General features: G+C 64.3%; 48 protein-coding genes. 26 read left to right on the plus strand and 22 right to left on the minus strand.

Annotation, left to right across the window (positions count from 1 at the left end; all coding sequences use genetic code 11):
* The 3 genes from AC2FNJ_RS14450 to AC2FNJ_RS14460 form a co-directional block, all read right to left on the minus strand.
* Positions 1 to 1504 (minus strand): M3 family oligoendopeptidase (locus AC2FNJ_RS14450; protein ID WP_496765179.1); only part of this gene is annotated, 1504 nt, incomplete at its 3' end.
* 89 nt (positions 1505 to 1593) lie between these two features.
* Entirely contained in the window at positions 1594 to 2562 is a 969-nt protein-coding gene (locus AC2FNJ_RS14455) for an alpha/beta hydrolase (RefSeq protein WP_496765181.1), read from the minus strand.
* Complete coding sequence (locus tag AC2FNJ_RS14460; RefSeq protein WP_496765183.1) at positions 2562 to 2852, minus strand: SCP2 sterol-binding domain-containing protein; 291 nt, start codon at positions 2850 to 2852, stop codon at positions 2562 to 2564. Before AC2FNJ_RS14460 ends, AC2FNJ_RS14455 begins: the two co-directional genes overlap by 1 nt.
* Positions 2853 to 2920: 68 nt before the next feature.
* Here AC2FNJ_RS14460 and AC2FNJ_RS14465 point away from each other — a divergent pair, with 68 nt between their 5' ends.
* The 5 genes from AC2FNJ_RS14465 to AC2FNJ_RS14485 all read left to right on the plus strand — a co-directional run bounded on the left by AC2FNJ_RS14465 (position 2921) and on the right by AC2FNJ_RS14485 (position 7951).
* Positions 2921 to 3490: a tetratricopeptide repeat protein gene (locus tag AC2FNJ_RS14465; protein WP_496765185.1), complete on the plus strand. Its 570-nt coding sequence runs from the start codon at positions 2921 to 2923 to the stop codon at positions 3488 to 3490.
* 30 nt (positions 3491 to 3520) lie between these two features.
* Positions 3521 to 6385 (plus strand): helicase-related protein, encoded by a 2865-nt coding sequence (locus AC2FNJ_RS14470; protein WP_496765186.1) that lies wholly within the window; start codon positions 3521 to 3523, stop codon positions 6383 to 6385.
* Between the two features lie 6 nt (positions 6386 to 6391).
* The gene (locus AC2FNJ_RS14475; RefSeq protein WP_496765188.1) at positions 6392 to 6763 is read left to right on the plus strand and encodes an RNA-binding S4 domain-containing protein; all 372 of its coding nucleotides are present in this window, start codon (positions 6392 to 6394) and stop codon (positions 6761 to 6763) included.
* A 66-nt stretch (positions 6764 to 6829) separates the two neighbouring features.
* The gene (gene fdxA / locus AC2FNJ_RS14480) at positions 6830 to 7168 is read left to right on the plus strand and encodes a ferredoxin FdxA (protein ID WP_496765190.1); all 339 of its coding nucleotides are present in this window, start codon (positions 6830 to 6832) and stop codon (positions 7166 to 7168) included.
* 273 nt (positions 7169 to 7441) lie between these two features.
* Positions 7442 to 7951 carry a CarD family transcriptional regulator gene (locus tag AC2FNJ_RS14485; protein ID WP_496765192.1) on the plus strand — a complete coding sequence of 170 codons (510 nt, stop codon included), beginning with the start codon at positions 7442 to 7444 and terminating at the stop codon, positions 7949 to 7951.
* Between the two features lie 117 nt (positions 7952 to 8068).
* Here the strand turns inward: AC2FNJ_RS14485 and cobS are convergent, their stop codons facing one another.
* On the minus strand, positions 8069 to 8833 hold the full coding sequence (gene cobS, locus AC2FNJ_RS14490; protein ID WP_496765194.1) for an adenosylcobinamide-GDP ribazoletransferase: 765 nt from the start codon (positions 8831 to 8833) through the stop codon (positions 8069 to 8071).
* A gap of 79 nt (positions 8834 to 8912) precedes the next feature.
* On the opposite strand from cobS, the gene cobT reads away from it, so the two are divergent.
* Complete coding sequence (cobT, locus tag AC2FNJ_RS14495) at positions 8913 to 9926, plus strand: nicotinate-nucleotide--dimethylbenzimidazole phosphoribosyltransferase (RefSeq protein WP_496765196.1); 1014 nt, start codon at positions 8913 to 8915, stop codon at positions 9924 to 9926.
* A 29-nt stretch (positions 9927 to 9955) separates the two neighbouring features.
* Here cobT and AC2FNJ_RS14500 read toward each other — a convergent pair whose 3' ends face one another.
* On the minus strand, positions 9956 to 11830 hold the full coding sequence (locus AC2FNJ_RS14500) for a monovalent cation:proton antiporter-2 (CPA2) family protein (RefSeq protein ID WP_496765198.1): 1875 nt from the start codon (positions 11828 to 11830) through the stop codon (positions 9956 to 9958).
* An 18-nt stretch (positions 11831 to 11848) separates the two neighbouring features.
* A complete protein-coding gene (locus AC2FNJ_RS14505) occupies positions 11849 to 12304 on the minus strand; it encodes an Lrp/AsnC family transcriptional regulator (RefSeq protein WP_496765199.1) in 456 nt (151 codons plus the stop codon).
* Positions 12305 to 12453: 149 nt separating this feature from the next.
* Between AC2FNJ_RS14505 and hppD the strand changes: the two genes are divergently transcribed.
* A complete protein-coding gene (hppD, locus tag AC2FNJ_RS14510; protein WP_496765201.1) occupies positions 12454 to 13554 on the plus strand; it encodes a 4-hydroxyphenylpyruvate dioxygenase in 1101 nt (366 codons plus the stop codon).
* Between the two features lie 99 nt (positions 13555 to 13653).
* On the opposite strand, the gene AC2FNJ_RS14515 is transcribed toward hppD, so the two are convergent.
* Complete coding sequence (locus AC2FNJ_RS14515; protein WP_496765203.1) at positions 13654 to 16110, minus strand: hypothetical protein; 2457 nt, start codon at positions 16108 to 16110, stop codon at positions 13654 to 13656.
* A gap of 165 nt (positions 16111 to 16275) precedes the next feature.
* Between AC2FNJ_RS14515 and AC2FNJ_RS14520 the strand changes: the two genes are divergently transcribed.
* On the plus strand, positions 16276 to 16971 hold the full coding sequence (locus AC2FNJ_RS14520; protein ID WP_496765205.1) for an SIMPL domain-containing protein: 696 nt from the start codon (positions 16276 to 16278) through the stop codon (positions 16969 to 16971).
* Positions 16972 to 16974: 3 nt separating this feature from the next.
* On the opposite strand, the gene AC2FNJ_RS14525 is transcribed toward AC2FNJ_RS14520, so the two are convergent.
* The 3 genes from AC2FNJ_RS14525 to AC2FNJ_RS14535 form a co-directional block, all read right to left on the minus strand.
* Positions 16975 to 17685, minus strand: coding sequence for a GNAT family N-acetyltransferase (locus AC2FNJ_RS14525; protein ID WP_496765206.1), 711 nt, complete (start codon positions 17683 to 17685; stop codon positions 16975 to 16977).
* A gap of 19 nt (positions 17686 to 17704) precedes the next feature.
* A complete protein-coding gene (locus tag AC2FNJ_RS14530; RefSeq protein WP_496765208.1) occupies positions 17705 to 18997 on the minus strand; it encodes an O-acetylhomoserine aminocarboxypropyltransferase/cysteine synthase family protein in 1293 nt (430 codons plus the stop codon).
* 117 nt (positions 18998 to 19114) lie between these two features.
* Positions 19115 to 20113, minus strand: coding sequence for a GT-B fold glycosyltransferase domain-containing protein (locus tag AC2FNJ_RS14535; RefSeq protein WP_496765209.1), 999 nt, complete (start codon positions 20111 to 20113; stop codon positions 19115 to 19117).
* Positions 20114 to 20298: 185 nt separating this feature from the next.
* Between AC2FNJ_RS14535 and AC2FNJ_RS14540 the strand changes: the two genes are divergently transcribed.
* The 5 genes from AC2FNJ_RS14540 to AC2FNJ_RS14560 all read left to right on the plus strand — a co-directional run bounded on the left by AC2FNJ_RS14540 (position 20299) and on the right by AC2FNJ_RS14560 (position 25982).
* On the plus strand, positions 20299 to 20931 hold the full coding sequence (locus AC2FNJ_RS14540; protein WP_496765210.1) for a cupin domain-containing protein: 633 nt from the start codon (positions 20299 to 20301) through the stop codon (positions 20929 to 20931).
* A 159-nt stretch (positions 20932 to 21090) separates the two neighbouring features.
* Entirely contained in the window at positions 21091 to 22425 is a 1335-nt protein-coding gene (locus tag AC2FNJ_RS14545; RefSeq protein WP_496765212.1) for an NAD(P)-dependent oxidoreductase, read from the plus strand.
* Between the two features lie 42 nt (positions 22426 to 22467).
* Complete coding sequence (locus tag AC2FNJ_RS14550; protein WP_496765213.1) at positions 22468 to 23304, plus strand: methyltransferase domain-containing protein; 837 nt, start codon at positions 22468 to 22470, stop codon at positions 23302 to 23304.
* 17 nt (positions 23305 to 23321) lie between these two features.
* Positions 23322 to 24626, plus strand: a complete 1305-nt coding sequence (preA, locus tag AC2FNJ_RS14555; protein ID WP_496765214.1) for an NAD-dependent dihydropyrimidine dehydrogenase subunit PreA — start codon at positions 23322 to 23324, stop codon at positions 24624 to 24626.
* 96 nt (positions 24627 to 24722) lie between these two features.
* Positions 24723 to 25982, plus strand: a complete 1260-nt coding sequence (locus AC2FNJ_RS14560; protein WP_496765215.1) for an MFS transporter — start codon at positions 24723 to 24725, stop codon at positions 25980 to 25982.
* On the opposite strand, the gene AC2FNJ_RS14565 is transcribed toward AC2FNJ_RS14560, so the two are convergent.
* Positions 25983 to 26597 carry a TetR family transcriptional regulator C-terminal domain-containing protein gene (locus tag AC2FNJ_RS14565; RefSeq protein WP_496765217.1) on the minus strand — a complete coding sequence of 205 codons (615 nt, stop codon included), beginning with the start codon at positions 26595 to 26597 and terminating at the stop codon, positions 25983 to 25985.
* A 171-nt stretch (positions 26598 to 26768) separates the two neighbouring features.
* On the opposite strand from AC2FNJ_RS14565, the gene AC2FNJ_RS14570 reads away from it, so the two are divergent.
* The 9 genes from AC2FNJ_RS14570 (at position 26769) to AC2FNJ_RS14610 (ending at position 35760) form a co-directional block, all read left to right on the plus strand.
* Complete coding sequence (locus AC2FNJ_RS14570) at positions 26769 to 28019, plus strand: Zn-dependent hydrolase (protein WP_496765218.1); 1251 nt, start codon at positions 26769 to 26771, stop codon at positions 28017 to 28019.
* A gap of 82 nt (positions 28020 to 28101) precedes the next feature.
* Positions 28102 to 29556: a dihydropyrimidinase gene (gene hydA / locus AC2FNJ_RS14575; protein WP_496765220.1), complete on the plus strand. Its 1455-nt coding sequence runs from the start codon at positions 28102 to 28104 to the stop codon at positions 29554 to 29556.
* A 59-nt stretch (positions 29557 to 29615) separates the two neighbouring features.
* Positions 29616 to 30410, plus strand: a complete 795-nt coding sequence (locus tag AC2FNJ_RS14580; RefSeq protein ID WP_496765221.1) for an ABC transporter ATP-binding protein — start codon at positions 29616 to 29618, stop codon at positions 30408 to 30410.
* A gap of 27 nt (positions 30411 to 30437) precedes the next feature.
* The gene (locus tag AC2FNJ_RS14585; protein WP_496765223.1) at positions 30438 to 31355 is read left to right on the plus strand and encodes an ABC transporter permease; all 918 of its coding nucleotides are present in this window, start codon (positions 30438 to 30440) and stop codon (positions 31353 to 31355) included.
* A gap of 55 nt (positions 31356 to 31410) precedes the next feature.
* Positions 31411 to 32256: an ABC transporter permease gene (locus AC2FNJ_RS14590; RefSeq protein ID WP_496765224.1), complete on the plus strand. Its 846-nt coding sequence runs from the start codon at positions 31411 to 31413 to the stop codon at positions 32254 to 32256.
* A gap of 61 nt (positions 32257 to 32317) precedes the next feature.
* The gene (locus AC2FNJ_RS14595; protein WP_496765226.1) at positions 32318 to 33307 is read left to right on the plus strand and encodes an ABC transporter substrate-binding protein; all 990 of its coding nucleotides are present in this window, start codon (positions 32318 to 32320) and stop codon (positions 33305 to 33307) included.
* A gap of 172 nt (positions 33308 to 33479) precedes the next feature.
* A complete protein-coding gene (locus AC2FNJ_RS14600; protein WP_496765227.1) occupies positions 33480 to 34193 on the plus strand; it encodes an ABC transporter permease in 714 nt (237 codons plus the stop codon).
* Positions 34186 to 34920, plus strand: coding sequence for an ATP-binding cassette domain-containing protein (locus AC2FNJ_RS14605; RefSeq protein WP_496765228.1), 735 nt, complete (start codon positions 34186 to 34188; stop codon positions 34918 to 34920). Before AC2FNJ_RS14600 ends, AC2FNJ_RS14605 begins: the two co-directional genes overlap by 8 nt.
* A gap of 51 nt (positions 34921 to 34971) precedes the next feature.
* Positions 34972 to 35760 (plus strand): ABC transporter substrate-binding protein, encoded by a 789-nt coding sequence (locus AC2FNJ_RS14610; RefSeq protein ID WP_496765253.1) that lies wholly within the window; start codon positions 34972 to 34974, stop codon positions 35758 to 35760.
* A 41-nt stretch (positions 35761 to 35801) separates the two neighbouring features.
* Here AC2FNJ_RS14610 and AC2FNJ_RS14615 read toward each other — a convergent pair whose 3' ends face one another.
* The 10 genes from AC2FNJ_RS14615 to AC2FNJ_RS14660 form a co-directional block, all read right to left on the minus strand.
* Positions 35802 to 36674, minus strand: coding sequence for a substrate-binding domain-containing protein (locus AC2FNJ_RS14615; protein WP_496765229.1), 873 nt, complete (start codon positions 36672 to 36674; stop codon positions 35802 to 35804).
* Positions 36675 to 36800: a hypothetical protein gene (locus AC2FNJ_RS14620; protein WP_496765231.1), complete on the minus strand. Its 126-nt coding sequence runs from the start codon at positions 36798 to 36800 to the stop codon at positions 36675 to 36677.
* On the minus strand, positions 36797 to 38065 hold the full coding sequence (locus AC2FNJ_RS14625) for a c-type cytochrome (protein ID WP_496765233.1): 1269 nt from the start codon (positions 38063 to 38065) through the stop codon (positions 36797 to 36799). Before AC2FNJ_RS14625 ends, AC2FNJ_RS14620 begins: the two co-directional genes overlap by 4 nt.
* On the minus strand, positions 38066 to 39262 hold the full coding sequence (locus AC2FNJ_RS14630) for a formate dehydrogenase subunit gamma (RefSeq protein ID WP_496765234.1): 1197 nt from the start codon (positions 39260 to 39262) through the stop codon (positions 38066 to 38068).
* 79 nt (positions 39263 to 39341) lie between these two features.
* On the minus strand, positions 39342 to 39935 hold the full coding sequence (gene fdh3B, locus AC2FNJ_RS14635) for a formate dehydrogenase FDH3 subunit beta (RefSeq protein ID WP_496765235.1): 594 nt from the start codon (positions 39933 to 39935) through the stop codon (positions 39342 to 39344).
* 12 nt (positions 39936 to 39947) lie between these two features.
* Entirely contained in the window at positions 39948 to 42842 is a 2895-nt protein-coding gene (locus tag AC2FNJ_RS14640; RefSeq protein ID WP_496765237.1) for a formate dehydrogenase subunit alpha, read from the minus strand.
* Between the two features lie 104 nt (positions 42843 to 42946).
* Positions 42947 to 43135: a twin-arginine translocation signal domain-containing protein gene (locus AC2FNJ_RS14645; protein WP_496765239.1), complete on the minus strand. Its 189-nt coding sequence runs from the start codon at positions 43133 to 43135 to the stop codon at positions 42947 to 42949.
* Positions 43136 to 43193: 58 nt separating this feature from the next.
* Entirely contained in the window at positions 43194 to 43805 is a 612-nt protein-coding gene (locus tag AC2FNJ_RS14650; RefSeq protein WP_496765240.1) for a TorD/DmsD family molecular chaperone, read from the minus strand.
* A 4-nt stretch (positions 43806 to 43809) separates the two neighbouring features.
* Entirely contained in the window at positions 43810 to 44412 is a 603-nt protein-coding gene (locus AC2FNJ_RS14655; RefSeq protein ID WP_496765242.1) for a DUF3306 domain-containing protein, read from the minus strand.
* Entirely contained in the window at positions 44409 to 44963 is a 555-nt protein-coding gene (locus AC2FNJ_RS14660; RefSeq protein WP_496765243.1) for a DUF3305 domain-containing protein, read from the minus strand. Before AC2FNJ_RS14660 ends, AC2FNJ_RS14655 begins: the two co-directional genes overlap by 4 nt.
* 277 nt (positions 44964 to 45240) lie before the next feature.
* Between AC2FNJ_RS14660 and AC2FNJ_RS14665 the strand changes: the two genes are divergently transcribed.
* Positions 45241 to 47196, plus strand: coding sequence for a 4Fe-4S binding protein (locus AC2FNJ_RS14665; RefSeq protein ID WP_496765245.1), 1956 nt, complete (start codon positions 45241 to 45243; stop codon positions 47194 to 47196).
* Here AC2FNJ_RS14665 and AC2FNJ_RS14670 read toward each other — a convergent pair.
* Complete coding sequence (locus AC2FNJ_RS14670) at positions 47190 to 47918, minus strand: c-type cytochrome (protein WP_496765246.1); 729 nt, start codon at positions 47916 to 47918, stop codon at positions 47190 to 47192. The genes AC2FNJ_RS14665 and AC2FNJ_RS14670 overlap by 7 nt on opposite strands.
* 64 nt (positions 47919 to 47982) lie before the next feature.
* Here AC2FNJ_RS14670 and AC2FNJ_RS14675 point away from each other — a divergent pair, with 64 nt between their 5' ends.
* The 3 genes from AC2FNJ_RS14675 to AC2FNJ_RS14685 form a co-directional block, all read left to right on the plus strand.
* On the plus strand, positions 47983 to 48180 hold the full coding sequence (locus AC2FNJ_RS14675; protein WP_496765247.1) for a DUF6494 family protein: 198 nt from the start codon (positions 47983 to 47985) through the stop codon (positions 48178 to 48180).
* Entirely contained in the window at positions 48177 to 49238 is a 1062-nt protein-coding gene (locus tag AC2FNJ_RS14680; RefSeq protein ID WP_496765249.1) for an Mrp/NBP35 family ATP-binding protein, read from the plus strand. The genes AC2FNJ_RS14675 and AC2FNJ_RS14680 overlap by 4 nt, the downstream gene beginning before the upstream one ends.
* On the plus strand, positions 49235 to 49459 hold a 225-nt coding region (locus AC2FNJ_RS14685), incomplete at its 3' end, for a biotin/lipoate--protein ligase family protein (RefSeq protein WP_496765251.1). The genes AC2FNJ_RS14680 and AC2FNJ_RS14685, both read left to right, overlap by 4 nt.

The raw sequence follows: 49459 nt of genomic DNA on the forward strand, positions 1-49459 counted from the left end.
TTTCGGCCTGAACGCTCATCCACAGCGCATTGATGTCGTCGGGCGTCAGCTCGCCGTTGCGGCGCGCGGCGTGCAGCTTGCACTCGAAGTCATAAAACGCGATCTGGCGCACCACCGTGTTGATCATGTCCTCGACCTTGCCAGCCAGAAGCACCTTGCGCTGATCCGCGGTTTCGGCCTGCTCCAGCATCTTGCGGAAGGTCAGCATCTCGCCGAAGACCGAGGCCGTTTCGGCCAGCGTCAGCGGCGTCGAAGACAGCATTTCGCCCTGATCCGCGGCCAGCACCTGATGCACGCCGTGACCCAGTTCATGTGCCAGGGTCATCACGTCGCGCGGTTTGCCCAGGTAGTTGAGCATCACGTAGGGATGCACTTCGGTCACGGTCGGATGCGCGAAGGCACCCGGTGCCTTGCCCGGCTTCACGGCGGCGTCGATCCAACCCTTGGAAAAGAACGGCGCGGCGATCTCGCCCATGCGCGGATCGAAGGCATTGTACGCCTCCATCACGGTCCGTTCGGCCTCGGCCCAGTTGACGATGCGGGTATCCTCCATCGGCAGCGGCGCATTGCGGTCCCAGACCTGCATCTTGTCGAGGCCCAGCCACTTGCGTTTCAGCTCGTAGTAGCGGTGGCTTAGTTTTGGATAGGCGGCGACCACCGCCTCGCGCAGGGCTTCGACCACCTCCGGCTCCACGTCGTTGGACAGGTGGCGGGCGGTCTGGGCGGTGGGCATCTTGCGCCAGCGGTCGATGATTTCCTTTTCCTTGGCCTGGGTGTTGTGGACGCGGGCAAAGGTCTTGACATTGGCCTGAAACACGCGCGCCAGTTCGCGGGCGGCGGCCTCGCGCTTGGCACGGTCCTGTTCGGTCAGCAGATTCAGGGTGCCCTCGATATTCAGTTCCTCACCATCGACGGTGAAGGTCAGACCGGCGATGGTCTCGTCGAACAGGCGCTCCCACGCATCCCCGACGACACCCAGATCGTGCAGGAATTTTTCAAGTTCGTCCGACAGTTGATAGGGCTTCATCGCGCGGATGCGGCGGAAGACCGGTTCATAGCGCGCCAGCTCGGCGTTTTCGGCGAGCCGCGCCGCCAGCGCGCCATCCTCGATCCGGTTCAGTTCGAGCGTGAAGAACACCAGCGGCGTCGTGAAGTTGGTGACCTTTTCCTGGCAGTCCGAGAGAAACTTGGCCCGCCCGGCGTCCGTGGTCAGCTGATAGTAGCGCAGGCCGGCAAAGGACATGATCCGGCCCGCAACCGTGCTGATCCGTTCGTTGCGCTGGACGCAGCGCAAGAGCGCGTCGGCATCCAGCCCGGCCAGCTTGCCCTCGTAGTCGGCGGCGAAATCGGCGCATTCGCGCTCCAACCACTCCAGATCGCGGGTCAATTCCGGCGCGTCTTCCGAGGAATAGAGGTCGCTCAGATCCCATTCCGGAAGGTTGCCGAGATCCTTGGCGCCGCCGGTCGCATTGGCATCGCGGACGGGAAACGGAAGATGGAGCATCGATCACCTCATGAAGCTGCTTCGGCCCACATCTAAGCGTGGCGCTGGCGGATCACAAGCGGGCGCCTGACCCGCAGGTTGCGGACAGCTCAGGCGACTTTCGCGTTGCCGGCCGGCGCGCCGTTGCGGAACAGTTCGGCCATCTTTTCGTAGACCGGGCCGCGCACGTCGGGCGCTTCCATCAGCACTTCGTGCTCGCCATCGGGGATCTCGACCAGGGTTCCCTTGGGCCAATTGGCCATGCGGGCGCGGATCGCCTTGCGGTCCACGATCTGCTCGTGGCTGCCGAGAAACGTCAGGGCGGGCAGGTCCGGCGCCGGCTGCGCCATCAGATAGGCGCATTCGTCCAGTGCCTCGCGCAGCCACAAGGTCGAAGGCGCCCCGAGCGCCAGTTCCGGATGCGCGGCCAGTTGATCCTTCATCATCTGGAACATCGCCGGGTCGCGGGTGAGGACGTTGCCCTCGAAGGGTTGCGAGGCGACATAGCTTTCCAGCGAGGTGGTCGGCGGCGTCTTGCGACCCAGCCCGAACCGTGGCCCCCAATAGGCCGTGACCCAGCTGAGCGGTTTCATGACCGGCGAAAAGTAGATGCCCCACATCGGCCCGGTGAAGGCGCAGGCCTTGAACGCATCCCCTTCGAGAACCGCCCGCAGCCCGATCGCGCCGCCCATGGAATGCCCGACCACGAACCAGGGCTTGGGCAGCTCCAGCTCCTGCGCCAGATCCAGGACCGCCGCCACGTCCTGCTGATAGTCGGTGAATTTCTCGACATGCCCGACGCGCGGGTCCGGCAGCAGCCTCTGGGCCAGGCCCTGACCGCGCCAGTCCACCGCCAGACAGGCAAAGCCGCGCCCGACGAATTCGCGGGCGGCGTCGGCGTATTTCTCGATGTATTCCGTGCGTCCCGGAAACAGCATCACGGTGCCGTGCGGTGCCTTTTCGGGCCGCCAATGGCCGACGCGAATCCGGAGTCCGTCCGCGGTCTGGACCCAATGCGCCTGTCCGCCGGTGGGTTCGCCGGCCACGTCCGAAAAGAAAGGGGCCGGCGACAAGGTCATCAGGCCAGCACCGATGCAAGCTTCATGGCAATGCCCATGTCGCCGTCCACGGTCAGCTTGCCGGACATGAATGCGCCGGTCGGGTTCAGGTCTCCGCTCAAAATCTGCTCGAAGGTCTCGGCATCTGCGCTCAGGGTCACTTCGGCGTCGTCATCGCTGACGCGCGCGCCGTCGGCATCCAGAACGATCGAGCCCAGATCGGTGATCGAGAACTTGGCGGAGGAGTCGAATCCGCCGCCCGCCAGCTTTTCGTTCAGTGCGGCCGCGGCCTGTTCAAGAGTGTCGCTCATGTTATCCTCATGTTGATACGGCGCCGTGATTGGACATAGCATGGCGCCACGCTACAGTGACCCTTGTTATGAGCATTGCATACCTCAATCTCAAACCTATCGTCGCGGCAATCGCGTTGATAGTCATGTTTTCCGGAACGGCCACCGCGCAAAACGCGGATTCCGACGACGAGTCGGCCTTGCTGGAGCAATTGCTGCTGGCCGATCCGGCCCAGGCCATTCATATCGACAGGCAATTGCAGGCGATCTGGACGAAATCGGGATCGGCCTCGGCGGATCTGCTGCTGGAGCGTGGCAAGGAGGCCATGGAGCAGGGCGATATCCAGACCGCGATCGAGCATCTGACGGCGCTCACCGACCATGCGCCCGGCTTTGCCGAAGGCTGGCACGCGCGCGCGTCGGCCTTTTTCGGGCTCGAAAGATACGGGCTGGCGCTGGCCGATCTTGAAATCGCCCTGGCCTTGAACCCGAACCACTATGACGCGATTTTCGGGCTTGGCCTGATCTTCGAAGCCATGAACCAGCCGGCGCAGGCGTACCAGGCCTATTCCCGGGCGCTGGCTATACATCCGCACCACGAGGAAGTAACCAAAGCCGTGAATCGGCTGAAGCCCCGGATCGAGGGCAAGGCACTCTGAACGCCCTGAACCGCAGGGCAGGGGGCGAAGGTGAACGGGTCATCCCGAATCGTGGCTGTTCTCGGCCCGACGAACACAGGCAAGACGCATTATGCCGTCGAACGGATGCTGGGGCACCGGACCGGGGTGATCGGCCTGCCGCTGCGCCTTCTGGCTCGCGAGATCTATGACAGGATCGTTGCGATACGCGGCCCGTCGGTCGTGGCGCTGGTCACCGGTGAAGAGCGAATCGTGCCGCCGCGCACCCAGTATTGGGTCTGCACGGTCGAAGCGATGCCCGAGGGCATGGGCGCCGATTTCGTCGCCGTGGACGAGATCCAGCTTTGCGCCGATCCGGAACGCGGCCATGTTTTCACCGACCGCCTCCTGCGCGCGCGGGGCACGCACGAGACGGTGTTTCTGGGTGCCGACACGATGCGCGGCCCCATCGCGGCCCTGGTGCCCGAGGCGCAGTTCGTCCGGCGCGAGCGGATGTCTCAACTGGTCTATTCCGGCTCCAGAAAGATCAGCCGGATGCCGCCACGCAGCGCCATCGTGGGGTTTTCTGTCGAAAACGTCTATGCGATCGCCGAGCTGATCCGGCGGCAGAAGGGCGGCGCGGCCGTGGTGATGGGCGCGCTGTCTCCGCGCACCCGTAACGCGCAGGTTGCGCTCTATCAGAACGGCGAGGTCGATTACCTGGTCGCCACCGATGCCATCGGCATGGGGCTGAACCTGGATGTGAACCATGTGGCGTTCTCCGCGCTCAGCAAGTTCGACGGACGCAGGATGCGGCCGCTGGCGCCGAACGAGTTGGCGCAGATCGCCGGGCGGGCCGGGCGCGGGATGTCGGATGGCACGTTCGGGGTGACCGGCGAAGCTCCGCCGCTGGACGAAGGCGTGGCGCAGGCGATCATGGACAGCCGCTTCAGCCCGCTCAAGAAACTCAACTGGCGCAACGCGGCGTTGCGGTTCGGGTCGATCCACGCGCTGATCGACTCGCTTGAGATCGGACCCGACGATGAATTCCTTACCAAAGCGCGGCCGGCGGACGACCTTAACGCATTGAAATCCTTGGCACAGGTGGCCGGCGTTGCGGCCCGCGCTAGCGACGGCGACTCGGTGCGGCTGCTCTGGGACGTGTGCCGCATCCCCGATTTCCGCGGGATCAGCCACGCCGAACACGCGGCGCTGCTCGAGGTGATCTATGAACACCTGCACGAGCGGGGCGCGATCCCAGAAGAGTTCATGGCGCGGCAAATCCGCCGAATCGACCGGGTCGATGGGGATATAGATACACTTTCCAAGCGGTTGGCCTATATTCGCACCTGGACATATGTCGCGCAGCGCAGGGGCTGGGTTCACGACGAATCCCATTGGCGCGCCGAAACGCGCGCGGTAGAAGACAGGGTGTCGGACGCGCTTCATGACCGTCTGACGCAAAGATTTGTGGACCGGCGCACCAGTGTTCTGCTGCGCCGGCTCAAGCAGAAGGAGGCCCTCTTGGCCGAAGTGAACGACAAGGGTGAAGTGACCGTCGAAGGCGAATTCGTCGGGCGTCTGGAAGGGTTCCGGTTCATCCCGGACAAGAGCGCGCAAGGGGCCGAGGCGAAGGCGCTGAAATCGGCCTCTGTGCAGGCGCTGGCTCCGCAATTCCATCTGCGCGCAGACCGGTTCTACAACGCGCCGGATACCGAGATCGACTTCACCGACCAGGGCGGGCTGATGTGGGGCGAATACGCCGTGGGCAAGCTGGTCGCCGGCGCGGAACCGCTCAAGCCGGTGGTAGAGGTGTTTGTGGACGATGCGGCCGGTCCGGATGTGGAGCAAAAGGTTCAGCGCCGGCTACAGCATTTCATCGATCGCAAGATTGCGGCGCTGTTCGAGCCTCTGCTGACCTTGCAGCGCGACGAGGAGTTGAGCGGGCTTGCCCGCGGGTTCGCCTTCCGCATGGTCGAGGCGATGGGCATCCTGCCGCGGTCGCAAGTGGCGCAGGAGGTCAAGGAACTGGACCAGGAGGCGCGCGGCGCCCTGCGCAAGCACGGCATCCGGTTCGGACAGTTCACCATCTTCATGCCGCTCCTGCTGAAACCCGCGCCCACACGTCTGCGACTGGTGCTCTGGGCGCTGGCCGGTGGGTTGCAGGATTTTCCCGAAGCGCCGCCGCCGGGTCTGGTCACGGTTCCGACCGTGGCGGATGCACCCAAGGGCTATGACACGATGTGTGGCTATCGCGCCGCCGGCACGCGGTCCATTCGGATCGACATGCTGGAACGGCTTGCCGACATGCTGCGTGCCGAGGACAGCCGCGGCGGGTTCGAGGCCAAACCCGACATGCTGTCGATCACGGGGATGACGCTGGAACAGTTCGCGGACCTGATGCAGGGGCTGGGATACAACGCCGAACGCGGTGAGCGGGTCAAGGTGCGGGCCGCGCCGGACACGTCCGCATCGCAGGAACGCGGCACCGACACGTCCGAGGCGGGGGATAAAGAGCCGTCCGCGGAGCAACCCACCGACGCTGCCGATGCCGCTGGCGGCATCGAAACGTCTGCGGCGGATTCTGAAGCCGAAGCCGCGGCCGGCCAGCCTGACGGCGAGGAACAAACCCTGGCCGACACCGATGCCGCCGAACCGGCCGGTGAACAGGTGGAAACGCCGGAATCGGATGAGCCCGAGATGGAAGTCTTCTACACCTTCACCTGGGGCCGCCAACGCCAGCCCAATCGCGGCCCGCGCCGCGAAAGGAGCCAGGGGCAGGGCAAGGGCAAACCGCGCGGCAAGCCGCAGGGCAAGAAGGGCGGCAAGCCTCAGCAGGGCACCAAGACCTTTACCGCGCGGCCGCCGAAAAAGGAAAAGCCCATCGATCCCGACAATCCCTTTGCCGCGCTGATGGCGTTGAAGGAAGGCGACTGACCCCGGATGAGCGATGCGCAGGCCAGGCTGAGGATCGACAAGTGGCTCTGGCACGCGCGCTTCTTCAAGACCCGCAGTCTGGCCGCCAAACAGGTGAGCGGCGGCCATGTGCGCGTGAATGGCAACAGAACGCTCAAACCTGCGCATTCGGTCGGACCCGGCGACGTTTTGACGTTTTCCCAGGGGCGCAGGATACGGGTGGTCCGCATCCGGGCGCTGGGCGAGCGGCGCGGACCCGCAGCCGAGGCGCAGACGCTCTATGCAGATCTTTCGGAACCCGAGGACGCTGGCCCTGGAAACCCGAAATTCGAGGGAAAAGGTCGCCCGTCCAAGAAGGATCGGCGGGCACTTGATCTTTCTCGACCGGGCAGGGGGTGATCCTCCCTTGAAGCCCGGCCAAGTCTGAATTAGCTAAACGCCCAAAGCGAACACGGGAATCCGACCATGACCTACGTTGTCACCGAGAACTGCATCGCCTGCAAATACACCGACTGTGTCGAGGTTTGCCCGGTGGACTGTTTCTACGAGGGCGAAAACGCGCTGGTCATCCATCCCGACGAGTGCATCGACTGCGGCGTGTGCGAACCGGAATGCCCGGCCGACGCGATCCGCCCGGACACCGAACCGGGGATGGAACAATGGGTCGAGTTCAACCGCAAATATGCTGAACAGTGGCCGGTGATCGTGACCAAGAAAGATCCTTTGCCGGGGGCCGAAGACCGTGACGGCGAAGAAGGCAAGATGGAGAAATACTTCTCCGAAGCGCCCGGCGAGGGCGGCTAGGCGATTCGGGGCGGCCGAATGCCGTCCGCAATCCCCGGTGCCTTGGAAAACAGTCTGTTGCAAACCGCTTACGCCGCGTCAGCTTCCGGTCGCCGTTTTTTTATGGTATACTTGCTGACCATATGAAGACAGAGACCGGGATGTGCTCCTTAAGTATGCTTGCTTTGGAGTTTTGAACCAGTGACATCGACGCCACCTGCCGGGGCCGACTCCAGTCCCGACACGTGGCTTTTTGTCGCCCGCAGACCAGTCAGCAGGTAAGGAAAGACGTGAATGACCAAATCGAAAAAGCTCGAATTCCGCCCCAACGACTATGTGGTTTACCCGGCGCATGGCGTCGGCCAGATCATCTCGATCGAAGAGCAGGAAGTTGCCGGGTTCACGCTCGAGCTGTTCGTGATTTCCTTTGAAAAGGACAAGATGACGCTGCGTGTGCCGACCAACAAGGCCACCGAATCCGGCCTGCGTTCGCTCAGTTCGCCCGACGTGATCAATCAGGCGATGAAGACGCTCAAGGGCAAGGCCAAGGTCAAGCGCGCCATGTGGTCGCGCCGGGCGCAGGAATACGAGCAAAAGATAAACTCCGGTGATCTGATCTCGATCGCCGAGGTGGTTCGCGACCTGCACCGCACCGACGATCAGCGCGAGCAGAGCTACTCCGAACGGCAGCTGTACGAAGCCGCGTTGGAGCGGCTGACCCGCGAAGTGGCCGCGGTTTCCGGCGGTGACGAGATCTCGGCCGCCAAGCAGGTGGATGAGGTTCTGACCTCACGCGCGGCTTGATACGCCGCTGAATCCGAGCATGGCCGCTCCGCTTTGGGGCGGCCATTCCCATGATTACCGCCTGGTTGTGCAGACCCGACCGCGCTTTTTGCCGGGAGGCGCGGTGCGCGGAGACTGTCAAAGCCAGGCCAGAAGCGTCACCAGAAACGCGATCTCGCCCAGCGACTGGGTCGCGCCCAGTACGTCCCCCGTCTGGCCGCCGATCTTGACCTTTGCGGTCCATCCCAGACCCAGCGCCACCAGGCTTGAAGCAAGCGCCGCAGGGATCATCGCAGGTCCGGCAATCAGAACCCCGAGCCCCAGCGCCAGCGCCAGTCCCATCAGAACCGCCGTCGCCGGGGGGCGTCCGACGCGATGACTCAACCCTTCGACCCGCGCATTCGGGAGCGCGGCCATCGTCACGGGCATCAGCGCGCGCGACCAGATCGCCGCTGCGAGGACCGACCACAGGGCGCCCCCCGCGGCGAGGGCCGCGATTGCGGCGATCCGGAGAACCTGGGACAGGATCAGCGCCAGAACGCCATAGGTGCCGATGTGGCTGTCCTTCATGATGTCCAGGCGGTGCTGCGGCGTGAAGCCGCCCCACAACCCGTCAGCCGTGTCGGCCAGCCCGTCTTCGTGCATGGCGCCGGTTCCGACGATCAGGACGGTGACGATCACGGCGGCTCCGATCCAGGGCGGCAGGCCGGTGGCCAGGACGACCATGCCCAGCGCACAGGCCAGCGCACCCAGCACAAGCCCGGCCAGCGGAAACGCCCAGACCGCCTGCGCCTGGCGGGCGAACACCCGTTCCGGCAAACGGGGCAGAGGCAGGCGCGTCAGCAGCATCAGCGCCAGGGCGACATCCCATGGCGAAATGGGGCGTGTGTCGTTTTTGTGCACTCGCAAGCCTTTCCGGGTCTTGTGGCGTGGACCGCATTGGTTAAACACGCAGGACCACTCCGATGCAACGAGGCTTTTCATGCTGCCCGACCTGACCGACCTGACCACGTTCCGCGCCTTGCTTGCCGATGCGCCGGCCCCCGATGCCGAGGCCATTCAAGCCGCGCAGGACCGGAACGGGCAGCTGACCAAGCCGCCGGGGGCGCTGGGCCGGCTGGAGGATCTGGCGATCTGGTACGCGGGCTGGCGTGGCCAAACCCGGCCGTCGGTCGCGGCGCCGCAAGTCATCGTGTTTGCAGGCAATCATGGGGTAGCGGCGCAGGGGGTATCGGCCTTTCCGCCGGATGTGACCGCGCAGATGGTGTTGAACTTCCAGCATGGGGGCGCGGCGATCAACCAGTTGGCGAAAGCCGCCGGCGCGAAGATGGACGTGCACGCGCTGGAACTGGAGCGGCCGACGGGGGATTTCACCAAAGGCCCGGCCATGGATGAGCAGGAGTTCTTTGCCGCCTTGCGCACCGGCTGGCAGGCGGTCGATGCGGGGGCCGATCTTCTGGTGGTCGGGGAAATGGGGATCGGAAACACCACCCCGGCCGCGGCGATCGCCTGCGCGCTGTTCGGCGGCGAGGCCGCCGATTGGACCGGGCGCGGAACCGGGGTCGATGATGCCGGTCTGGCCAACAAGACGCGGGTGGTTGCCGAGGGCGTTGCGCTACATGGCGACGCGAGCGATGGGCTGGAACTTCTGCGCTGCTTCGGTGGGCGCGAGATTGCCGCCATGGCGGGCGCCATCGCCGCGGCGCGGATGCTGCGCATACCGGTATTGCTCGACGGATTCATCTGTTCGGCTGCGGCGGCCTGTCTGGAACGGGCCGTCCCGGGAACGCTCGATCACTGCATCGCCGGACATCAGAGCGCCGAGGCCGCCCATGGGGCGATACTTGAGCGGCTGAACAAGGTGCCGCTGCTGGCGCTGGGCCTGCGCCTGGGCGAAGGTTCGGGCGCTGCCCTGGCGATCAACGTCCTTAAAGGCGCGCTCGCCTGCCATTCCGGCATGGCGACCTTTGCCGAGGCGGGCGTTTCGGACGGATAGGTGCGAAATCCGCCGTTCCTGCGGGCGGGTCAGGCCGATTTCTTGGCGTGTTCCTCGGCCAGTTCCAGAAGCGCGGTTTCCAGATCCTTCTCCAGCATCTGGGCGCGTTCGATGTATTTCTTGTTCTCCGCCGTCGGCATTCCGGGCACCCAGAGTTCGGCCAGGTCGCGGATCGTCTTGCGGTCGTGGTGATAGAACGTCTTTTCCGCCTGTGACGCTTCGTATTCGCTCAGCCCCACATTTTCGAGCACGTAGCGGCCCGCGCGCAGGGCGCCATCGAACATTTCCCGCACGATGTCGTCCGCGCCTGCCTGGTAGAGTTCATATACGTGGTTGCGGTCATGCGCCCGCGCGATGATGTGCAGGTCGGGACGCTGGCGCCGGGCATATGTGACCAGCCGTGTCACCATCTTTGGATCGTCCATCGCCGCGACGAGAACCTGCGCCTTGCCGAGACCCGCCGCCCGCAGCAACTCCGGCCTTGTCGGATCGCCGAGAAAGCCCTTTACGCCAAAGCGGCGCATGAGCTGGACCGTTTCGATATTGTGGTCCAGCACGATCGTCTTGAAACCGCTGGCGCGCACCAGCCGGTTGACGATCTGCCCGAACCGGCCGATCCCGGCGATGATCACCGGGCCGGCTTCGTCGATCTTGTCGGGCTCGGGCGCCGGACCCTTGTCGCCCATGTTGCGGGACAGGATGTCGTACACGATGAACAGCAACGGCGTGATCAGCATGGTCAGCGCGATGATCATCAGCAGTTTCTGGGACAGTTCAGGCGGTATGACGTTCTGTTTGGTGGAAAACGCCAGCAGCACGAAGCCGAATTCGCCGGCCTGGGCCAGCCCGAGCGTGAACAACCATTGGTCGCGCCCGACCAGCTTGAACGCGCGACCCACGACATAGAGGATGATACCCTTGGCCAGGATCAGCAGCAGGGCCAGGCCGATCAGGTCCAGCGGGTCGCGGAAGAAATAGTTTACGTCGATACCAGCCCCAACGGTGATGAAGAAAAGCCCCAGCAATAGGCCCTTGAAGGGTTCAAGGTCGCTTTCCATTTCGTGCCGGAACTCGGAGTTGGCCAGAACCACGCCGGCAAGGAAGGCGCCCAGCGCCGGCGAAAGGCCCACTAGCATCATCAGGAACGAGATTCCCACCACGATCATCAAGGCCAGCGCGGTATACATCTCGCGCAGGCGCGTGGTGTGGATGAAGCGGAACAGCGGCCGGGTCAGATAGATCCCGGCCAGAACCACGAAGGCAACCGCGCCGATGGTGACGAGGGTCACGGCCCACCCGGGCAGACCATCCACGAGGGACAGGGCCTCGTGATGCCCGGAGTCCACACCGCCGCGCGAGATCGACCCGTCCTCCTGAATTCGGGCCACCGGACTCAGGGCAAGCAACGGGAGCAGGGCGAGAATGGGAATCACCGCGATGTCCTGCGTCAGCAGAACGGAAAAGGTCGCGCGCCCGCCATTGGTCTGCATCAATCCCTTTTCCGAGAGCGTTTGCAGCACGATCGCCGTCGAGGAAAGCGCCAGCGTGAGCCCGACCGCCAGCGCAACCGTCCAGGCTTGCCCGGTGATCATTGCGACGACGGCGATGGCCAGTGTCGAAACGCCGATCTGCAAACCGCCCAACCCCAGCAGCTTGTCGCGCATGTTCCACAGCGCGCGGGGATCGAGCTCCAGCCCGATCAGGAACAGCATCATCACCACGCCGAACTCGGCGACATGCTGCAGGCTCTCGGTTTCCGCGCCGACGAGACCCAGAACCGGACCGATCGCAATGCCCGCGGCCAGATACCCAAGGACCGAACCCAGACCCAGCCGCGCCGACAGGGGAACCGCGATCACGGCGGCCGCCAGATAGATCGTGGCCTGGTAGAGGAAGTTTTCCATTCTCGTCCTTTCAGGAGGTCAGGTCGGCAAGGGGGCGTCGCGTTTGAGCTGGTCCATCACGATCTGGCTTTGCACGCGCGCCACCGCAGGATGCGGCAGGATCACCTCGTGAAGCAAGCGGTTGAGCGCGGGTAGATCGTCGCAATAGACGTGTAGGAGATAATCCGCCTCTCCGGTCATCGTCCACGCGCTGGTGATCTCGGGCCGGGCATTGACCATGCGCGCGAAACTTGCCGATTGTTCGGGTCCATGCGTGCCCAGATGCACCTGGATGAAGCCCTGCACGTGCAAGCCCAGCTTGAGCGGATCGAGCCGCGCCGCATAGCCGGTGATGTATCCATCGGCCTCCAGCCGCTGCCGCCGTCGTCCGGCCTGGCTGGGCGACAGGTGCAGCATTTCCCCCAGCTGATGCGATGTCAGATGCGCGTCCTTTTGAAGCGCGGCGAGAAGCTTGGTGTCCGTGGCGTCCAGCATGTGCGGCTAATTCCCGTTTTCATCGATTCTAGTGCGGAAAACGCGCGTGTAAATGGCGCCAACAGCAAAACAACGCGCAAAATCAGCATGAGATAAGGCGTATTCTCGACTCAGGAAATCCTTCAACCCCCAATTCAAGGAGACGCGCCATGGGTCCGTTCCCCCACAACGCCCCGAAATCCGTGATCAGCGACGAGAACCCCGCCGGCACCGACGGGTTCGAATTTGTCGAATTCGCCCATCCCGAGCCGCAGGAACTGCGCGACATTTTCGCCAAGATGGGTTTCGAAATGGTTGCCCGGCACAAGCAGAAGCCGGCGGTCGAGCTGTGGCAGCAGGGCGACATCACCTACATCCTGAACGCCGATCCCGACAGCTTTGCCGCGAAATTCGTGGAAGAACACGGCCCCTGCGCCCCGTCGATGGGCTGGCGCGTGGTCGATGCGCAAAAAGCCTATGAGCACACCGTGTCGAAAGGGGCCCAGCCCTATGACGCCGCCGACAAGACCATGGACGTGCCGGCGATCAAGGGCATCGGCGGATCGCTGATCTATTTCATCGACCAGTACTATGACACCTCGCCCTACAACGAGGAGTTCGAGTGGCTGAAACAGTCCAAGCCGCGCGGTGTCGGTTTCTATTACCTCGATCACCTGACCCACAACGTCTACAAGGGCAACATGGACAAGTGGTTCAAGTTCTACGAAGATCTGTTTAACTTCCGCGAAATCCGCTTCTTCGACATCCAGGGCAAATATACCGGCCTCTTCAGCCGGGCGCTGACCTCGCCCTGCGGCCGCATCCGCATCCCGATCAACGAGGACCGGGGCGAGACCGGCCAGATCGTGTCCTACCTCAAGAAGTACAACGGAGAAGGCATCCAGCATATCGCGGTCGGGACCGAGGACATCTATGCCTCGACCGATGCGATTGCCGAAAAGGGTCTGAAGTTCATGCCCGGCCCGAACGAGACCTATTACGACATGTCCTATGACCGCGTGAAAGGCCATGACGAGCCCAAGGACCGGATGATGAAGCATGGCATTCTGATCGACGGCGAGGGCGTGGTTGACGGTGGCGAGACCAAGATCCTGCTTCAGATCTTCTCGAAAACCGTGATCGGCCCGATCTTCTTCGAGTTCATCCAGCGCAAGGGCGACGACGGTTTCGGCGAGGGCAACTTCAAGGCGCTGTTCGAATCCATCGAGCGCGAGCAGATCGAAAGCGGCGAGATCAAGGCCGCCAGCTGACCGGACAGGGGAGGCCGGGCCGGATCAACCGGCCCGGGACCGAAAAGCGCCGCGCTTCCCTCGCGCGGCGCTTTTTTGCGTCTGGCGTTTTCGGCGGCGTCAGCTCTTGGGCATTTTCAGCGTCAGGTTGCGACCGCCCTTCTGATAGCGCAACTCGCTGTCGCCAATCGCCACGATCTTGCCGCCGTCCACCCTGTCGCCGACCTTGACCTTTTTGTAGCGCCCGCTTGGCAGGCGCACCAAGGCGCGGCGATTGGCCGGTGTTCCGTAGACGCCGATGAGATTGAGCCGCCGCAGATTGATCGCGTTGTCGATCGTGGCCTGACGGGCGACCGAAGCGGCCGAAGGGATCCTGGGCGTCACCGTGCGCGCCACGAAGCTGCCGGCTTCATCCGCCGGGTCGGCCTGGGGTGCGCTGGCGACGGGTGCCGAAGCGGCTGCCGGAGTCGTCGCCGGTGCGGTGGTCCGGGGCGCCAGCCCATCCGGGCGCGGCCTTGGTCTGAGCGTGACGACGACGGCCAGGGCTGTCGGGGCGTCATCGACTTCCTCAGGCGGCTGCAGGGTGTCGGGCCGCAATTTGGGGCGAAGCCCCGCCAGTTCCTCGCGCGAGCGTCCGCCAAGCTGAAGGCGTTCGGTCTGTTCAACCAGCTTCTCGGGGCGCAATCTGGGTCTGAAAGCCGCCAGCCGCTCGGCCGCCTCGTCGCTTTCCGGTTCGGCTTCGCTGCGCACGGGTGTTTCGGGTGGAACGACCGGGGGGCGGCCGAGATAGACCAGCACACCGTCGGGATTGAGCGCCCCGTCCGTGGTCGCGGCGACGAGGCCCCGGTCGTCGAGGTCGAACGTGGCTCCGGCCGTGCCCGGCAGGCTGGCCTGGCCCACAGGCTCGTCGGTCTCCACCGAGGACACGGCGGGCAGGGCGACCGCGTCCTGAGACAGGTCTGACCGGTCTATCGAGGCGACATAGAGATCGTCCAGCGAGCTGTCGACTTCGGGATCCTGCGGCGCCTGCGGATCGTTGCTCCAGATACCTGTGGCGGCATACAACGCCTCGTCTCCGCCGGCATCGTCCTGCAGTGGATCAACGGTCTGCGGCTCGACGCGCAGGGCATCCAGCACCGCATTGTCCGTCACCGACAGCAAGGGCGAACCCGCGGTGTCGGGCAGGGCGTCACCGGCGGGCGCGGACGTCGCCTCGTCCAGTCCAATCGCGGCGATGTCCTCGGCTTCCTCGTTGAGCTCCGCGTGCTCCGCGGACGGCTCTTGCGGTTGCGAGCCGGGCGAGATCAGCATCCACCCCGCCAGGGCCGCCGCCGCGGCGGCCGATGCGGCCAGGGCAGGCAGCAGATACGGAGGGAGGCTTCGGCGGCGCTGGCGCGCACCAAAGATCGTCAGGCGCTCGGCCTCGTCCAGCGGCCCGTCGTTCGGCGATCCAGGTGGCAAAAATGCGTCGGACGGGGCCGGTTCCGCGATTGCATGAATGACGGGTGGTTCCGGCTCGCGGTGTTCGGGTGCGCGTTCGGGCTCGGACCGGGGCGCGCGAAAGACGGCCCGGGGGGGTGGATCATCCCCCTCGGTGGCGCTCGGTTCGGGATCGGCCCGTTCCTCCGAAGGCGCGACCAAAGGCGCTTCGACCTCCGAAACCGGGTAGGGGACTTCCTTGACCTCGTCGGTCGTGGCCTCGGCCTCAGCCACATCCGTCGCCTTCTCGGTTGCGACGGGCGCGGTCGCCTCCATCAATTGCTCGGGGCGCGCGACCGAAGGTTCGGGCCTTTCGACCTCGGGGCGGCCGTCGGGCTCGGTCGGTTCGTCCTCCTGCTCCGCTTCGGCCGCCGCCAGAGTCGGCCGCCTGCGGGAGGCAAAGCTGAGCGCCGCCGTGTCGCCGGATGGGGCTTCATCCTCGACAATTTCCTGCGTTTCATTCCCGATCGGGGACTCGGATGGCAGATCGACCGCCGGCGCGTCGCTTTCTGCTGCAGAGTCCGCGGCGATGGAGTCGTCCTCCGGCTCCGCGACGACCGCATCGCCGACGATGGCCGTCGCCGCCGAGTCCGGTTCGGGGTACTCGCCCTCGGCGAGCGCGGCGGACGCCGCAAGACCAAAGAAGGGCTCGGTCGGATAGTCGTCCGGATCGGGCGCCGCCACGAGGATCAGCGGGGCAAAGCCATGCTGGGTGGCGAAGGATTCGGCTTCGCGGAGCGTCAGCTTGGTCACGGCGGCGACATAGGTCACGGCCCCGTCGTTCACGGTGTCATAGACCAGGTCCGAAAGCTCGCAGGGCGTTGCCGCCATCAGTTCCGCTTCGACCAGGGCCTTTCTGTCCGATTCCGGCAGGATGCCGGTTTCGACCCGCAGGCAGCGGATCTGATCGTTGGGGATCACCAGCTTGCAGCGCAAATCTTCGTTCAACAACGCAGCGCGCTTGCGCAGCCGCTCTGCCGCGCGCTCGGGGTCGGGGTTTCCAGTCTCGAACTCTCCGACGCGCAACCAGCCTTGATCGGCCCTGTACAGCAGGGCGATTCTGTCGGCCGACAACATCAATGCAAAGGCGGGTTTCATGGCCGGATCTTACCGTATTCGTCGCGTCTTGTGCGGTTGCCCCCACGTCCGCGCGCAGAGATTAGAGCAGGATACCGCCGAGGGAAAGGACAGAACCAAATCGCCTCTTGTCCGGCAAACCCCCGCGCACCCATCTTGGAAACTGCAACTACGGGAGAGAGAAACTTGAAGACATTGGCTTTTCTTATTGCAGTTCTGATCGCCGCGGCAGCCGGTCCGGCGCAGGCGGATGAAGGACGCATCACGGTCAACGGGACCGGCACGGTCGAGGCGGCGCCGGACATGGCGACCATCACGCTGGGGGTCACGAACGAAGATGTCGAAGCCGTGGCGGCCATGAAGGCGACATCGGATGCGGTGACACTGGTTCTGGCGCGCCTGGAAGCGATGGGGATCGAAGCGCGCGACGTTCAGACCCGAGACCTGACGCTGTCGCCGGTCTGGGCCGGCCGGCACGGTCAGAGCGGCGAAGCGCCGCGGATCACCGGTTTTGTCGCGTCGAACCGGGTCATCGTGCGCGTGCGGGATCTCGACAAGCTGGGGAGCGTTCTGGACGCGGTCATTCAAGACGGCGCCAATGATTTCGGCGGCCTCAGCTTCGGTCTGCAGGAGCCGAAACCGCTGCAGGCGCAGGCGCGGGCCATGGCCGTTGCGGATGCCATGGAAAAGGCCGGGCAACTGGCCGACGCGGCCGGGATCACGCTGGGCGGGATCGTCTCGATCAACGAGCATGGCGGCGTCGGGCGACCGGTGATGCGTATGTCGGAGATGGCCATGGCGGATGCCGGCGCCGTACCGGTCGCAGCAGGCGAGATCGCGGTCGAGGCATCGGTGTCGATGGTTTTCGAGATCGCCGAGTAGCGGTCAGCGGTCCTGTCGGGCCATCAGAGGACGCCTCTGTTGGCCCGCTGCGTCGAAGTTTTCGGGCGCAAGCCACGTCTCGAATGCCTGGCGGATACGCGGCCAGTCCTTGTCGATGATCGCGAACCAGGCCGTGTCCCGGTTGCGCCCCTTGTAATGCGTGGCCTGCCGGAACGTCCCTTCGTAGGCAAAGCCAAGCCGTTCGGCGGCTCTGCACGACGCCGCATTCAAGGCATCGCATTTCCATTCGTAGCGTCGGTAGCCCAGCTCGTCGAACACGCGCCGCATCATCAGATACATCGCCTCGGTCGCCTCCGGGTGGCGTTGCAGCAGCGGCGAATAGTGGATGTGCCCGACCTCGATGCATCCCGTATCGGGCTCGATGCGCAGATAGCTGGCGACGCCCTGCGGAATGCCGCTGGCATCAAGAATGGCGTGAAACAGCGGATCGTCGCCGCGGCAGGTCCGTTCCATCCACTCAAGAAAGGACGCCTCGTCCGCAAATGGTCCGTAGGGCAGGTAGGTCCAGTTGCGTCCGTCGCTGTCGCGGGCATAGGCACGGTAGAGAACCGGACCGTGGGCATAAATATCCAGCGACACGACCGAGCAAAACCGCCCCGGCATCGCGCTGCGGGGCGGGCGGGGGCGTGGAAAACCGGTCGTGACCGGTTCTCCGACGGGTTGCCCCAGCGTGTTTGTGCGATGCGTGACCATACCGGATTGTCAGCCTGGTTCAGGCGGTCGCCTTGCTCAGCGCCTGATCCAGATCCGCGATCAGGTCGTCCGCATCCTCGATGCCGATGGACAGGCGCACCACGTTCGGGCTGGCGCCTGCGGCTTCCTGCTGTTCCGGCGTCAACTGGCGGTGCGTCGTCGAAGCCGAGTGGATGATCAGCGAGCGTGTGTCGCCCAGATTGGCCACATGGCTGAAGATCTCCAGCGCGTTGACCAGCTTGACGCAGGCGTCATACCCGCCCTTGACCGCGAAGGTGAACAGCGCCCCCGCGCCCTTGGGATAAAGCTTCTTGACCCGGTCGGCATAGGGCGAGGAGGGCAGACCCGCATAGGTGACGTAGTCGACCCGCGGATCGGATTCGAGCCAGGTGGCGACCTTTACCGCGTTCTCCACGTGGCGCTGCATCCGCAGCGACAGGGTTTCAATCCCCAGCAGCGTGTAATGCGCCGCTTGCGGGTTCATGGTCATGCCGAGATCGCGCAGACCCACGGCGATGCCGTGAAAGGTAAAGGCCAGCGGGCCGAAGGTTTCGTGAAACTTGAGCCCGTGATAGGCCGGTTCCGAGGTAGTGAGCGACGGGAACTTGTCACTGGCGGACCAGTCGAACTTGCCCGAATCCACGATCGCGCCGCCGGTGACGGTGCCGTTGCCGGTCAGATATTTGGTTGTCGAATGCACCACCAGCGTCGCGCCGTGCTCGATGGGACGGCAGAGGTAGGGCGTGGCCGAGGTGTTGTCGACGATCAGCGGGACTCCCGCGCTGTCGGCCACATCGGCCAGGGCGCGGATGTCGGTCACGTACCCGCCCGGGTTGGCGATGGATTCGCAGAAGATCGCGCGCGTGTCGTCGTCGATGGCGGCCTTGACCGCATCCAGATCGTCGGTATCGACGAATTTCGCCGACCAGCCGAAACGCTTGATGGTCTGGCTGAACTGGGTGACGGTGCCGCCGTAGAGTCGGGTCGAGGCCACCACGTTGCATCCCGGACCCATCAGCGGAAACAGCGCCATGATCTGCGCCGCGTGGCCCGACGAACAGCAGATCGCGCCGACGCCGCCCTCAAGGGTGGCGATGCGCTCCTGCAGGACCGATACGGTCGGGTTGGTCAGGCGCGAATAGATGTACCCCACCTCCTGAAGATTGAAGAGGGCGGCCGCATGATCGGCGTCGCGGAACACATAGGCCGTGGTCTGATAGATCGGCGTCTGCCGTGCGCCGGTCGCCGGATCGGGGCGCGCGCCCGCATGGATCTGCAATGTGTCGAAGCCGTAGGTGGGGCCGTCGGTCATGTCGATTGTCTCCGTTTGAAATGCGCCTGGCGAATCTCTAGGCGATTGCCGGGGCCGGCACAACGCGTCGCCTGCACTCATCGACGATGCGGGCCGGTTTTCCGGCTGCGCAAGCACTCAACGCAACCAGAGCCCCCTGTCCTTGATCCGCTTGCGGATCACCTGTTCGCGGGCCGGCAGATCGTCTTGGTCGAACAGGGCGCGTACCTTGGCCCCTTTGCCCTGAAAGACCAACTTCTTGATCGGGTCATAGGGTTTGAGGGCCTTCTTGATCTTGTTGTGGGCGGAGGCCGCCTCGAGAACCTCGATGACGCGGTCGCTTTCGCGGGCGTAGAGCAGGGGAAACAGGCGGTAGTGACAACTGACCGACCCATCCAGCAGGCCCTGCGGCAAGGCATCGCGGCCGCCGCCCAGGGAATGGATGACCAAAGGAAGGGCGACCTGATCCAGCCAGGGGTTCAGGTTCTGCCCGATCAATTCCGGTATTTCGCCGTCCCGGATGGTTTGCGCGAAGTCGAGGAATCGCTGCCCGAACGTGTGCGGGCAGGCATGATAGAAGAAACCGGCATTGTAGTACGGGTAGCGCCGCCAGTAATCCACCGGTTGGCTGGCATCCACGGCGCTTTCGAAATCCAGCCCGAACCGCTGGTACAAGGCGCGCCAGATTCCGTCGATGCCGGGGCCGTAAAGCGTGGGGCGGGGCCAGGTGCCCTCGACCCGCAACGAGGCGGAGGGGCGGTCGAAATCGAAGGGCACCGAATTCAGATCGCCGATGATCAGCGTGTCGGTATCGAAGAAGACAAACGGTTCGCCCTTTGGCAGAGAAAGCAGGGCTTCGATCTTGTTGCCATATGGGTAGCTTTCACCAAACACATGGTTTTCAAAGGGCAGGATCTCGGCGCCGAGGTGGTCCAGCGCAGCGAGGATTTCCGGGGTCTTGATCGTCGGGTCGCTTTTCCACCGGGGTCCGTTTCGGGGCATCGCGACAAACAGGCGGCCCCTGAAATCGGGTGCGGAGTGGCGCAGCGACGCGGCGAACAGCACCGCTTCGTATTGCAGGCGGTTGTTCTGCGCGACGATCATGACGTTGAACGTCGCGTGCGGGTTCTGCTGCATCGCGTTTCTCCGTGGCGCGCCCGCGCGGCGCGGGGCCGGTCGATCCCGTCGCTTATATGGGGTGGCGTGGCGGGTGAAAACCACTTTGACTTGATGACAGCCCGCGGCGCACGATCATGTGAGCACCTTGGATTCCGCAAACCGGGACGCCACCTTGTGCCGCATCACGGATCGGGAGAGGACAGATGAGGATCAATGCCGATTTCTCGCAACGTGCGGCCGTGCATTTTGCGGACACCGATTGGGTGAAATCGCCCGCCGCGGGTGTCGAGCGAAAGATGCTCGACCGCATCGGCGGCGAGGTCGCGCGCGCCACCACCATCGTCCGCTTTGCTCCGGGCAGCGCCTTTGCCGCCCACACGCATGACGGTGGTGAGGAATTTCTGGTTCTCGATGGGGTGTTTCAGGACGAAACCGGCGATTTTCCGGTTGGCAGCTATGTCCGCAATCCGCCGACCTCGTCGCATACTCCTTCGGCGCAGGATGGTGCGACGATCCTGGTCAAGCTGCACCAGTTCGACCCCGAAGACCGGACCGAGATACGCCGCTCGATCGATGGCGCCGGGGATGTCGCGCTGTTTTCGGATGCGCGTGAGGATGTTCGCGTGGCAGCCTGGGCGCCGGGCGCAGAGATCGAACTGGACGCCGCAGGGGGTATCGAGTTGTTCGTGATCGAGGGCGGTTTCACCGAAGCTGGCGAGGCGTTCTCGACATGGGACTGGCTGCGCCTGCCGCCCGGGTCGGTGCTCAAGGCAACTGCGGGGGCCGCAGGGGCACGGGTCTGGATCAAGTCAGGTCATCTGACCGAAATGATCTGACCCTGTCATCGCCCAATTTTTTGGGAATTTGACTTGGTTCGCTGATGTTCGGTCCGATTCCGGTGTTTTTTGACCAATTGGCAAATTTTACCAATTGATAAAATTTTTCTTTGTGGCAATCTGGGCTCAAGAACAAACATATCTACAGGGAGTAGAGCGATGGCACAGGGCCAGATGGCACCCGGCATTGTCGCCGGGCGGCTTTCCAGCGAAGAGCTGACCTCGAATTTCTCGGATCTGCATCCGCCTTTCGCGCCGCACGAGGCGGCGGTGGCCGCGGATCGCTGCTATTTCTGCTATGACGCGCCCTGCGTCACGGCCTGCCCGACCGATATCGATATTCCGCTGTTCATCCGCCAGATTCAGGCCGGACAGCCCGAAGCGGCGGCCAGGACGATCTTTGACCAGAACATCCTGGGTGGCATGTGCGCGCGGGTCTGTCCGACCGAAACCCTGTGCGAGGAAGCCTGCGTGCGCGAGGCGGCCGAGGGCAAGCCGGTCGAAATCGGGCGTCTGCAACGCTATGCCACCGACAGCATGATGCTGGCCGGCGACCATCCCTATGTCCGGGCTTCGCCGACTGGCAAGACCGTCGCCGTGGTCGGCGCCGGGCCGGCCGGGTTGGCCTGCGCTCATCGTCTGGCGATGCTGGGCCATGATGTGGTGATCCACGAATCCAGGCCGAAACCGGGTGGTCTGAACGAATACGGCATCGCCGCCTACAAGACGACGAACAACTTTGCACAGGCCGAGGTTGACTGGCTGCTGCAGATCGGCGGCATCGCCATCGAAACCGGATCCGTTCTTGGCGACACCATCTCGCTGGATGGCCTGCTGGAAAACTATGATGCGGTGTTTCTGTCCATCGGCCTTGCCGGGGTGAACGCCCTGCGCGCCCAGGGAGTCGATACCGAAGGCGTCCGGAACGCCGTCGATTTCATCGCCGAGGTGCGTCAGGCCGACGATCTGACGAAACTGCCCGTCGGGCGCAATGTGGTGATCATCGGCGGCGGGATGACGGCGATCGACGCTTCGATCAAGTCCAAACTGCTGGGCTCCGAGCATGTCACCATCGCCTATCGCCGCGGCCGCGATGCGATGGGGGCCAGCCGGTACGAACAAGATCTGGCAACCTCGAACGGCGTCAAGATCATGTGCAACGTCCAGCCCGTCGCAATGCACGGAGAGGGTGCGGTGCGCGAGATCGAGCTGGAATACACGACCAGCAAGGACGGCAAACTGACCGGAACCGGTGAGACCGTGCGCCTGCCGGCGGATCAGGTGCTCAAGGCCATCGGCCAGACCCTGGACGGCGCGCCGGAAGGGTTGAAACTGGACGGGAACAAGATCGCTGTGACCGGAGCCGGACGGACGTCGATCGCGGGGGTCTGGGCAGGCGGCGATTGTGCCGCGGGTGGCGAGGATCTGACGGTGACCGCGGTGGCCGAAGGGCGCGATGCGGCAATGGACATCCACGCGGCACTGGTTTCGTGATAGGCTGGGATATTGTCTCCCCCATTCAGCCGAGGTGTTCCGATGTCAGACACAGAAGCCGCAGTCGCCGAGCATTACACGACGGGCGCCCTGACCGAACGGGTGCGTGAGGCCCTGCGGGCCAGCGGCGTCGATCCCGAAACCGCCACGGCGGCCGATCTGAAAGCCGGCGATGAGTTTCACACCGGCGGCGTCGCTGCGAGCGATCATCTGTTCGAGCAGTTGACGTTGACCGGCGCGACCCGTGTGCTGGATATCGGTAGCGGCATCGGCGGCACCTCGCGCTATGTTGCGGACCGCTACGGGGCGGATGTGACCGGTGTCGATCTGACACCGGAATTCGTGGAGACCGCCACCGCGTTGAGCGAGTTGGTCGGGCTTGGATCCAAGACCAGGTTTCTGGTTGGCAGCGCGCTGGAGTTGCCGGTGCCGGACGGGCAATTCGATCTGGCGGTCATGATGCATGTCGGCATGAACATCGAAGACAAGCACCGCCTGTTTGCCGAGGTTTCGCGGGTTCTGGCCGACGGCGGCACCTTTGCGGTGTTCGACGTGATGGGCGGCACGGTGCAAGAGCCTTTGGCCTTTCCGCTGCCTTGGGCGACGGTGCCCGAAACCTCGTTTGTCGACTCGCCCGACACCTACAAGGCGGCCGCCGCGGCGGCGGGCCTGACTCTGGCCGCGGAAACCGACCGGACCGCATTCGCGATCGCCTTTTTCGAAGAGGTGTTCGCACGCGCCGCCGAAAACGGTCCCGTGCCTTTGGGCATCCACCTGATGATGGGCGACACCGCGCCAGAGAAATTCGCGAACTACGTCGACAACCTGCATGCCGGACGCATCCGTCCGACCGAGATGATATTCAGAAAAACCGGCTGAGCCGGGGAGGAGGACCAATGGCCGATCTGACAACCGAATTTCTGGGGATCAAAAGCCCCAATCCGTTCTGGCTGGCCTCGGCGCCGCCGACGGACAAGGAATACAACGTGCGCCGTGCCTTCGAGGCCGGCTGGGGCGGCGTCGTCTGGAAGACGCTGGGCGCCGAAGGCCCGCCCGTGGTGAACGTGAACGGTCCGAGATATGGCGCGATCTATGGCGCGGACAGGCGGCTTTTGGGCCTCAACAACATCGAACTCATCACCGACCGCCCGCTGGAAGTGAACCTGGAGGAGATGGCTCGGGTCAAGGCGGACTATCCCGACCGGGCGCTGATCGCCTCGATCATGGTGCCCTGCGAAGAAGCGGAATGGAAGGCGATCCTCCCGCGGGTGGCCGAAACCGGAGCCGACGGCATCGAGCTCAACTTCGGCTGCCCGCACGGGATGAGCGAGCGCGGCATGGGCAGTGCCGTGGGGCAGGTGCCGGAATACATCGAGATGGTCACGCGCTGGTGCAAGAAGCACTATGACCGCCCGGTGATCGTCAAACTGACCCCGAACATCACCGACATACGTTTTCCGGCGCGGGCGGCCAAGAACGGCGGCGCGGACGCGGTGTCGCTCATCAACACGATCAGTTCCATCACCGGAGTGAATCTGGACTCGTTCAGCCCGGAACCGTCGATCGACGGCAAAGGCAGCCATGGCGGTTATTGCGGCCCGGCGGTCAAGCCGATCGCGCTGAACATGGTGGCCGAAATCGCGCGCGATCCGGAAACCCATGGGCTGCCGATCAGCGGCATTGGCGGCGTGACCACCTGGCGCGATGCGGCGGAGTTCATGTCGCTGGGCGCGGGCAACGTTCAGGTCTGCACCGCGGCGATGACCTATGGGTTCCGCATCGTCGAAGAACTGAGTGCGGGTCTCAGCCGGTGGATGGACGAGAAAGGCTATGCCAACGTCGCCGATTTCGTCGGTCGTGCCGTGCCGAATGTCACCGACTGGCAATATCTGAACCTCAACTACGTGGCCAAGGCGAAAATCGATCAGGATCAGTGCATCAAATGCGGCCGCTGCTATGCCGCCTGCGAGGATACCAGCCATCAGGCGATCTCGATGTCGCCGGATCGCGTGTTCGAAGTGATCGACGAGGAATGCGTGGCCTGCAATCTCTGCGTCGATGTCTGCCCGGTCGAAGGCTGCATCTCGATGGTGCCCATGCAGCCGGGCGAGGTGGATCCGCGCACCGGCAAGGTGGTCGAGGCGGAATACGCCAATTGGACCACGCATCCCAACAACCCGATGGCCAAGGCGGCGGAGTAACGCCGCAACCGACGCGCCGGGACTGGCGCGCGAAAGACAGAGCGTGATAAGCGGGGCGGACCGACCGCCCCGTTTCGCTTTCAAGAGATTGCAATCATGATCAGGCAATTGTTCCCGGTAAGCGCCTTGCTGCTCGGATCGGCGTTGCTGCTCTTTGCCGGGGGCATGAACAGCCTGATTCTGCCGATCCGGGGCACGGCGGAAGGATTCAGCGCGGCGTCGCTGGGCCTTTTGGGCACCGGCTGGGCCCTGGGCTATGTCGCCGGGTGCGTGATGACGCCGCCTCTGGTCGGCAGCGTCGGCCATATCCGCTCGTTCGGCGTGATGGCGGCCTTTGCCGCCGTCGCCGTTCTGGCATCGCTCATCTTCCTGACGCCCTATGCCTGGATTCCCCTGCGCGCGGTATCCGGTTTCTGTTTCGCCGGCGCGGCAATGATCGTGGAGAGCTGGCTCAGCGAACGGGCCGACCCGTCCTCGCGGGGGCGGATCTTTGGCCTTTACACCATGGTCAACCTCGGGGCTTCGACGGCGGGGCAACTGGTGCTGACAGTGGGCGATACGCGGGGATTTCTGTTCTTTGTCCTGCCGGCGATCTTCTATTGCCTTGCGCTGGTGCCGACGGCGATTTCCACCGGAGCGGTGCCGAAGCCGCTGGTCAGCGTGCGCCTCGATCTGAGGGCGCTCTGGCGCAATTCGCCGGTCGCGGTGTTCGGAGTGTTCTTCGTCGGCATCTCCAACAGCGCCTTCGGAACGCTGGCCGCGGTCTATGCGGACCGCGTGGGTCTGGCCGTGGCCACGGTCGCGCTGTTTGCGAGTCTGCCGATCCTGGCCGGTGCGGTGTCGCAGATTCCGATCGGATGGCTGTCGGACCGGATGGATCGACGTGCGGTGCTGGTCGGTGTGAGTGTCGCGGCGATCGCTGCCGACCTAGCGTTCCTTTTGCTGCAGCCCGAGGCGGTGGCGGTCAACCTCGCCCTGGCCAGCATCTTTGGCGCGGCGATCTATGCGATGTATCCGATCATCATTGCCCATGCCAACGACCACGCGCCCGAAGGTACGGCGATCCAGGTCAGTGGCGGGCTTCTGATGATCTACGGGCTGGGGTCGATCGCCGGTCCGACGGTGGCCGGTTTCGCGATGTCGTCGCTGGGCGGGCAGGGGCTGTTCGTCACCTCGGCCGTGTCCCACGCCCTGCTCATTCTGTTCACCTTCGCGCGGATCCTCACCCGTGCGCCGGTGGAACCCGAGGACAAGGCCACCTTTGTGCCAGCGCCCTCCGCCCGCGCCATGACGCCGGAAACCACCGTTCTGGCGGTAGGCGAGGGCGAGGATCAGGAATTGACCGCGCGCGAATGATCAGCTCCGCGGCGTCAAGAGCCGGCGATAGAGGGTTTCGACGAACTCGGCAGCGCCGTCGAAGGGATCCTCGCGCCCCAGAACCGCGCGAATCTGAACGTCGAAATCCGCATAATGCTGGGTCAGCGACCAGATCGAGAAGATCAGGTGGTGCGGATCGATCTCGGCAATGCGACCGTCGGAGATCCACCGCTGGATCAGGCGGGCGGTTTCATCGACGAGCGCCTTGAGGTCCGTAGACAGAACCTCGTGGATATGCGGGGCGCCGCGGATGATCTCGTTCGCGAACAGGCGGCTTTCGCGCGGAAAATCCCGGCTCATCTCCAGTTTGCGGTGGATGTAGGACAGCAGTTCCTCCAGCGGTTCCCCGTTCGGGTCGATGGCCCGCAGCGGGTCCAGCCAGGTGTCCAGGAGACGTTCGAGCAACGCGGCATAGATCGCGTCCTTGCTGCGGTAGTAGTATAGAAGGTTGGGTTTGCTCAGCCCCGCCTCGACCGCGATCCGATCCACGGTCGCGCCGCGAAACCCGTGGGTCGAAAAGACCTCGAGCGCGGCCTCCAGGATGGCGGCGCGGTTCTTCTTCTGGATCCGGGTCGTCGGGCGGTCGTCTGGCATCTTTGACTGATGGTCCGGTTTCTGTGCTGGGGCGGGCCGACTCTGCGGATTTTTCCGGCACGGTGTTGCTATTTCTTGACTGGCGTCTTGCCCGTGATAGCGTGAGTTTGACCATATGGTCAAATCATCAGACGAAACGCGGGACACATCGCGACCAACAGGGGGAGAGACATGGCGGCTCCGGCGCAGAATCTCAGGATCAACGGCGACAGGCTGTGGGACAGCCTGATGGAGATGGCCAGGATCGGCCCCGGCGTCGCCGGCGGCAACAACCGCCAGACCCTGACCGACGAGGATGCCGAAGGGCGGGCCTTGTTTCAGTCATGGTGCGAAGCGGCGGGCTGCACCATGGGTCTGGACCAGATGGGCAACATGTTCGCGCGGCGCGAGGGCGCGGATCCGGAGGCCCTTCCGGTCTATGTCGGCTCGCATCTGGATACGCAGCCGACAGGCGGCAAGTATGACGGTGTTCTGGGTGTGCTTGGCGGGCTGGAGATCATCCGGACCCTCAACGACCTGAACATCAAGACGAAACACCCGATCGTCGTGACCAACTGGACCAACGAGGAGGGCACGCGCTTTGCCCCGGCGATGCTGGCTTCGGGCGTGTTCGCGGGCATGCACACGCAGGACTGGGCCTATGACCGCGAAGACGCCGAGGGCAAGAAGTTCGGCGACGAGTTGCGGCGCATCGGCTGGCGCGGCGACGAGGAAGTGGGCGCGCGCAAGATGCATGCCTTTTTCGAGCTGCATATCGAACAGGGTCCGATCCTGGAAGCCGAAGGCAAGGATATTGGGGTCGTCACCCACGGGCAGGGGCTCAGCTGGACGCAGGTGACGATCACCGGCAAGGACGCCCATACCGGATCGACCCCGATGCCGATGCGCAAGAACGCCGGGCTTGCCATGGCGCGAGTGCTGGAGAAGGTGGACGAAATCGCCTGGTCCCACGCGCCCCATGCCGTGGGTGCGGCGGGACATATCGAGGTCCATCCCAACTCGCGCAACGTGATCCCCGGCAAGGCGGTGTTCACGGTCGATTTCCGGTCGCCCGATCTCGAGGTGATCAAGGACATGGAGAACCGCCTGCGGGTGGCGGCCGAAGACATCGTGAATGAAATGGGCCTGCAGGTCGAGTTCGAGAAGGTCGGCGGGTTCGATCCGGTGAAATTCGACGAGGGCTGCGTGGCGGCGGTGCGCAATGCGGTCGAGCGGCTGGGGTATTCCCATACCGACATCATCTCGGGCGCCGGGCATGATGCCTGCTGGATCAACCGGGTGGCGCCGACGGCGATGGTCATGTGCCCCTGCGTGGACGGGCTGAGCCACAACGAAGCCGAAGAGATCAGCAAGGAGTGGGCCGCCGCCGGGGCGGATGTGCTGTTCCATGCGGTGGTGGAGACGGCGGAGATCGTGGAGTGACCGGGGGCTCTGCCCCCGGACCCCCGGAGTATTTGGAGCAAGATGAAAAGGAGCGCGGAAACGCGCTTGCAGGGAGAGAAAAATGTCGACTGTCATCAAGAACGGAACCGTCGTCACCGCCGATCTGACCTACAAGGCGGATGTGCTGATCGAGGGCGGGGTGATCGCCGAGATCGGGCCGGATCTGAAGGGGGACGAGCAGCTGGACGCCACCGGTTGCTATGTCATGCCCGGCGGCATCGACCCGCATACGCATCTCGAGATGCCGTTCATGGGCACCTACAGCTCGGACGACTTCGAAAGCGGCACACGGGCGGGGCTGGCCGGCGGCACCACGATGGTGGTGGATTTCGCGCTGCCCAATCCCGGCGAAAGCCTGCTGGATGCGCTCAAACGCTGGGACAACAAGTCGACCCGGGCCAATTGCGACTATTCCTTCCACATGGCGGTGACCTGGTGGGGCGAGCAGGTGTTCGATGACATCAAGACCGTGATCGAGCAGCGCGGAATCAACACCTTCAAGCACTTCATGGCCTACAAGGGCGCGCTGATGGTGAATGACGACGAGCTGTTCGCCTCGTTCAAGCGCCTGGCCGAACTGGGCGGGATCGCGATGGTGCATGCCGAGAACGGCGACGTGGTGGCCGAGTTGCAGGCCAAGCTGATGGCCGAGGGCAATACCGGCCCCGAGGCGCATGCCTATTCGCGGCCGCCGCAGGTCGAGGGCGAGGCCACCAACCGCGCCATCATGATCGCCGACATGGCGGGCGTGCCGCTTTACGTGGTGCATACCTCCTGCGAGGAGGCGCACGAGGCGATCCGCCGTGCCCGGATGCAGGGCAAGCGCGTCTGGGGCGAGCCGCTGATCCAGCACCTGACGCTGGACGAAAGCGAGTATTTCAACCCCGACTGGGATCATGCCGCGCGTCGGGTGATGTCGCCGCCCTTCCGCAACAAGCAGCATCAGGACAGCCTGTGGGCCGGGCTGCAATCGGGGTCGCTGTCGGTGGTGGCGACGGATCACTGCGCCTTCACCACCGAGCAGAAGCGCTATGGCGTCGGGGATTTCACCAAGATCCCGAACGGCACTGGCGGGCTTGAGGACCGGATGCCGATGCTGTGGACGCATGGGGTGAACACCGGCCGCCTGACGCCGAACGAGTTCGTGGCGGTGACATCAACGAATATCGCCAAGATATTGAACTGCTATCCGAAAAAGGGTGCAGTGCTGGTCGGGGCGGATGCCGATCTGGTGGTCTGGGATCCGGAGAAGTCCAAGACGATCCGCGCGTCCAGCCAGCAATCGGCCATCGACTACAACGTGTTCGAGGGGCATGAGGTCAAGGGATTGCCGCGCTTCACCCTGACACGGGGCCAGGTTGCGGTCCATGACGGCGAGATACGGACACAGGAGGGCCACGGCAAGTTCGTTGCGCGCGAGGCGAACACGGTGGTCAACAAGGCGCTGAGCACCTGGAAGGAACTGACCGCGCCGCGTCCGGTGGAGCGGACAGGCATCCCGGCAACGGGGGTGTGAGTGCGACTACGGGCGCTCCGCCCGGCGGCGCGGCGCCACACTCAGTTCAAGGCAGGATAATGAGCACGGAATACACGACCCAGCCCGTGATCGAGGCAAGGCACCTGGATCTGACCTTCCAGACCAATGACGGCCCGGTTCAGGCGCTCAAAGACGTGAACCTGACGGTGAACAGGGGCGACTTCGTCAGTTTCATCGGACCCTCCGGTTGCGGGAAAACCACGTTCTTGCGCTGTGTCGCAGCCTTGGAGACGCCTACGGGCGGTACGCTGACCGTCAACGGGATGACGCCGGACGAGGCGCGGCGGAACCGGGCCTATGGGTATGTGTTCCAGGCGGCGGGGCTGTATCCCTGGCGTACCATCGCCAAGAACATCAAGCTGCCGCTTGAGATCATGGGATACAGCCGGGAAGAACAGGAAAGGCGCGTCAAGAACGTATTGGAACTTGTTGATCTTGAGGGATTTGGCGAGAAGTTTCCCTGGCAGCTCTCGGGCGGGATGCAGCAGCGGGCCTCGATCGCGCGCGCCTTGGCCTTCGATGCCGACATCCTGCTGATGGACGAACCCTTTGGCGCGCTCGACGAGATCGTGCGCGATCACCTCAACGAGCAGCTGTTGGAGCTTTGGGCGCGCACCGAAAAGACAATCGGATTCGTGACGCACTCGATCCCCGAGGCGGTGTATCTGAGCACTAGGATCGTGGTGATGAGCCCGCGGCCCGGCCGGATCACCGATGTGATCGAAAGCCCGCTGCCGAAGGAGCGGCCGCTCGACATTCGCGATACGCCCGAATTCATCGAGGTGGCTCACCGGGTGCGTGAGGGCCTGAGAGCGGGGCATTCCTATGAGTGACCGCGGCAGGAGTGAAGGAATGACCGAATGAAACCGGTGCTTGCCGTCCTGACGATCGTCCTGGTCATCGTTGCCTTCTGGTATGGCGCCTGCGTGCCGATGAACATCAAGGGCGTGCTGACCGAAGCGGCGCGGGCCGGGGCCGAGGTGGTTCCCGAAACGGCAAGAGAGCGAGCCGAGGCCAGTGAATTTTCGCTGGTCGCGCAGAACAGCTTTGCGATTCCGGCGACCTGGTCGCAGGAGCGTCCGCGTCTGCCTGCACCGCATCAGGTCGGCCTTGAACTCTGGGAAACCACAGTCGAAAAGAAGATCACGTCCAAACGGTCTCTGGTCTATCACGGCTGGGTAACGCTCAGCGCCACGGTGCTGGGATTCGTGATCGGGACCGGGCTGGGCATCCTACTGGCGGTGGGGATCGTGCACAGCCGGGTCATGGACATGTCGGTGATGCCCTGGGCCATCGTCAGCCAGACCATCCCGATCATCGCGCTGGCGCCGATGATCATCGTCGTGCTCTACTCGGTCGGCGTTCAGGGGATCATTCCAAAGGCGGTGATCTCGGCCTATCTGAGTTTCTTCCCGGTGGTGGTCGGCATGGTGAAGGGGCTGCGCAGCCCGGACGCGATGCAGCTGGATCTGTTGCGGACCTACAATGCCACGCAGGCGCAGGGGTTCTGGAAGCTCCGGCTGCCGGCGTCGATGCCGTACCTGTTCGCCTCGCTCAAGATCGGTATCGCGGCTTCGCTGGTCGGCGCCATCGTTGGGGAGTTGCCGACCGGTGCGGTGGCCGGGCTGGGCGCCCGTTTGCTGGCGGGCAGCTATTACGGTCAGACGGTACAGATCTGGTCCGCGCTGTTTGCCGCCGCCATCCTGGCTGCCTGCCTGGTCGGCCTGCTGGGGCTGATACAAAACCTGGTCCTGAAGCGGATGGGGATGACGGCATGACGCGCGCGATCGCAAGCCCGACCTGTGCCCGACCGCTTTCGCGGGGGTGCCCGCGATGACGCTGGTCGCCCTTGCCCTGTTCGTGTGGGGGGTCGGCTGGTGGGTGAATGCCGGCCTGGCGAAAGGTCCGCAGTCGGGAACACGGGCCGTGCAATTGGCGGTGCCGCTGATCTTCGGACTGACCGTGATCGCCGTGTGGGAGCTGCTGGTGCACGGGCTGGCGGTGCCGCTGGTCATCCTGCCGGCACCGTCCGTCATCGCCGCGCGCTTCGCCGACAGCCTGCCGATCCTCTGGGAGGATTTCGTTCAAACCATCATCAAGGGGGCGGCTTCGGGCTATGTGATCGGCTGCGGTGCGGCCCTGCTGATGGCCATCGCCGTGGACCGGTGGGAGTTCCTGCGCATGGGCCTGCTGCCGGTCGGCAACTTCGTCGCGGCGCTGCCGATCGTGGGCACCGCGCCGATCCTGGTGATGTGGTTCGGGTTCGACTGGCACTCGAAAGCGGCGGTGGTCGTGGTGATGGTCTTTTTTCCGATGCTGGTCAACACCGTGGCCGGGCTGCGCGAGGCGACGGCGATGCAGCGGGATCTGATGGAGACCTATGCCGCGACCTACTGGCAGAGCTTCTTCAAGCTGCGCCTGCCCGCCGCAATGCCCTTTGTCTTCAACGGTCTCAAGATTTCGACTACGCTCGCGCTGATCGGGGCCATCGTGGCCGAGTTCTTCGGCTCACCCACGGTGGGTATGGGGTTCCGCATCTCGACCAGCGTCGGCCAGCTGTCTCTGGACATGGTCTGGGCGGAAATCGTCGTGGCAGCGTTGGCCGGGACGGCGTTTTACGGGCTCGTCGCCGTGGTCGAGAAAATGGTGACGTTTTGGCATCCGTCACAGCGCGGATAGGGTAACATCAATTCAACAGACCCCGGAAACGGGGCGCATACTGCAACAAGGAGAGAAGAAGATGCACAAGCTACTGAGTGGGGCGATCACGGCCTTTGGACTGGCAGCCGGCAGCGCCTGGGCCGCGGATGAGGTGACATTGCAGCTGAAATGGGTGACGCAGGCGCAATTCGCCGGGTATTATGTGGCGCTGGATCAGGGGTTCTACGAGGAAGAAGGACTCGACGTGACCATCCTGCCGGGCGGCCCCGACATCGCGCCCACCCAGGTGATCGCCGGGGGCGGTGCCGATGTGACGGTCGAATGGATGCCCGCCGCGCTGGCCGCGCGCGAAAAGGGCCTGCCGCTGGTCAATATCGCCCAGCCGTTCAAGAGCTCGGGCATGATGCTGACCTGCTGGAAGGACGCGGGCATTTCCTCGCCCGAGGATCTGAAGAACCGCACGCTGGGCGTCTGGTTCTTCGGCAACGAGTTTCCCTTCATGAGCTGGATGAGCCAGCTGGGTATCGACACCAGCGGCAAGAGCGAAAATGGCGTCGAGGTTCTGAAACAGGGCTTCAACGTCGATCCGCTGCTACAGCGCCAGGCCGATTGCATCAGCACCATGACCTACAACGAATACTGGCAGGTCATCGACGCGGGCGTCAGCCCGGATGAGCTCGTCACCTTCAAATACGAGGATCAGGGAGTCGCAACCCTCGAAGACGGGCTCTACGTGCTCGAAGAAAACCTCAGCGATCCGGAATTCGTCGACAAGATGACCCGGTTCGTCCGGGCATCGATGAAGGGTTGGAAATGGGCCGAGGAAAACCCCGAGGAAGCGGCGATGATCGTTCTGGACAACGACGCCACCGGTGCCCAGACCGAAGAGCACCAGAAGCGCATGATGGGCGAGATTGCCAAGCTGACGGCGGGCTCCAACGGCGCGCTCGATCCGGCCGACTACGAGCGCACGGTGGAAACCCTTCTGGCAGGCGGCTCCGATCCGGTCATCACCAAGGCGCCCGACGGTGCCTGGACGCATCAGATCACCGATGCGGCGCTGAACTGACCACGGTCGTGGCCCGGCCAACCGGGTCCAACCGAATTCTGGCGCGGCTCCGAAAGGGGCCGCGTTTGTCTTTTGGGATGCCGGATTTGATGCTGGTGAAATGCGTGTTTTGCGATAGAATAATCCTGAAACAGAGTGCGATTTCTGCGGCGAACTAAAAAGTTGGAACAAAATGCAGGATTTTGCATCAGAACTGCAAGGCGCGTTGCTGCTGATCGTCCAGGGCGATGCCGAACTTTGGGCCATCGTGCTGCTGTCGCTGCGCGTTTCCGTCGTGGCCGTCCTGATCGCCGCGCTGATTGGAATGCCGCTGGGCGCGGCGCTGGCGGTCGGCCGCTTTCCGGGGCGGCGCGGGGTGATCGTGCTGGTCAACGCGCTGATGGGACTGCCGCCGGTAGTCGTCGGTTTGCTGGTCTATCTGATGCTGTCCCGTTCCGGGCCGCTTGGAGTGCTGCAACTGCTCTACACGCCCACCGCCATGATCATCGCTCAGGTCGTACTTGTGACGCCGATCATCGCGGCCCTGACCCGGCAAGTGGTCGAGATGCTGGCCGAGGAGTATTCCGAACAGCTCCGCTCGCTGGGCGTGACGCGGCTGGCCTCCGTCCCGGTGCTGCTTTGGGATGCGCGGCTGGCGCTGGTCACGGCGCTGCTGGCCGGGTTCGGCCGCGCCATCGCCGAAGTCGGCGCGGTGATCATCGTGGGTGGCAACATCAACCATGTGACGCGGGTGATGACGACGACCATCGCGCTTGAAACCTCCAAGGGCAACCTGGCGCTGGCGCTGGCGCTGGGCGCGATCCTGGTCGGGATCGCCGTGGCAGTGAATGGGATGGTCAGCGTACTGAGCCTCAGAGCCGAGCAGGAGGGGCTGCGCCATGCGTGATCTGGCTGCCGAGTCGCTGCGCGCATTGGAAACCCACGACCTGACGATCCGGCGCAATGGCCACCGCCTGCTGGAGGTGCCGCGCCTTGTGTTGGACGGTCCAGGGCCGACCCTGATCCTCGGACCGAACGGAGCCGGCAAGAGCCTGCTGCTGCGCTGCCTGCACGGTCTGATCGTGCCGGACAGCGGGATCATACTGCAGGGCGGGGCGCGGTTGACCGCGGATCAGAAGGCACGGCAGGCCATGGTGTTTCAGCAGCCGGTGCTGTTGCGCCGGACGGTGGCGGGCAATCTGGATTTCGTGCTGCGGCGGAAAGGACTGGGGCGGGCCGCCCGGCGGGCGCGCATCGCGGCGCTGCTTCACGAAGGCGGCCTGGAGAGCAAGGCCCGGCAGTCGGCCCGGTCTCTGTCCGGCGGCGAAGCGCAGCGGCTGGCGATCCTGCGGGCGCTGGCCACCGAGCCCGAGATCCTGTTCCTCGACGAGCCCACCAGTGCGCTGGACCCCGCCGCGACTCAGGCGATCGAGAGGCTGGTCATGCACGCCTCGGCCCAAGGTGTGCGGATCGTGATGGTCACGCATGACATCGGTCAGGCGCGCCGGTTGGCCGCCGATGTCGTCATGATGCAAGGCGGGCACGTGGTCGAACATGGCCCCGCCCGGCGTGTCTTGAACAGGCCCGAGACCGAGGCGGCGCGACGATACCTCGCCGGGGGCCTGGTCGTGTAAGTCGAACAAGACGGAGGTGTTGAAGTGATCGGAACCTGGATCCGGGTGGGGATGCTCGCCCTGACTCTTGCAACGGGGGACGCGCGGGCCGAAGAGGCTTATATCGTCGTGCAATCGACGACATCGACCCAGAATTCCGGACTCCTGGACTATATCCTGACCGGTTTCGAGGCCGAAACGGGCATCGATGTCCGGGTCGTCGCGGTGGGCACCGGACAGGCGATCAAGAATGCGATGAACGGCGATGGCGATGTCCTTCTGGTGCACGCCAAGCCGGCAGAAGAGAAATTCGTGGCCGATGGCTGGGGCGTCGAGCGGTTCGATGTCATGTACAACGATTTCGTTCTGGTCGGACCGAAATCGGACCCGGCCAAGGTGAAGGGTGGCCGGGATATCGTGGCGGCCCTGACCGCAATCGCAGCGGCCGAGGCACCGTTCGTGTCGCGCGGGGACGACAGCGGCACGCACAAGGCCGAACGGAGAAACTGGGAAGCCGCCGGGATCGACGTGGCGGAGGCCTCGGGCGACTGGTACCGCGAGACCGGCTCGGGCATGGGGGCGACGCTGAACGTGGCGTCTGGCATGGGCGGCTATGCCCTGACCGACCGTGCCACCTGGATCGCGTTCGGCAACAAGGGAAATCTGGAGATCCTGGTCGAGGGCGATCCGCGACTTTTCAACCAGTACGGCGTCATCCTGGTCAACCCCGAGAAACATCCGGGTGTCCGGGCCGCGGCAGGCCAGCGCTTCATCGACTGGCTGCTGAGCGCGGACGGGCAGGCGGCAATCGCCTCGTACAAGCTCGACGGGCAACAACTGTTCTTTCCCAACGCGAGGTGAGTTGCCTGCGGGCTGGAAAGTGACGCATCGCGCGCCGGTTCCTATCCGGACTGGCCGTTGTGGTGGACGGTGCCCAGTCCATTCAGGTCGTAACCGCCGAGTTCGGCGGCGCGGGCGGCGAAACGGTCGCCCCGCAGGAAATGCATGAGGCGCTGCATCGGCGGATCGAAATACGCCCGCCGCCAGATCGCGAGATCGAAACGTTCGTCGAGGGTCGGCACGAAACCCAGACCGTAGAGACCCGCCAGCGCGCCCAGGCCGAACCCCGCCTCGGCCTTGCCATCGTGCAGCGTGATCGCCAGTTCCTCTTCGGTGCGGGCGCAAGCGGGCAGGGTGTCGAGATCGTCCGGCCCGAGCCCTTTCGCCGCCAACAGCGTTTCGAACAGGCGCTGGCTTGCGGCGCTTTGCTGGCGCAGCACCACGCGGCGTCCGCGCAGATCGCCGACTCCTGCGATACCGTCCGCGCCGGGGGCCAGAAGCAGGCCGCGCTGACGGCGGGCGATCTCGATCAGAACGACGGGCGCCTCGCCCATGATCCGGAGCAGCGCTTCGCGGTTGAACCCGTCCGCTTCGTGGATATGCAGCGCGGCGGCCTGGGCGCTGCGCGCCTTGAGCCTCTCCAGACCGTCGAACGACCCGTCATAATAGGTGGCCAGTCCCGAGCCGCTTTCCCGCAGTGCCCAGTCCAGAAGCGGATCGTGGCTGCCGGCCAGAATCGGCGGCAAGGGCGGCTCGGCCACCCGCGGGCCGGCCCGCGCGGCGCTGAGCCAGGCCATGATCTCGGAACGCGGGAACAGCAGCTTGCCCATGGCGCGGACATGCGGGATCTCGCCCGAAGACGCGAGGTCATAGGCCTTGCGCTCGCCGATGCGCAGCAGATCGGCCAGCTCGCGCGTGGTCAGGTATTCGCGCATTCAGTCGAGCCGCACCGACGGGCTCGACGTGACGCTTTCGGCGGAAAAGCCGAACTGCTCCAGCGCCACGGGGGCGGCGACCGTGACCACGGCCATGGTTGCGACGGCGGCGAGAAACGCTTTCATCTTTGCTCCTCCGGCGAAGTGGCGCGGCGCAGAAAGGCGATCAGGTCGGCGCGATCCTCGGCGCCCGTGATCCTCTGCATCGGCATCTTGGAACCCGGAATGTAATGGTCCGGACCCAGATCGAAAAGCCCGTTTATCGTCTCGTCGGTCCAGACGATGTCCGAGGTTTTCAGCGTGTCCGAGTAGAGATAGCCCGGAACCGTGCCGGCGGGGCGACCGAACAGGCCGTAAAGGGTCGGCCCGGCGCGTCGGCCACCATCTTCGGTCAGCGCGTGGCAGATCGAACATTTGCGCGCGAATTGCCGCTCGCCGTTTTCCATCTCGTCCGGGTCTCTCAGGAAACTGCGTTCTTCCTCGGCCATCTTCCGATGCTCGCCGAGGGCCGCCACGGGCCAGCTGTACATGGCGTCGTCTATCCCGCCGGCGTGGATGTTGGTGCCGTCCGGCGAAAAGGCCAGCGCCCAGACAGGGCCGCGCAGCGTGGCGCGGAAATCGCGCGCGATGGTCCAGGTGCGGGTGTCGATCACCATGATGTAGCCCTCACCATCCCCCACGGCGAGCAGGCTTCGGTCCGGGCTGAGGGCCAGGGCCAGGATCGGGCGGCGATCGAGGGTAAAGTCGCGTTCTTCCCCGGTGGCAAGGTCAAGGATGCGGGTGACGCCGTCCAGAGCGCCGTAGGCCAGCCAGCCGTCGGTTTCGTTCAGAACGATTTCGTTGATGCCGAACCCGTGCTTGACGATCTGCGCGATTTCGGCGCCGCGTGTCACGTCCCACAGGCGCAACGCGCCATCCACCCCGGCGGAATAGAGCTGCTGGCCATCCTGAGAGAACGCGACCGCGTTCACGCCGCTGCCGGTCGGACCCAGCAGGCGAGCCTCGCCGCCATCGACCGGCCACAGGCCAATGGTGCCGTCCCAGCTTGCCGTGGCGACAAGTGTCTTGGAGGCATCGATCCCCACGATCTTGGCCTTGTGGCGTCCCACGACCTCTCCACCGGGCCAGCGCCGCAGCGAGAAGTCGTCGCCCGCCGAATAGACGGCGGTGCCGTTGAACACGACCACGTTCACCGCCGCCTCATGCCCTTCCAGCCAGTCCGGCGCCCGGCCGGTCCAGAGACCCACGGAATTGTCGAAACTGGCGGTGGCGATACGGCCGTCGGGTGCGGTTGCGATTCCCATGATCGGCCCGCCATGGCCCTTGAGCGTAAAGAACTCCGCCGCCAGCGGAAGCGGCAACAAGCTCAGCACAAGGGCCAGGGCCCGCATCTATTCAGCGGGCGAGGCCGCGCCTTTGGAGGCTTCGGCCTCCTTGACCTCCTCCAGCCACAGGGAATGGTGTTCGCGCGCCCATTGTTCCTCGACTTCGCCGGTGCCCATGGCGTCAAAGGCGCCTTCCATGCCCACCGAGCCCAGATAGATATGCGCCAGAATGATGGCGAGGAAGATGAAGGCCACGATGACGTGCCAGAGCTGAGCATATTGCATTTCTTCGTGCGGCGACATCTGTTCGGGCAGGTTCAGGCCCAGAAGCTCCGGAATGCCTGTGGCGTTGGCGATGACGAATGTCTTGGCGAACATCGGCATCTCAAAGGGAAACAGCAACGAAAGGCCCGACAGGCTGATCGAAACACCCAGCAGGACGCAGAGCCAGAAGATGATCTTCTGCCCGGCGTTGAATTTCTTGGCGGGCGGGTGGCTTCCCTTGGTGAACAGCCCGCCGCCGACGGCCAGCCATTTCAGGTCATTCCGATTGGGAATGTTGTGCACGATCCAGTTCACCGTGATGATGACCAGCCCCAGCATGAAAGCCCAGGCAAGGTTGTTGTGCAGCCACTTGCAGGCCAGCGCGATGGTGGCGAAACCGTCCTTTCCGAACAGCGGGATCAGAAAGTCGCGGCCGTACAGGGTAATGAGGCCGGTCGCGCCGAGGATCAGGAACGATCCGCCGAAAAGCCAGTGGCCGAAACGCTCGAACCCGGTGAAGCGGGTGACTGTTCGGCCGGTCTTTTCGCCGTCAATCCGGATCCGGCCGCGGATCAGGTAGAACAGCAGCAGAACGACAAGCATTCCGCCCAACAGATAGGTGCCATAGGTGCGCAGCGGTCCCGAGCGCATCTCCAACCACCACATGCCGCCGTCCTGGATGATCACGTCGGATGCGGGGCTGCGCGAAGAAACGGTGACATCGGCCGAGCCGTACCGCAGCGCGCGAAACAGGTCGCTGTCCGAGGCCGTTCCCCGGGTGCCAAGCTGGCCCATCAGCGCCTCGACATTTCCCTGACCGGTGTTCTGGGCGCGATAGGTGTTGTCCACCTTTTCCCCACGCTGGCGGGCCAGAATGTCTTCGAGCGTGGTCGCCCCGCCCGTCGAGGCGCGGGGATTGTCTTCGAGTGCGGTGTCCTGCGCGGGGGCGGCCGTTGCCAAACCCAGCGCCAGAACGAGCGCTGTCACAATGCGGATCATGGCAGTTCTGTTCCCTGCGGAAGGGTTGGGCGACCCGGACATACGGATCGCCCTGTCTTCGAGTGATCAAGCCGGCGGTTTAACCGCCCTTCTGATCATAGGCCGTGCCCCAGCCCCAGGCGCCCGAACCGAATCCGCGCGCCACGACGCGCTCGCGGTAGATGGCCGACACAACGTCGCCATCGCCGGCCAGCAGGGCCTTGGTGGAACACATTTCGGCGCAGATGGGCAGCTTGCCCTCGGCGATCCGGTTGCGCCCGTATTTGGAGAATTCCGCATTCGAATGCGTCTCCTCGGGGCCGCCGGCGCAGAAGGTGCATTTGTCCATCTTGCCGCGCGATCCGAAATTGCCCGCCTGCGGGAATTGCGGCGCACCGAACGGACATGCATAGAAGCAATAGCCGCAGCCGATGCACAGATCCTTGGAATGCAGCACCACACCGTCTTCGGTCTGGTAGAAGCAATCCACCGGGCACACCGCCATGCAGGGCGCATCCGAACAATGCATGCAGGCCACCGAGATCGATCGCTCGCCCGGTTTGCCGTCATTGATCGTCACCACCCTCCGGCGGTTGATGCCCCAGGGCACCTCATGCTCGTTCTTGCACGCGGTCACGCAGGCATTGCATTCGATGCAGCGTTCGGCGTCGCATAGAAACTTCGCTCTAGCCATGTTCAATCCTCCTTACGCTGCCGTGATCTTGCAGAGAGTCGCCTTGGTCTCCTGCATCTGGGTCACCGAGTCGTAACCATAGGTCTGGGCGGTGTTGGAGCTTTCACCCAGAACGTATGGATCGGCCCCGGTCGGGTACTTGTGCCGCAGGTCTTCGCCCTGGAAGTGCCCACCGAAGTGGAAGGGCATGAAGGCCACGCCGGCACCGACCCTTTCGGTCAGCATCGCCATCACCTTGACCTTGCCGCCTTCCGGACCTTCGACCCAGACCTGCTGCCCGTCGCGAATGCCAAGGTTGTTGGCGTCGCGCGGGTTGATCTCGACGAACATGTCCTGTTGCAGTTCGGCCAGCCACGGGTTCGACCGCGTCTCGTCGCCGCCGCCTTCGTATTCGACCAGACGACCTGACGTGAGGATTATCGGGTAATCCTTTGAAAAGTCGTTCTTCTGGATCGAAGCATAGAGCGTCGGCAGGCGATAGGCGTGCCGGTCCTCGTAGGTCGGATAGTCCTCCACCAGATCGCGCCGGTTCGTGTAGAGCGGCTCGCGATGCAGCGGGATCGGATCCGGGAAGGTCCAGACGACCGCGCGGGCTTTGGCGTTCCCGAAGGGCGCACAGCCATGCTTGATCGCGACCCGCTGGATGCCGCCCGAAAGGTCGGTCTTCCAGTTGGTCTTTTCGGCGGCAATGCCGTCGATCACCGCGCGTTCCTCGGCGGTCAGGTCGCCATCCCATCCCAGATCCATCAGCATCTGCATGGTGAATTCGGGATAGCCGTCCTGGATTTCGGCACCGGGGTTCGAGACCCCTTCGGCCAACAGGTTCTGACCGTCCCGCTCGACCCCGAACCGTGCCCGGAAGCACAGGCCACCTTCGGCGACCGGCTTGGACATGTCATAGAGGTTCGGCGTGCCGGGATGCCCCATTTCCGGCGTGCCCCAGCAGGGCCATGGCAGGCCATAGTACTCGCCATCGTTCGGCCCGCCCACGGCCTGCAGCGTGGTTCTGTCGAACGTGTGCTGGTTGGCCATGTGGCTCTTGAGCCGCTCCGGCGACTGTCCGGTATACCCGATGGTCCAGAGGCCCCGGTTGAACTCGCGCGTGATGCTCTCGACGTTCGGGGTTTCGGGGTCTTCCATTTCGATATTGCGGAAGAACCGGTCGGCCCAGCCGAACTTGTTGACGAACTTGGCCATGATGACCTCGTCCGGCAGCGACTCGAAGAGCGGATCGACGATCTTGTCGCGCCACTGCAGAGAGCGGTTCGAGGCCGTGACCGAGCCACGGGTTTCGAACTGCGTACAGGCCGGCAGCAGATAGACGCCATCGGTCCGGTCGTGCAGCACGGCGGAAACGGTCGGATACGGGTCGATCACGACCAGCATGTCGAGCTTTTCCATCGCCGTCTTCATTTCCGGTCCGCGGGTCTGCGAGTTGGGCGCGTGGCCCCACAGAACCATGGCGCGCACGTTGTGGTCCTGGTCCATGTTGGCCGGGTCTTCCAGAACGCCGTCGATCCAGCGGGAAACCGGGATGCCGCGTTCGTTCATCAGCGGCTTGTCCTTGCCCTCCTTGTCCTTGATCGTGGCGAACTGTCCCTTGAGCCAGTCCAGATCCTCGCCCCAGACGCGCGCCCAGTGGGCCCATGCGCCACCGCTCAACCCGTAGTAGCCGGGCAGGGTGTGGCTCAGCACGCCCAGATCGGTCGCGCCCTGCACGTTGTCATGGCCGCGGAAGATGTTGGTGCCGCCGCCGCTGGTGCCCATGTTGCCGAGCGCCAGCTGCAACACGCAATAGGCCCGCGTGTTGTTGTTGCCGTTGGTGTGCTGGGTGCCGCCCATGCACCAGATCACGGTGCCCGGGCGGTTGTTGGCCATGGTGCGGGCAACGCGCCGCAGCTGCGACCCCGGCACGCCGGTCACGCGCTCGGTTTCTTCCGGGGTCCACCTGGCAACTTCGGTCTTGATCTGGTCCATGCCCCAGACGCGGGTGCGGATGAACTCCTTGTCCTCCCAACCGTTGTCGAAGATGTGCCACAGGATACCCCAGATCAGCCCCACGTCGGTGCCGGGGCGGAAGCGGACATATTCGTCGGCATGGGCCGCGGTGCGCGTGAAGCGCGGATCGCAGACGATCAGCGGGGCGTTGTTCTGCTCTTTCGCGCGCAGGACATGCAGCAGCGAGACGGGGTGCGCCTCGGCCGGGTTGCCGCCGATGATGAAGATGGCCTTGGAGTTGTGGATGTCGTTGTAGCTGTTGGTCATGGCGCCGTAGCCCCATGTGTTCGCGACGCCAGCCACGGTGGTCGAGTGGCAGATCCGGGCCTGGTGATCCACGTTGTTCGTGCCCCAATAGGCGGCGAACTTGCGGAACAGATAAGCCTGTTCGTTGTTGTGCTTGGCCGATCCCAGCCAATAGACGCTGTCAGGCCCGCTTTCCTCGCGGATCTTCATCATGCCGTCGCCGATCTCGTTGATCGCTTCTTCCCAGCTGATGCGCTTCCACTCGCCGCCTTCCTTTTTCATCGGATACTTGAGGCGGCGTTCGCCATGGGCGTGTTCACGGACCGAGGCCCCCTTGGCGCAATGGGCGCCCAGGTTGAACGGGCTGTCCCAACCGGGTTCCTGCCCGATCCAGACACCGTTCTGCACTTCGGCGATCACCGTGCACCCGACCGAACAATGCGTGCAGACGGATTTCACGTTCTGTACGGCCTGGTTGGCCGCTGTCTGGGCGCTGGCGGGCGTCACGGTTCCACCCGTGGCGCTGATCGCGGCGAGGCCGCCGATCGTCAGGCCCGAGCCGCGCAGGAACGCGCGGCGATCGACGGTCTTTTCGCCGATCTGGGACAGGATACTTGTCCGCTGGGGGCGTCTCGCAACCCCGTTGGTCTTTTTCCTAAGCATTTCTCTCCTCCCTTGCGCGCCATGTCTCGCATGGCTGGCTTGGTACTTCCGAAACCGGCGTCAGGGCCTTTCGCAACCGTCAACCGGGTGTGCCAGCGTCCGGATCAGAACCGGGCGCTGTCGAGGTAGGCGCGGGTATGCGCGGTATCCTGAATGCGGGTCTCGTCGGTCGGCAGCTCTGCCGCCTCGGCCTTACCGCTCAGGCTGGCTGCGGCAACGGCAGCGGGAGCTGCGGTTCCGGCCAGTTTCAGGAAGTCGCGGCGGGTTGCGCCTTCTTCCCTGGTCTTGCTCATGGGATCCTCCTTTCCCATTTGCTGTCTGGCGCCAATGCAGGCGCCGGCGAATGGCGGATCAGTCCGCCGTCATCCGGAATGCCTCGCGCTCGATCTCCATGAAGACTCGGCCGGCGGTGCCGACAGAGGCGTAGAGAACCGAGTTCTCGGCGGCTTCCAAATCCGAATAGAAATGCACGGCCCAAGGGGCGATGTGCCTGTTCCAGAAGGTTTTCTGGTCGTCCAGCGATGCGGGCGCGCCAAACCGTCCGACGATCATCCCCGCCATCATTTCCATCAGGGACGCGATGTTGTCCTCGGGCTCGAACACGTTGGGCGCGCGCGTGATCCCGCGCGCCGCCATGTCGTTGCGCAGTTGGGCGAGCGGCTTTTCGTTCAGAAAACCGGTCAGATAGAAACTGGCATAGGGCAGCAACTCACCCCGCCCTAGGCCGATGAACAGAGCGTTGAATTCGCGCTCGGCCGCGGCGGGTTTAGTGACCCTGGCGACCCGCGCCATGGCCTGGATGGCCTGACCCAGATCGGTCTCGTCGCCGCTGAGGCCCGCCATCTGATCAAGCAGCACCTGATCCGGCGGCCCGGCCAGCAGAAGACCGAGAAAGTTGTAGAAGTCCGCGCGCAAGCGATCCTCGGCCGAAATGTCCAAAACATGCGCTTTGCTTGCGGTCATGTCGTCATCCTTCAAACTCGAACGTCATGCGACGCGGTGCAGGCAGTGGGGGAGGCTCTTCTGTCGCCGAGTCCTCGGACCTTTCGGTGATCGTGGGCTCTTCCGACGACGGAATTTCGGACTGCGCCACCTGAACCGCCGACTCTTCCGGCTGCTCGGGGGCAGGCTCGGGTGCGTCCGTTGTTTCGGCCGCCTCCGTGTCTTCGGCTGCGGCCAGCGCCTCCAGATGCGCCAGCATTCCCTTGCCCACCTGATAGGCGGTCTGAATGTTTTCCATCACGCAGGCCGCATCGGTGAAGTCTTCGCCGTAATCGACCAGACCGTCCACATTCGCCAGCACGGGGTTCAGCCGCCACAAACGGCGCAGGGCGCGGCGGCGCAAACGGTCGGGCACGGCCTTGGCCATGAAGCCGGAAACGTCATCACCGGGCTTCAGGCTGTCGGGGTCGGGCAGGTCGAACTCGGCCAGGATTTCGGCGTCGGCCTTTTCTTCCAACTCCGCGTGTCGTGCGGCAATCGCCTCGGCTTCCATCGCGGCGCGCTCCGCCTCGATTTCGGCTTGCACCGCCGCCTTGCGGCGCGACCAGAAATCGCGGGGCTGGGTCATTGCACGGCCCTCCGTGGTGCCCGGTACACGTCGGTGTCCTGGCGAATGCGCGCATCGCCGCGTCCGTCCTCGACCAGATCGACCCGTTTCCTGTCGCGGCGGCGTTTCACGAAGGCTTCGTCGCGATGATGCTTGAGCGTGAAGTCCCGTACCCAGGCGATCAGGCCCGCCGTCATCGGAATCTTCTCGACGATCTCTTCGCCGCTGTCGGCATAGTCCTGACCTTCGAACGGAGACGCCGTGACCAGCACCGCATCCAGAGGACGGCTTCCTTCGGCCTCGTCGCGCAGCACCAGGTAGATCGATGGAGGGCTGTCCGCGAGGTTGACCATGTAGGCTTCGGTCTCGGAAGCCCAGAGGGTCAGCGTCAAGGTTGCCGCATGGTATTCGACCGCATCGCCTTCTCGGCGCAACTCCTTCCAGTCGGCCGGACCGGCTCCCGGAAGAACCGCGACCGCCCGCCAGCTCCATTTGGCCCACGGCGTAACGCCAGGGGTTTTGCGGACGACGACGCCCAGAGGCATCTCGATGTGAATTGCGGCCTGAGCCACGGACTCCTCCCCGGAAGGCTCTCCCTTCCTTCCGTTATGTGAACTATGGTACACAAATTGGGGTTCTGCCAAGTCCGCGGTATTGATATTTTCAAGATTCATCATTTTTTTGACCACAGTCCTCACGGTTGGGTCATACTGGTTGTGCGGGCGGTGTGAATTATAGTGCATAATTGGCGCGTTTTGCTGTTTGTTGGGCCGGGCCCGTAACCGCGGGACGCCGTGTGCCAGCCCAGCGAGGCCGACGGGCGGCCGGTGCCTTGTCCGAGGGGAGGACATGAAGAAAACACTTGTACTATGCGACTGTGCCGGGACTCAGCCTTTGGATGCAGACATGATCGAGGCCGGATGCGGCGCAACATGCACCCGCGTTCATACCGCCCTGTGCACCCGAGAGATTGCCGCCGCCGCCGAAGTGCTGCGACAAGCGGACGAGGTGATCGTTGCCTGCGGGCAGGAGCAGGTTCGGTTCGAGGATCTGGCGACGGAACTCGGCGTCGATTCGCCCGGATTCGTGGACCTGCGCGACCGGGCGGGGTGGTCCGATCAGGCTGCGCAGGCCGGTCCCAAGATGGCGGCGCTGGCGGCCGAGGCGCTGCTGCCCGCGTCGGTCACGCCGAGCCGCGATGTGATCAGCGAAGGCGTGTGCTTCATCTTCGGTCCGGGCGCCGTGGCGTTCGAACTTGCCGAAAGGCTGGCGAATACCCTGGCGGTCACGGTGCTGGCAACGGACGACGCTCAACCGATGACGCGCGACTTTGACGTGGTGCGTGGCAGGTTGCGGCAGGTGCGCGGTGCGCTGGGCGGGTTCGAACTTCGCCTTGACGCGATGCAACAGCTCGAACCCGGCGGACGTGGCGATTTCGGCTGGACCGCGCCGCGCGACGGCGCCGGATCGCAATGCGACATCGTGATTGACCTGAGCGGCAGGACGCCCTTGATCCAGGCCCCGCAAAAGCGCGAAGGGTATCTGCGGGCCGATCCGCGCGATCCCGTGGCGGTGGCGAGTCTGGCCCTGGAAGCGGTGCAACTGGTAGGTACCTTCGAAAAGCCCCTATATGTCCGGTTGGAAGAGACCCTGTGCGCCCATTCCCGCGCCGGCCAGGTCGGGTGCTCAAAATGCCTCGACATCTGCCCGACCGGGGCGATCGAACCCGCGGGGGATCACGTGCAGATCGACCCGATGATCTGTGCCGGCTGCGGAGCCTGTGCCGCGCTTTGCCCTTCGACCGCGATCACATACGAAGACCCGCCGGTCGCCGCGTTGCTGTCCCGAATGCAGGTGCTGGCGCGCACGTACCGGCAGGCCGGTGGGGAAAGCCCCCGTCTGCTGGTGCACGATGCGCATGGGGCAGGGATGATACGGATGGCCGCCCGCTATGGGCGCGGCCTGCCGGCCAAGGTGATACCATTGGAACTGGAGGTGATCTCGGGCTTCGGACATGCCGAGATGCTTGCGGCGCTGGCGCATGGCTTCGCCCGGGTCGACATACTGCTTTCGCCCACGACCGAACGCGATGCGTTGATGCGCGAACTGGAACTGGCACGGGCCATTGCCGGGCGGGAGGCGCTGGGGCTGATCGACGAAGCCGATCCGGATGCCCTTGCCGATCTGCTCTATGCGCAAACCGCACCCGATCCTCTGGCGGACCCGGTGCTGCCGCTCGGCAACCGCCGCCAGATCGCGCGGCTTGCGGCCAAGGCGCTGAATCCGGCGGCCGACGCACCGCTGCCCTTGCCCGAGTCCGCGCCCTACGGGGCCGTCGTGGTCGATACCGATGCCTGTACTTTGTGTCTCAGCTGCGTATCGCTCTGCCCGTCCGGCGCGCTGATGGACAATCCCGACAAACCGCAGCTCAATTTCCAGGAGGATGCCTGCCTGCAATGCGGATTGTGCCGCACGATCTGCCCGGAAACCGCCATCACGCTCGTCCCGCAGCTGGATCTGAGCGACGGGGCATTGTCCCAGCGGGTGCTGAACGAAGAAGAGCCCTTTGCCTGCGTCGAATGCGGTGCGCTGTTCGGCGCGAAATCGACCGTCGAGCGGATCATGGACAAGCTCGCGGGCAGCCATCCGATGTTTGCCTCGTCCGAACAGGCCCGGATGATCCAGATGTGCGACGATTGCCGGGTCAAGGCGCAGTTCCACAGCGCCGACAATCCGTTCGCGGGCAAGGAAAAACCGCGTGTCGTCACCACCGAGGACTATTTCGGCAAGCGGAAGGATCACTGAGATTGCAAGGGCGCACCCAGATCCGCAGCCGCGACCTGTGTGACAAACGCCAGAATGGCCTCAAGGTCGTCCTGGGTGATCGAAACCGGATGGATCGGCGGCGGTCGCTCGGGTGCGAAGGGTTCGGTAATACCATCGATCTGCGTGAAGGACGGATGCGGATTCAGAACGTAGAATTGCTGAAACCGTTCCGACCAGTCCGGCAGCGCGCGCAATACCGCAAAGGACGGGGTGGATCCCAGCCCGTTCATGCGATTTTCAGGTCCGATCACATGACAGCGTCCGCAATGCGTGAGCGACAGCTCTGCACCGAGGGCGGCGTTGCCGCTGTATTGCGGGGTTGCGGCGACTTCGGGCACGTCGAAGCGCGCGCTGAACGGTTCGCCATCGGCGGGTTGAAAGGACTCGACGGTCCGCTTGCCGATGTCCGACAACAGCCAGTCGCGGAACCGCTGCTGCTTCGGATCGTCCTGTATCCGCAGGCGGTAAACGGTGCCGCCGCGCAAAAAGACCGGCTCGCCCGGCTCGTCGGTGGCGATCACCATCACGCCGGTGTCATCGGCCTCTACACGGATACCGGTCTTGAGGGAAAAGCGGGGAAGAATATGTTTCAGGAGTCCCGACCGCGCCACCTCGTCGGGACTCGCCAGTCCCAGCGCCTCCTGCGACCAAGAGGAACTGGCGGAGATCATCAGGCTCAGGCACAACAGGGCAAAGCGCATGGCCCAGCCTAACGGCGAAGCGGCAAATGCGTCAAATGAAGCGAATGAGACGGAGACACATGCGATGAGCGGCGATTACAACATGTCGATGCGCAAGTTCCTCAAACAGGTCGGCGTGACCAGCCAGCAAGCCATCGAGGAGGGGTTGCGCAAGGCCGGCAACCCGGCGGGCAAGAGCTTTGAGACCAGGATGGTCCTGACCATCGACGGTCTGGATGTCGAGCATGTGGTGACAGGCAAAATCAAGGATGACGACGCATGAGCATCCGCGATGCGGTTCTGGCGAACCTCAAGAAAATCACCGATCCGGTCTCGGGTCAGGACATCGTGAGCGCGGGTTTGGTGCGCGCGCTCAATGTCGAAGACGGCACGGTACGCTTCGTGCTCGAGATCGATCCGAAACAGGCCGAGCGGATGGAACCCGTCCGGGCCACGGCGGAAGAGGCCGCGCGCATGGTCGAGGGCGTTCAGAAGGTTTCGGCCATGATGACGGCCCATTCCGCCAAGGCGCCGCCGGATCTGAAGCCAAGGCCCAAACCGTCGCAGACCGGCCCGCAGGCGGTGCCGGGCGTGGACCGCATCGTCGCCATTGCCTCGGGCAAGGGCGGGGTGGGCAAATCCACGGTCTCGGCCAACATCGCCTGCGCGCTTGCGGCCGAAGGCCGTCGGGTCGGGCTGTTGGACGCGGATGTGTACGGGCCGTCGCAACCGCGGATGCTGGGCGTGTCCGGCCGGCCCGCCAGCCCGGACGGTAAGACCATCCTGCCGCTGCGCAATCACGGCGTCACCATGATGTCGATGGGGCTGATGGTGAATGAAGGGCAGGCGGTCGTCTGGCGCGGCCCGATGCTGATGGGCGCGCTGCAGCAGATGATGAACCAGGTGCAATGGGGCGCGCTGGACGTGCTGATCGTCGATCTGCCGCCGGGCACCGGCGACGTGCAACTGACGCTGAGCCAGAAGTTCCAGGTGGACGGCGCCATCGTGGTTTCGACACCGCAGGATGTCGCACTGATCGACGCGCGCAAGGGCATCGACATGTTCCGTCAGCTCAAGGTGCCGATTCATGGCATGATCGAGAACATGTCCACGCATGTCTGTTCCAACTGCGGGCATGAAGAACACGTCTTCGGTCACGGTGGGGTGGCTGCCGAGGCCGAGGCGCTGGACGTTCCGCTCTTGGGGGAGATCCCGCTCCACCTCGACATCCGGGTGGCTTCGGACGGTGGGGCGCCGGTCGTGGTCAGCAAGCCCGACGGCCCGCAGGCGGAAGCCTTCCGGCGGATCGCACGCGACCTGATCGCCAAGGGCCACGCATGAACGATCCGGTCTTTCCCCCCTTGCTTCAGGGTCATCCCGTGCAGGGTGGGCACGACCCGTTCGAGCGGGCGCAGGCGTTGGCGGCGCTGGGCTGCGAAGCGGGGACCGTGGTGCACAACATTCAGGCGGACCGCCTGCGCGCGGCGCTGGTTCTTGCGCCCGAAGTGCCGCTGATGGATGCGATCGCGATGGTGCCGCTTTGCGCCGTGGGATTCCAGAAC

The organism is Ruegeria sp. BHSB196, from assembly GCF_059613135.1.

What these genes read in the sequence shown, in the direction of transcription:
- AC2FNJ_RS14455 (WP_496765181.1), bottom strand. Translation starts at nt 2,562, where the DNA reads ATGACCTTGTCGCCGGCCCCTTTCTTTTCGGACGTGGCCGGCGAACCC.
- AC2FNJ_RS14460 (WP_496765183.1), bottom strand. Translation starts at nt 2,852, where the DNA reads ATGAGCGACACTCTTGAACAGGCCGCGGCCGCACTGAACGAAAAGCTG.
- AC2FNJ_RS14465 (WP_496765185.1), top strand. Translation starts at nt 2,921, where the DNA reads ATGAGCATTGCATACCTCAATCTCAAACCTATCGTCGCGGCAATCGCG.
- AC2FNJ_RS14475 (WP_496765188.1), top strand. Translation starts at nt 6,392, where the DNA reads ATGAGCGATGCGCAGGCCAGGCTGAGGATCGACAAGTGGCTCTGGCAC.
- fdxA (WP_496765190.1), top strand. Translation starts at nt 6,830, where the DNA reads ATGACCTACGTTGTCACCGAGAACTGCATCGCCTGCAAATACACCGAC.
- AC2FNJ_RS14485 (WP_496765192.1), top strand. Translation starts at nt 7,442, where the DNA reads ATGACCAAATCGAAAAAGCTCGAATTCCGCCCCAACGACTATGTGGTT.
- cobT (WP_496765196.1), top strand. Translation starts at nt 8,913, where the DNA reads ATGCTGCCCGACCTGACCGACCTGACCACGTTCCGCGCCTTGCTTGCC.
- AC2FNJ_RS14500 (WP_496765198.1), bottom strand. Translation starts at nt 11,830, where the DNA reads ATGGAAAACTTCCTCTACCAGGCCACGATCTATCTGGCGGCCGCCGTG.
- AC2FNJ_RS14505 (WP_496765199.1), bottom strand. Translation starts at nt 12,304, where the DNA reads ATGCTGGACGCCACGGACACCAAGCTTCTCGCCGCGCTTCAAAAGGAC.
- hppD (WP_496765201.1), top strand. Translation starts at nt 12,454, where the DNA reads ATGGGTCCGTTCCCCCACAACGCCCCGAAATCCGTGATCAGCGACGAG.
- AC2FNJ_RS14515 (WP_496765203.1), bottom strand. Translation starts at nt 16,110, where the DNA reads ATGAAACCCGCCTTTGCATTGATGTTGTCGGCCGACAGAATCGCCCTG.
- AC2FNJ_RS14525 (WP_496765206.1), bottom strand. Translation starts at nt 17,685, where the DNA reads ATGGTCACGCATCGCACAAACACGCTGGGGCAACCCGTCGGAGAACCG.
- AC2FNJ_RS14530 (WP_496765208.1), bottom strand. Translation starts at nt 18,997, where the DNA reads ATGACCGACGGCCCCACCTACGGCTTCGACACATTGCAGATCCATGCG.
- AC2FNJ_RS14535 (WP_496765209.1), bottom strand. Translation starts at nt 20,113, where the DNA reads ATGCAGCAGAACCCGCACGCGACGTTCAACGTCATGATCGTCGCGCAG.
- AC2FNJ_RS14540 (WP_496765210.1), top strand. Translation starts at nt 20,299, where the DNA reads ATGAGGATCAATGCCGATTTCTCGCAACGTGCGGCCGTGCATTTTGCG.
- AC2FNJ_RS14545 (WP_496765212.1), top strand. Translation starts at nt 21,091, where the DNA reads ATGGCACAGGGCCAGATGGCACCCGGCATTGTCGCCGGGCGGCTTTCC.
- AC2FNJ_RS14550 (WP_496765213.1), top strand. Translation starts at nt 22,468, where the DNA reads ATGTCAGACACAGAAGCCGCAGTCGCCGAGCATTACACGACGGGCGCC.
- preA (WP_496765214.1), top strand. Translation starts at nt 23,322, where the DNA reads ATGGCCGATCTGACAACCGAATTTCTGGGGATCAAAAGCCCCAATCCG.
- AC2FNJ_RS14560 (WP_496765215.1), top strand. Translation starts at nt 24,723, where the DNA reads ATGATCAGGCAATTGTTCCCGGTAAGCGCCTTGCTGCTCGGATCGGCG.
- AC2FNJ_RS14565 (WP_496765217.1), bottom strand. Translation starts at nt 26,597, where the DNA reads ATGCCAGACGACCGCCCGACGACCCGGATCCAGAAGAAGAACCGCGCC.
- AC2FNJ_RS14570 (WP_496765218.1), top strand. Translation starts at nt 26,769, where the DNA reads ATGGCGGCTCCGGCGCAGAATCTCAGGATCAACGGCGACAGGCTGTGG.
- hydA (WP_496765220.1), top strand. Translation starts at nt 28,102, where the DNA reads ATGTCGACTGTCATCAAGAACGGAACCGTCGTCACCGCCGATCTGACC.
- AC2FNJ_RS14580 (WP_496765221.1), top strand. Translation starts at nt 29,616, where the DNA reads ATGAGCACGGAATACACGACCCAGCCCGTGATCGAGGCAAGGCACCTG.
- AC2FNJ_RS14585 (WP_496765223.1), top strand. Translation starts at nt 30,438, where the DNA reads ATGAAACCGGTGCTTGCCGTCCTGACGATCGTCCTGGTCATCGTTGCC.
- AC2FNJ_RS14590 (WP_496765224.1), top strand. Translation starts at nt 31,411, where the DNA reads ATGACGCTGGTCGCCCTTGCCCTGTTCGTGTGGGGGGTCGGCTGGTGG.
- AC2FNJ_RS14595 (WP_496765226.1), top strand. Translation starts at nt 32,318, where the DNA reads ATGCACAAGCTACTGAGTGGGGCGATCACGGCCTTTGGACTGGCAGCC.
- AC2FNJ_RS14600 (WP_496765227.1), top strand. Translation starts at nt 33,480, where the DNA reads ATGCAGGATTTTGCATCAGAACTGCAAGGCGCGTTGCTGCTGATCGTC.
- AC2FNJ_RS14605 (WP_496765228.1), top strand. Translation starts at nt 34,186, where the DNA reads ATGCGTGATCTGGCTGCCGAGTCGCTGCGCGCATTGGAAACCCACGAC.
- AC2FNJ_RS14610 (WP_496765253.1), top strand. Translation starts at nt 34,972, where the DNA reads ATGCTCGCCCTGACTCTTGCAACGGGGGACGCGCGGGCCGAAGAGGCT.
- AC2FNJ_RS14615 (WP_496765229.1), bottom strand. Translation starts at nt 36,674, where the DNA reads ATGCGCGAATACCTGACCACGCGCGAGCTGGCCGATCTGCTGCGCATC.
- AC2FNJ_RS14620 (WP_496765231.1), bottom strand. Translation starts at nt 36,800, where the DNA reads ATGAAAGCGTTTCTCGCCGCCGTCGCAACCATGGCCGTGGTCACGGTC.
- AC2FNJ_RS14625 (WP_496765233.1), bottom strand. Translation starts at nt 38,065, where the DNA reads ATGCGGGCCCTGGCCCTTGTGCTGAGCTTGTTGCCGCTTCCGCTGGCG.
- AC2FNJ_RS14630 (WP_496765234.1), bottom strand. Translation starts at nt 39,262, where the DNA reads ATGATCCGCATTGTGACAGCGCTCGTTCTGGCGCTGGGTTTGGCAACG.
- fdh3B (WP_496765235.1), bottom strand. Translation starts at nt 39,935, where the DNA reads ATGGCTAGAGCGAAGTTTCTATGCGACGCCGAACGCTGCATCGAATGC.
- AC2FNJ_RS14640 (WP_496765237.1), bottom strand. Translation starts at nt 42,842, where the DNA reads ATGCTTAGGAAAAAGACCAACGGGGTTGCGAGACGCCCCCAGCGGACA.
- AC2FNJ_RS14645 (WP_496765239.1), bottom strand. Translation starts at nt 43,135, where the DNA reads ATGAGCAAGACCAGGGAAGAAGGCGCAACCCGCCGCGACTTCCTGAAA.
- AC2FNJ_RS14650 (WP_496765240.1), bottom strand. Translation starts at nt 43,805, where the DNA reads ATGACCGCAAGCAAAGCGCATGTTTTGGACATTTCGGCCGAGGATCGC.
- AC2FNJ_RS14655 (WP_496765242.1), bottom strand. Translation starts at nt 44,412, where the DNA reads ATGACCCAGCCCCGCGATTTCTGGTCGCGCCGCAAGGCGGCGGTGCAA.
- AC2FNJ_RS14665 (WP_496765245.1), top strand. Translation starts at nt 45,241, where the DNA reads ATGAAGAAAACACTTGTACTATGCGACTGTGCCGGGACTCAGCCTTTG.
- AC2FNJ_RS14670 (WP_496765246.1), bottom strand. Translation starts at nt 47,918, where the DNA reads ATGCGCTTTGCCCTGTTGTGCCTGAGCCTGATGATCTCCGCCAGTTCC.
- AC2FNJ_RS14675 (WP_496765247.1), top strand. Translation starts at nt 47,983, where the DNA reads ATGAGCGGCGATTACAACATGTCGATGCGCAAGTTCCTCAAACAGGTC.
- AC2FNJ_RS14680 (WP_496765249.1), top strand. Translation starts at nt 48,177, where the DNA reads ATGAGCATCCGCGATGCGGTTCTGGCGAACCTCAAGAAAATCACCGAT.